Genomic DNA, 57671 nt, shown 5'->3' with positions numbered 1-57671 from the left:
GACATCGCATTTTCAGATAAAGGCATCTCAATTGTGGGTGAGTTTGGCCGTGCACTTTACTCTTCAGATCAAGGTAGCACATGGAAGCCAGTCAAAACACCCATTACAAGCAGTCTCATGGCCTTGGCTATTCAAGCAAGCGGCTCAGGATATGCAGTCGGTCTCGAAGGCAAAGTACTCAAGACTTCTGATGGTGGTCAATCTTGGCAAAACTCTGAGTCGATAACCAAGTCCCATCTTTTTGCGGTCACTCAATTTAATGATGATTTTTACATTGCCGGTGATCAAGGCTTTATCGCTAAAAAAGATTCTGCCAAGATCTGGAAACTTTTATCTGAAAAATCCGGCGATTTAAGTTGGAAAACAGACTTTATTAAAGCCGATGACCAATTGGTAGTTGTTGGTGGAAGACCTCTTGTTTTAAAAGAGGAAAAAATTCAATTTCTTAATTCAAACAGAAAAGAAAGCACTCAATGATTTCCGCAGACAAAGTGATTGATTGGGTCGTTACTCGTAGAAAGTTAGTGGCCATTGCCATTGTTTCTCTGACTGCCATACTTGGTGCTATTGGCTCCACCATTGATGTTAAAACTGTTTTCGATGATTTATTACCAAGTAATCATCCTTTTATTGAGACCCATCAAAAATATAAAAACACATTTGGTAGTTCCAATGTGGTTAGTCTCATGGTCGAGGTTGAGTCTGGGGATATTTTTACAAAAGAAGTCCTAACCAAAATTAAAACTGCAACGACTGAGCTTCAAAAAGTCAAAGGTGTTGATCAGTTCCAGGTGATTTCTTTAGCTGCCAAAAAGCTTAAGGAGGTTAAATCATCAACAGAAGGAATTGAATTAAAACCTTTGATGTGGCCTGAAGTTCCACAAACCCCTGAAGCAATTGCAGAATTAAAAGAATCTGTGGTTCGTAATCCATTGGTTTACGGAGTTTATGTAGGGCAAGATCTAAAGTCAGCTTTGATCACAGCAGACTTTATTGAGGCCGATATGGACTATGCGCTCATTTTTGATGAGATTAGTAAAATTGCTAAAGGTATCGAGTCTCCTGGCGTTAAAACTTATCTTGTTGGTGAGCCGATTCTTTATGGTTGGGTGCGGTATTACCTCTCTGAAACCATTTTGATTTTAGGTTTGACCATTGGTTTGCTAACTGCTGTCTTGTTTATTTTTACAAGAACTTTACGTGGCACCTTGTTGCCAATGTCAGCTGGTCTGATCAGTGCTTTATGGTCACTTGGCTTTGCTAAATTATTTGGATTTAACTTAGATCCTCTGATCATTGTTGTGGCATTTTTAATTTCTGCTCGATCTGTTTCTCATGCTGTGCAAATTGTGATGCAGTTTGAAGATGAAGTTCAAGAATCTAAAAAGTCTGCACTTGATGCGGCAAGAACATCGTTTGAGTTGTTATTCAAGCCAGGGATGTTGGGCATCTTAACGGATGCTGCTTGTATTTTCATTGTGGTAGTAACGCCTATCCCAATGATTCAAAAAATTGCTTTGATTGCGACTATCTGGGTTTGTACGATTGCTGTTGGTGCAGTTGTCATGACCCCATTATTGCTTTCATGGACAAAACCAAAAGCTCCGTCAGCTAGCCTTGTTAAACAGAATAATGCGATTACCAGATTATTGAACTGGATATCTGACAAAGTGATTGATAAAAAAATTGCTGTCAGAATCATTTGGGTCAGTGCCAGTGTGTTTGTGTTAACGGGTATCTATGCTACTAATTTATCAGTAGGTGATACCAATCCTGGGTCTCCTATCTTGTGGCAGGACTCGGTTTATAACCAAGATGCACAAAAAATCAACAATACCTATTTAGGTGCTGATCGATTATTTGTTGCGGTGTCGGGTGATCAGGTTGATATTCTTAAGTCTCCTGAAGCTATTTCATATATGGCTCGCTTACAGCGTTATATGGAAGATCAGCCGGAAGTGGGTGGCTCTATTTCTATGGCGGACATCATTCCCGTCATGAAGAAAACCTTACGAGAGGGTAATCCGCGTTACGAAGAGTTTGGTGCTGATGCTGGTGAGAATGGCGAGATCATGTATCTTTACACTTCCGGCACAGATCCAGGTGATATTGATCGATTTGTTGATTCTCAATATAAAAATGCGTCTGTCACTTTCTTTTTCAAAGATCACCAAGGCTCTACGATCAGAACGGCAATTGCCCGTTTAGAAGAATTTAAAAAACAAAATAAAGACAGTCCTGTTCAGCTTCATTTGGCAGGTAGCTTGATTGGTATGTTGGCGGCTATCAATGACATCATTCTTTCATCTCAAATTGAAAGTATTGCTGCTGCCTTGGTTGTGCTAATTCTCTCTTGCGCATTGGTTTACAGAACTTTGAGTGCTGGAACATTCTTTATGGTTCCTGTATTGATTTCTAATACCTTAACTTTTGCATTCATGACCCTTTTAGGTATTGGCATGAACATCAATACATTACCTATAGCGGCTTTGGGTATTGGATTGGGTGTGGATTACGCCATCTATGTGGTTGACCGTATCAAAGAAGAGATTGCAAAGGGCGTGTCGGTTGAGGAGTCTATCCGTGTCGCCATGTTGACAGCTGGCAGAGGTGTTTTGATAACCGCTGCGACTTTAGTGGTAGGTGTTTTCGCTTGGTATATGTCAAGCATTCGATTCCAGGCTGAGATGGGTCTTTTAATGGCTCTTTGGTTAACCGTATCAGCAATTAGTTCGTTGGTGATTATGCCAGCGCTTGTGAATGTAGCACGCCCACGATTTATTGTGGGCAAGTAAGGTTCTAGACTAATTCACCAATGAATTAGTGTGGGAAAAAGTAGTGATCACTTTTAACGGAGGCATGAAAATGAAGAAAGCAATATTTAAAGGCAGTGCCCAAGAAGCTAGATCTACTAATTTGTCAATAAAACCACTTGTTGTTGCTGTGGCTTTGACTTTGACATTTAGTCCATCTATTTGGGCGCAACAAAGTAACAGCAAGACAGACGCAGCAAGTGAATTGCTCTCGGGTGATACAACTAAGATTGGTGGATATGTTCGTGCCATGGGATCTTGGAATCTAGAAAATGCAGGTTCTGGTAACGTGGGCAATAATTTGCTTACAAATGACAAAATGCCATCTACTGGTCAAGATGAAACTGGCGCAATGTCGATGGCTCGAGGAACTGTTTTTCTTGATTTTGAAGCTAAAAGAAATCAAACAACTATTAAAGCGTCAGTTCGCTCTGATCAAGAAGTTGAAACTAGTTACCTAAAACGACTAAATCAAAAGAGAGCAGGTAATTCAGTATTAGGACTAAATGCTTTACCTACTGGCAAATCAACTTCGTCTGATCTAATGGATCAGTACAACGATACTCAAATAAGAGATTTGTATGTTGATTTCCCGATATCTGAAAATGTTCAAGCGCGTATTGGTAAGCAACAAGTGGTCTGGGGTGAGTCTGACTTCTTTAGAGCGATGGATATCGTTAACGGCTTTGATTACCGCTGGAGATCATTCTTAGAAGTTGAAAACGAGGAGTTACGTAAAACTAACTGGATGGCAAACTTCCGAATTAACTTCCCTGAGCAGAATGGTAGCTTGCAAGCGATCATTAAGCCTGGATTAGATAGAGGTGAAGACATCGGTAATTCATATGATATTACTGGTGGACGTTGGGCCAATAATCCTTATAGAGGCGTTGACTTTTATAACGTCAATAATGCCAATAGTTTTACAGCGGACCCATCGACTAAAGCTTATTTAGGAACCAATTATCGCCATCATTTAGGTGATAAAAAAGATACAACTGGTGGTTTACGTTGGACAGGTTTAGAAGGAAACTTAAACTATAGCTTGGCAGTTCTAAATGGTTTTGGTAACCCTGTAGTTGTACCTGCTGGTAACAGTATTATTGGAAGTACTGGCTCAACAGCTGAGGCTACATCAGGAAGTTTAGGCGATGTTGTTTTTCCTAAAATTACTGCTTACGGCTTTACTCTAAACGGTTACTCGCCAACATTTGATGCTGTATTTAGTACAGAGCAAGTTCTTACTACTGGTGTAGCTTATAACTTTGGATCAATGAAAAATGGTTCTCAAAACCCAGTATTTAATATCCCTGGTTTAGATGGCTATATGAAGAAAAATACGGTTACGAGTATGTTCCGTATGGATAAGAGTGTTGACTTGACTAAGGTTATTGGCACATCACGTCCATCATTTGGTAGTGTTCAAGTGTTCAACACCCATATCTTAAATTACAACAAATCTGATGATTTGGTTGGTTTGATTGGTTTTACAGGTGCACTTAAGCAAAATACCACATGGGTAACTGGTATCTTGGGTATGAACTACAGCAATGATCGTATCAATCCGGCCTTAGCTGTTGGTGGTGATATGACCAATGGTGGTGGATTCATCATCCCGAGCGTTGAGTTTGTTTTGGGTGATTTTTGGCGTTTGAAAGCAGAAGCTGATATCTTCTTTAGCTCAAAATCAAGACCTCAAGCATTCGATAACCAAGGCGGTAACGTAGCTGATCCAGGAGCTCCACTCATGGGTTATTTCCATGGCAACGACCAGTTCGTTCTTCGCTTAACACGCAATTTCTAAGAATCTAGGAGATATCAATGAGATTAAATAAATTATCACTATCGCTTGTGTGCACTGGCTTAGTTGCTTTTGCACCTGGAGCATTCTCTGCAGAACTTGCGGCGGGTACAGTTATCGATAAATCAAACATCGATAAAGTAAAGGCTGATACTTTTGAAGGTAAAAATATTGGCGGAATGATTCCTGAAAAAATGGAATGGCAGATTAAGAATCACAATCTAAAGTTGACTTTGCAAAAGTCAACACCATTGCCGATTGATGCAAAAACCATTGAAGCCACTAAAAAGTATGCGGCAGATGTGAAGTACGATGCTGCAAAAAATGAGGTTTCAGGTTACAAAGCTGGTATTCCATTCCCGGCTATTGCTGACAATGATCCTAACAAGGCTGCTAAGCACATGTGGAATTTCTACTATGCTTCACCTGTGGGCCAAGTGATGGACTTTCCAAAGTTTGAATTCCTTCTAATCGATGGTAAGCAAGGTTTAGAGAGAACTCAGCGTTGGTCTTTGTATCGTTACTTCCACAAAAACCGTACAACTGGTGATGCAGTTCCAGTCGATGGTGATGGTAAAACATTTACCCGTACTTTATTGTTTGCAAACTATCCGCAAGACATTAAAGGTATTGGTACCTTCACAATTCGTCACGATAGCGCACAGGTAGAAGACCAGTGGGTTTATATCAAGAGTGCTCGTCGCACACGCCGTCTATCTGGTGGCGCTTGGATGGACCCAATTGGTGGAACTGATCAGCTCAATGATGATATTGAGATTTGGAATGCTCGCCCAAGTTGGTATAAGAAGTTCAACTACGTTGGTAAGAAACATATCTTGGCAGTTAGTGATGCCAAAGTAGCTTGGGATGACACCAAAACTGATCAAGCACAACGTTATCCAACGATTGACTTGAAAAATGCACCACACTGGAACCCAGTCGAAAACTATCAGCCACGTGAAGTTCACGTGATTGAAGCGATTGCTCCAGATGAGCATCCATACAGCAAGAAAGTCATTTATCTAGAGGCATCAACACCACGTATTTATTATGGTGAAGCTTACGATAAACGTGGCGATTTCTGGAAGTGGTTTAACAACACAAGTAGAGCTCTAAAAGGTGCTGATGGAAGTCAGACTATTATCTCTAGCCAGGGTCACACCATTGACTTTAAACGCAATCATGCAACTATCTTCGTTAACCACGGAACAGCACGTACTAATACAAATTTACGTGCAAAAGATGTTGACTTGAATCGTTTAGAAATTGTTGCTCAATAAAAAGGGGATGAGGGACCCTTCGGGGTCCCTCTACATATGGCTACACTTGAACAAAACTTACTTGGATTAGGACATCGCCCAGCACTTTTGGTGATCGATGCTACAACTGGGTTTACAAGCCCTGACTCTCCATTGGGGACCAACGGTTTACCTGCAGTTTTGAACATTGAAAAAATTATTCAATCGTTTAGAAGTAAGAACTACCCGATATTTTTTACTGTTAATGCTTATGAGCATTCAGCTGAAGCTAGTGTTTTTAGAAAAAAACTACCAATCTTAAATTTATTAACGGTTGACGGCCAATGGGCTGATATTGATCCTCACCTAACTGTTGGTGAGTCTGATTATATTTTTAGAAAAGTAGTTCCTAGCGCATTTTTTGATTCACCATTGAGGCAGTTGCTAACTAATTTAGAAGTGGACTCAGTGGTAGTTTGTGGTTTTTCTACGAGCGGTTGCGTTAGAGCGACCGCTGTTGATGCTTTGCAATCTAATTTTTCAGTAGTGATCCCTCATGATGCATGTGGGGACAGAGATGCGGAAGCCCATGCTTATAACCTGAGAGATCTTGGCTTAAAAACGGGGGATGTGATGTCCACTGAGGAGCTCTTAAAACATGTCTAATAGTAAAACCTTGTATGACAAACTATTTGATAGTCATATTGTTAGTCAAGAGACTGATGGAACGGTTCTTCTATATATCGATCGACATCTGACCCATGAAGTAACTAGCCCTCAAGCTTTTGAAGGTTTAGAGTTGGCGGGTCGACCACTTTGGAGAAATAACTCTAATTTCTCAGTGGTAGATCACAATGTACCAACAACTGGTAGGCATCAAGGAGTTAAAGATCCCATTTCTAAAATCCAGATTGATACTCTCGATGTCAATGCTAAAAAATACAAAATTGCTTACTTTGATTTGTTAGATCAACGTCAAGGTATTGTTCATGTGGTGGGCCCTGAGCAAGGCTTAACATTGCCGGGTATGACCTTAGTTTGTGGTGATTCTCATACAAGTACACATGGTGCACTGGCTAGCTTGGCTTTTGGTATTGGCACTTCTGAAGTGGAGCATGTGATGGCCACTCAATGCTTGATTACTCGCAAAGCTAAAAATATGCTGGTTCGATTAACTGGCAAATTATCAGAGTATGTCAGTTCAAAAGATCTTGCGTTGTTCTTAATTGGAAAAATTGGTACGGCAGGTGGCACAGGTTACGCCATTGAATTTGCTGGTGAGGCTGTTGAGAAGCTATCTATGGAAGCAAGGATGACTCTTTGCAATATGGCTATAGAGGCGGGGGCGAGATCGGGCATGGTTGCATTTGATCAAGTGACAGAAGATTACGTTAAGTCCAAACCATTGGCACCTCAAGGCGATGCTTTTGAGGCCGCATTGAAGTACTGGAGAACCTTGAAAAGTGATCCAAATGCTCATTTTGATCAATCTATAGAAATTGATGTGTCCGCCGTGGAACCACAAGTCACCTGGGGCACTTCTCCTGAGTTAGTCGTTGGCGTGAATGGAACAGTTCCTGATCCACAGGCCATCGCAGATCTTAATCAGCGTGCCTCGGTGGAAAAGGCGCTGACATACATGGGTTTATCGCCTAATATCAAGATAACCGATATCCAAGTGGATAAGGTTTTTATTGGTTCCTGTACTAATTCTCGAATTGAGGATCTAAGAATAGCCGCCAATTTAGTTAAAGGTCGTCAAAAAGCATCTCATGTGAAGCAGGTATTAATTGTTCCAGGTTCAGGTTTGGTCAAAGCCCAAGCTGAGAAAGAGGGTCTGGATCAAATATTCAAGGATGCTGGATTTGAATGGCGTGAACCGGGTTGCTCGATGTGTTTGGGCATGAATGAAGATCAACTGTCACCAGGTGAGCGTTGCGCTTCTACGTCTAATCGCAATTTTGAGGGTCGCCAAGGGCCAGGTGGTCGAACTCATTTGGTATCCCCAGCAATGGCAGCCTGCGCTGCAATAGCTGGCCACTTTGTCGATGTTAGGAGTTTCAATGGATAAGATCAATTTGCATGAAGGCTTAGTCATTCCTCTTGATCGTTCCAATGTGGACACAGATGCGATCATTCCAAAACAGTTTTTGAAATCAGTTAAACGCACGGGTTTTGGGCCATACATGTTTGATAACTGGCGTTATGAGGATGAAGGTCAGCCAGGCATGGATTGCAGCAACCGACCCCTTCGAAAAGATTTCGTCTTTAATCTTCCGCAGTACCAAGGCGCTAGCATTTTATTAACACGAGCCAACTTTGGTTGCGGCTCTAGTCGTGAACATGCGCCTTGGGCCATATTGGATTCAGGCATCAAAATTATCATTGCAACATCGTATGCAGATATTTTTTATAACAACTGCTTTAAAAATGGCATCTTGCCAATCGTTCTATCAGAGTCTGAGGTAGATCAATTATTTGACTTGGAAAAAGCCAATCAAGCTCTTCATTTGACTGTCAACTTGGAGAATCAAACCATTACGAGCAAAGATGCCTCTTTTACAACGCATTTTGAAGTAGAAGCATTTAGGAAGTACTGCTTGTTAAATGGCTTGGATGATATTGGCCTGACACTTCTAAAAGCCAATGAGATCAAAAAGTTTGAAGAGGGTTATTACAAAAACTTCCACTGGCTAAATCAAGACCTAAGCTCTTTGGCAAAATAACTAACTAGTCGTTGATTTCTGGATCATCTTGTAGTTTGACGTGGTCGAGCTGTTTGGCTTGTGCTCGAGCCATAGCGGCGGCAATGATGGCTTTTTTTCGCTCGATCTCTAACTTTTGAGCATCGTCCGCGGCGCTCTCAATATCCAAAGCCTTTAATTTGTTTTCTGCCTTACGCTTCAAGCGTTGGTCATTATCTGACTCTTCGCGAATCAATCGATCTTGACGAGATAAGTAACGTTTTTGAGCCAACTTGGCATCTTCAGCGCTCCAGGCATCCCATCCTGTTTGAGCACCAGTCACAGGAATCATGGTGATGCAATCAACGGGGCAAGGTGGAATGCACAAGTCACAGCCAGTGCACCAATCTTTGATAACCACATGCATTTGCTTGGATGCGCCAACGATGGCGTCAACGGGGCAGGCTTGAATGCATAGCGTGCAACCAATACACGCTTTAGGGTCAATGAAGGCAACCGGGCGAGGTCTTTCTTCGCCGTTACTAGGATTAAGTGCTAAAGTTTTTTTACCGAGGATGTCGGAGAGGCGAACTATGCCTTCGGTACCACCCGGGGGGCATTGATTGTGTAAGGCTTCGCCATTGGCCATGGCTTTTGCATAGGCTTGGCAATCAGGGAAGCCACATTTAGTGCATTGCGTTTGAGGAAGTGCAGCATATAGACGGCTAAACAGGTCATCTAGACCGTCTATCGATTTAGGCATTCTTCTTGGCTACAGTTTTTCTAGCTGTAACTTTCCTTGCTGACTTGGAGGCTGTTTTGGCCGCTGCTTTAATAGCAGGCTTCTTAGCGATAGGTCTAGCAGCAACTTCCTTGCTACCTTTGACGGCATGTTTGCGAATGAATTGTGTGATTTCTGGGTAAATCATTTCACGCCAACGACTACCAGAGAAGATGCCGTAGTGGCCTGCACCTTTTGCTTCGTAATGTTCTTTTTTGCGTTCCGGGATATTTTTACAAAGGGTATGTGCTGCACGAGTTTGCCCGCTACCAGAAATATCATCCAGTTCGCCTTCTACGGTGAGAAGTGCCGTACCAGTGATATCTTGAGGTTTAACCAATTTGCCACCGACAACCCACTTACCCGTGGGTAAAGCATGTTCCTGGAATACAGTTTTAATGGTGTCCAGGTAGTAAGCTGCATCCATATCTAAAACAGCGTTGTACTCATCGTAAAACTTGATATGTGCCTCGGCATCACCTTTGTCACCTTTAATCAAATCTTGGAAATAATCCCAATGTGATTGAACGTGACGATCAGGGTTCATAGCCACAAAACCAGTATGCTGTAAAAAGCCAGGATAGACAAGGCGACCAGCACCAGGGTGCGGTTGTGGAACAGTGAAGATCACATTGTTCTCAAACCACTCGTAAGATTTATTTGTGGCGGTTGAGTTAACAACTGTCGGGCTCTTGCGAGCATCAATCGGCCCGCCCATCATGATCATAGTTCTAGGAGTTACTTCGCCAGCAGATGCCATCAAAGATACTGCGCCCAATACCGGAACAGTAGGTTGGCAAACAGAAATAATGTTTAAATCTTTGGCGCCGATGGTTCGGATGAAGTCTTGAACGTAATGAACATAATCATCGAGAGTAAATGTGCCATTCTCGAGGGGCACTAAACGAGCATCCACCCAGTCAGTGATATAAACCTTGTGATCTTTAAGAAGTGTTCTAACTGTGTCACGCAATAAGGTGGAGTGGTGTCCTGATAAAGGAGCTACTACCAATACCACAGGGTCTTTTTTTAACTTTTGGATAACGCTGACGTCATCTGAGAAGCGCTTAAATCGGATTAGCTTGCAAAAGGGTTTCTCAGATACTGTAAATTCATTAATGGCCACTGTTTTACCGTGAGCCATGACATTTTTGATTCTGAATTCTGGTTTTTCGTACTCTTTGCCTAGGCGGTAGAGTAATTCATAGCCTGCTGCGATTCTGGTCGCTGAGGGCAGAAGAGATAGAGGATTGCTGGGGTTAACGAATGTTTTCGCGGTTGCTTGAGCCCATGCTGTTAGTGGCTGAAGAAGAGCTTTTTGAAATTCTTGATATTGATACAGCATTGATTAATCTCCCGAAAGCTTAAAGGGTTCAAAGTTTTTCTTTTGAACAACCGTGCACTTAAGCACTTTTTACACTAAGTTTGATTATCCTCAAAATCTAGGATTTGTGCAACGCAACAATTTAGTGCTTTGAAGCACTAAATTGTTATTTAACTCATTGATTTATATAATTAAAGAACCGTTGCAATGGCTTTAGCGACACCGCCAATATTCTTAGTATTTAGGGCAGCCACACAGATACGACCTGTAGAAACAGCGTAAATACCAAATTCGGTCTTCAGACGTTCTACTTGATCCGCTGTTAGACCGGAGTAAGAGAACATTCCTCGTTGAGCATTCACAAAGCCAAAATCACGTTTAGCACCGGATTCAGCTAGTTTGGAAACCAAGGTATTGCGCATCAACTTAATACGATCACGCATTTCACCCAACTCTTGCTCCCACATTGCACGGAGCTCAGGGCTGTTAAGTACTGTTGCAACCACTGTACCGCCATGAATCGCTGGATTAGAGTAGTTGGTGCGAATCACACGCTTGACCTGAGATAAGACACGAGTGGACTCATCTTTGCTGCCTGTTACAACCGATAGAGCACCAACACGTTCGCCGTATAAGGAGAAAGACTTAGAGAATGAGCTTGAAACAAAGAAGCTCAAGCCCGCATCCGCAAATAAACGAACTGCAGCACCATCCTCATCAATACTGTCAGCAAAGCCTTGGTAGGCCATGTCTAGGAAAGGAATGAGTTGCTTGGATTGGCAAACAGACGCTACCTTTTTCCATTGCTCAGCGGTCATGTCCGCACCAGTCGGGTTATGGCAGCAAGCGTGGAGGAGAACAATCGACTTGGCAGGAAGCGCTTCTAAAGACTTCACCATCCCATCAAAATCAACGCCACGCGTGTTAGGGTCGTAATACGTGTAGTTTTGAACGGTAAAGCCAGCAGATTCAAAAATACCGCGGTGGTTTTCCCAGCTAGGGTCACTAATAGCCACAATCGCATTCGGCTCGAGACGCTTTAGGAAGTCTGCACCAATCTTAAGGGCACCAGTACCACCAACTGCTTGAGCCGTTACAACGCGACCAGATGTCAAAATCTCAGAATCTTTACCAAACAGTAAGTTTTGTACGCCTTGGTTGTAGGCTGGAATACCTTCAATGGCCAAATAGCCGCGAGCAGCTGATTTTTCCATCATGATCTTCTCAGCGGCCTGGACCGCACGCAATAATGGAATCTTGCCATCATCCGTAAAGTAGACGCCAACCCCAAGATTTACCTTATCGGAGCGGGTGTCAGAGTTATAAGCCTCGTTAAGGCCAAGAATAGGGTCGCGTGGGGCAAGTTCAACGTTAGAAAATAGGCTCATAGTATTAAATATGTTAGAAAGTTCAAGCAAGCCTAGAATGATAGCCGAGATGCCAAAAAAATCACCTAAAAAATTAGAAATTTCGAGTTCGCCGGATCAGGAAAACACCATTCGTTTTCCGGGTTCACCGTTCTTGCTCCATCAACCATTCCCGCCTGCCGGCGATCAGCCTGAGGCTATTAAGCAGTTGGTGGAGGGGGTTGAGGATGGTTTGATCTATCAAACGCTTTTGGGGGTGACCGGTTCGGGTAAGACGTACACCATGGCCAATACTATTGCTAGGATGGGGCGACCAGCCATTATTTTCGCCCCCAATAAAACACTAGCGGCCCAGTTGTATAGCGAATTTAGAGAATTTTTCCCGCAAAATGCGGTCGAATATTTCGTTAGTTATTACGATTATTACCAGCCAGAGGCTTATGTGCCGACTCGAGATCTTTTCATTGAGAAAGATTCGTCGATCAACGAGCACATCGAGCAAATGCGACTCTCCGCCACGAAGAGTCTTTTAGAGCGACGTGACACGATCATTGTTTCAACGGTATCCGCCATTTACGGTATTGGTAATCCTGGGGACTATCACCAGATGGTCTTGACTCTGCGTCAAGGTGACAAGTTGTCTCAGCGCGATATCGTGACTCGCTTGATTGCTATGCAATACGACCGTAACGATATTGATTTCTCACGAGGTAGTTTTAGGGTGAGGGGCGATACCATTGATGTCTTCCCAGCAGAACATAATGAGTTGGCCGTCCGAATCGATTTGTTTGATGACGAGGTGGATAGTCTTCAGTTTTTTGATCCCTTAACTGGAAGAATCAAGCAAAAGATTCCACGCTTCACCATCTATCCGGGTTCGCACTATGTCACACCACGAGAGACTGTTCTCAGAGCGATCGAAACCATTAAGGCAGAACTCCGAGAGCGACTTGATTTTTATATCAAAGAAGGCAAATTGGTAGAGGCTCAACGTCTGGAGCAAAGAACCCGCTTTGATTTAGAGATGCTTTCAGAGTTAGGTTTTTGCAAGGGTATTGAAAACTACTCTCGGCATTTGTCGGGCGCCAAGCCTGGTGAGGCGCCACCGACACTGGTTGATTACCTGCCACCTGATGCCCTGATGTTCTTGGATGAAAGTCACGTGCTGATTGGTCAACTCAATGGTATGTATAACGGCGATAAGGCGCGTAAATCAACCTTGGTCGAGTATGGCTTCCGTTTACCTTCAGCGATGGACAATCGCCCGCTTAAATTTGAAGAGTTTGAGAAAAAAATGAGACAAGTTATTTTTGTCTCAGCAACGCCAGCTAATTACGAAAATGAACATGCCGACAAAGTTGTAGAGCAGGTGGTTCGACCAACTGGATTAGTCGACCCAATCATTCATGTCAGACCAGCCACTTCTCAGGTCGATGATGTCATCTCTGAAATTCATGATCGCATCAAAAAAGGCGAGAGAGTCTTGGTTACGACTCTGACGAAACGCATGTCAGAGCAATTGACCGAGTTCATGTCCGATAATGGTATTAAGGTTCGCTACCTGCACTCTGATATCGACACGGTAGAGCGTGTTGAGATTTTGAGGGATCTTCGTTTGGGCGTATTTGATGTCTTGATTGGCATCAACTTGCTTCGCGAAGGTTTGGATATTCCAGAAGTTTCTTTGGTGGCTATTTTGGATGCTGACAAAGAAGGATTCTTGCGCTCAGAACGAAGCCTGATTCAAACCATAGGTCGTGCCGCACGTAACGTTAACGGTACGGCTATTCTCTATGCGGATAAGATGACCGAGTCGATGAAAAAAGCTATCGGAGAAACCGAGCGTCGTCGGGCCAAGCAAACCGAATTTAATACATTGCACGGTATTACGCCTAAGGGCGTTGTAAAAAGAATCAAAGATATTATTGATGGCGTTTATGATGTCGATGAGAAGCGTTCTGAGCAGAAGATTGCTGAAGAAAAAGCTCGTTATGAAGATATGAGTGAAAAGCAACTATCGAAAGAAATTAAACAGCTTGAAAAAATGATGGTTGATCACGCTAAGAATTTAGAATTTGAAAAAGCAGCTCAAGCACGAGATCAGTTACTAAAACTTAAAGCCATGGTTTTTGGTGCTGAGTTACACGACACAATTTAATAAAATGGAATGAGCAAGATGCAAGTTTTTAAAGGTGTAAGACAACTCTGGTTGCGCTGGAAAGAGTCTAAAGACGCCTATCAATCTCTTGATAGATTGCTCGTGGTCCCCGATCACACAGCAGATTTAGCAGATCGCAATCGTTGGTTGATTGAGTTGCTTTATTGGCTGCGCCGCAAATCGCGACAGGATGTTGTCGAAGCTTCTAATGTTGGAGTGCATCCTGAGCATGCTCGACTGAGAGCTTTATTAAAAGTTTTAGAGCAGCGCTCAGACGTTAAGTTAAAAGTAGCTCAATTAATTAGAAGTGTTCTAAAGGACAACGATTCACTATCTTTGTTATGCGACGCCGGTGTTGCAACGAAGCCTAGTTTTTGGGGTGAAATTTTTGAGCGCATTCGGAATCGTTTGGTTCCACCGCCACCAAATAAACCGGAGCTATCGGTACTTGTGGCTCTAGGTTTTGTTGGTAATCATGACTCAAGCTGGGTGCATGATTTAGATCATGAACTTTTAATAGAAATTCAACAGTTAGTTCACTACCAAGAGGCATCGAGTGAGTTCTATAGAATTTTTAATGACATTGCTGAAGCGATTCATATTCTGATTAGCTATATCGGCGCTTCTGGCCTCAGTTATTCGGTTCGATCTCGTTTGCGTGAAGCGAGTGGTCAGCATTCTCCTTTTTATCGATTAGCTAAATTGGCTGAAGAGATCCTTAAAGATCAGCCGCGCTTAAATGAGCATGTCTATCAGGCTCATTTAAAAGACTTTAAAGAAGTTCTTGATGCTTGTTACTTGGCTTGTGATGATGTTTATGCGCATCTGGATGAGAACGGCGTATCGATTGAGACCGTGTTCCAGGTTGAGACCATGCGTCTTCGTTTGGCGCGAGTTGAGCTCTTATTAAAGACTTGGTTGGAGCGCAGTCAAACTCATAATTATTCCCAATTGGCCGCTGATCTTATCTTGACTGTTCAGGGACACCGAAGTGTGAAGCGATTAGCGGAGCAGTCCTTTGCATTGCTTTCTAGAAAAGTAGTTGAGAGAAGTGCTGAGACTGGGGATCACTACATTGCAACTGGTCAAAAAGAATACTGGTCGATGTTTAAAAAATCTGTGGGCGGTGGCGCCATCGTTGCCGGCACAGTTTATTTAAAGTTTTTGATAAGTGGTCTTGGTCTTGTTCGATTTTTTGAAAATTTACTGCTAACAATTAACTATGCGGGTAGCTTCTTATTAATTCAGTTTGCCAACTTCACCTTAGCGACAAAGCAGCCGGCTATGACTGCTCCAGCATTGGCACAACTGCTTGATCAAACAGATACGGAAGAAGGGCTTAATCAGTTTGTGGATAGATCCATCGATCTCATGAGATCTCAAGCTGCTTCGATTTTGGGTAACTTGGTCATGGTGATTCCTGTTGTGATGGTGATTCAAGTTGCGATCATCTTCATCATGGGCCATCCATCCATAAGCCCGATCAAAGCTCAGGCGATTTTTCACACAGTTTCTCCATTCAGTGGTGCGTTTATTTTTGCTGCTTTCACAGGCTTTTTATTATGGCTATCTAGTTTGATTGCAGGTTTAATTGATAACTGGTTTGTTTTGCACTCGGTTCAGGATGTCATTCGCTATAACCGTCGCTTGAATCTTGTCTTTGGAGAAATCAGATCAGCACGTTGGGCGCAGTGGTGGAGAGATAACATCTCGGTCGTTGCGGCTAACGTTTCTCTTGGGTTCTTATTGATTTATGGCCCGACCTTCCTTGGCTTCATTGGTTTAGGGATGGAAATTCGTCACGTGACATTGTCTGCTGGTCAATTTGCTGCTGCTTCTGTGGCACTTGGTTGGAAAGTATTCTTGATGGCAGGTTTCTGGATCGGCATCGTGGGTTTCCTCATGATTGGCTTTATTAATGTATTGGTGAGCTTTTCTTTGGCCTTCAACATGGCTTTGAGGTCTAGAGATTTGCCTTCTTTGGATCGTCGCAGACTTTATGTGGCAGTTAGAGAGCGCCTCAGACACAACTTCAAGTCTGTTCTATTCCCGTCTAAATAATTGATTTATAAGAGGTAAATATATTTTCACCTCTTAATCATCGCCTTTGCACGGGCATTACCCAAGTATTTTTGTCAGGTATCTGCTATAGTTGAGCTGAAAGGTCGGGTATTGACCATAATATAGATCAACCAAGCGAGGTGACACATGAGATTAACAACTAAAGGACGTTTTGCTGTAACGGCAATGATTGATTTAGCTTTGCGTGAATCACATGGGCCCGTGACATTAGCCGGCATTAGCCAGCGTCAGCACATTTCCTTGTCCTATTTAGAACAGCTATTTGGTAAATTACGTCGTTTTGATATCGTGGAGAGCACCCGAGGTCCTGGCGGTGGTTACACACTAGCGAGAAGAGCCAGCGAAGTTTCAGTAGCTGACATCATCATTGCTGTAGATGAGCCATTGGATGCTACTCAGTGTGGTGGCAAAGGTAACTGCCATGGTGATGAGGGTGGTCACGGCCGTTGCATGACGCACGACCTTTGGAGCAACCTCAACCAAAAGATGGTGGAGTATTTGAGCTCAGTTTCATTGGCAGATCTTGCAAAGCAACAAGAGGGTCGCGTGTTGATCAATGATATGCGTGAATCAAAACCTAAAGTTGACTCACTCAAGCAAATCAAAGGTGCCGCTCCAGCTGAGGCAAAGAAAGAAGTTGAAAAGAAAAAACCTCTAGCGAACTCTGTCTTTACTTTTGCTCAGCAAATTAATTAAAAGAAACGTTAGCAAATCAAACTTTATTTAGTATCAGAAAGATAACTATGTCATCACCTAAACCGGTTCCTATGTTCAGTCCAGAGCACTTCCCAATCTACATGGACTATTCATCTACAACACCAATCGACCCTCGCGTGGTTGACATGATGATTCCTTATTTGCGTGAACAGTTTGGCAATCCAGCATCTCGCAGCCACGCTTATGGTTGGAGTGCTGAGGAGGCTGTTGAAAATGCTAGAAATGAAGTCGCCAAATTGGTGGGTGCGGATCCAAGAGAAATTGTTTGGACGAGTGGCGCGACTGAAAGTAATAATTTGGCTATTAAAGGTGCAGCCCACTTTTATAAAGAAAAAGGCAAGCACATCATCACAGTTAAAACAGAGCACAAAGCTGTTTTAGATACCTGCCGCGAATTGGAGCGCGAGGGATATGAAGTGACATATCTCAATGTTTTGCCAAATGGTTTGATTGACTTTGATGCATTCAAAGCCGCGGTGAGACCGGACACAATTCTTGTATCTGTCATGTTTGTGAATAATGAAATTGGTGTTATTCAGGATATTCCTAAGATTGGTGAGTTCTGTCGTGAAAAGGGCATTATTTTCCATGTGGATGCAGCTCAAGCAACAGGTAAAGTTGTGATTGATTTGCAGACTCTGAAAGTGGATTTAATGAGCTTTTGCGCTCACAAAACATACGGTCCTAAAGGTATTGGTGCCTTGTTCGTGAGACGTAAACCACGTATTCGTATTGAAGCTCAAATGCATGGTGGTGGACATGAGCGAGGTATGCGTTCCGGTACGTTAGCTACCCATCAGATTGTTGGTATGGGCGAGTGCTTCCGTATTGCTCGTGAAGAAATGGCGACTGAGAGTGAGAGAATTCGTATGCTCCGTGATCGTTTGTGGAATGGTTTGAATGCTATTGAAGAAGTGTATTTAAATGGCGACATGGATCAACGTGTGCCTCATAACCTCAATATTAGCTTTAACTATGTTGAAGGAGAGTCGATGATCATGGCGCTTAAAGATATCGCTGTTTCATCAGGTTCAGCATGTACCTCTGCATCTTTAGAGCCATCTTATGTGTTGCGTGGTTTAGGTCGAAATGATGAGTTGGCACACAGTTCGATTCGTTTCACAATTGGTCGCTTTACGACTGTTGAAGATGTTGATTTCACAATCAATCTTGTGAAGAGCAAAATTGCAAAATTAAGAGAGTTGTCACCACTTTGGGAAATGTACAAAGATGGTATCGATCTAAGCACGATTCAGTGGGCTGCTCACTGATAACCGGTTATTAAGAAATAAAGGAATCTAAAATGGCATATAGCGAAAAAGTAATTGAGCACTATGAAAATCCACGCAACGTCGGCTCTTTCGAAAAGGGTGATGACCATGTTGGTACAGGTATGGTGGGTGCACCTGCTTGCGGCGACGTCATGAAATTGCAAATTCGTGTGAACGATGCCGGCATTATTGAAGATGCCAAGTTTAAAACCTATGGTTGCGGTTCAGCGATTGCTTCATCTTCTTTGGTCACAGAGTGGGTGAAGGGGAAGACTTTAGATCAAGCATTAGAGATTAAAAACTCTCAAATTGCTGAAGAGTTAGCTTTGCCACCCGTTAAAATCCATTGTTCTATCTTGGCTGAGGATGCTATTAAAGCGGCAGTTAAAGATTACAAAGAAAAACATCCAAAATAATTATGGCTATCTCATTAACTGAAAAAGCTGCTAAACATATCACTCGCTATATTGAGCGTCGTGGTAAAGGGCTTGGCCTGCGCTTAGGCGTCAGAACCACTGGATGTTCTGGACTAGCTTATCAGCTAGAGTATGTTGACGAGGCTTCTCCGGAAGATGTGATGTTTGAGTCTTTGGGTGTGAAGGTCTTCGTCGACCCTAAGAGCTTGGCTTATCTAGATGGTACTGAATTAGATTACGCTCGTGAGGGCCTTAATGAAGGATTCAAATTTCAGAATCCTAATGTGAAAGATGAGTGTGGTTGTGGCGAATCCTTCAGAATTTGAGGATTACTTCGCCTTATTTCAAATCAAGCCACAATTCAAGATGGATAGGCAGGCTTTGGAGTCTGCTTATTTAACTGTTCAAAAACAGGTTCACCCAGATTTGCATGCAGGTGGCAGTGATGCTGAAAAACGAGTGTCCATGCAAATGGCCACTTTGGCTAATACGGCCTATCGAACACTCGCTCATCCTATTCAACGAGGTCTATATATTTGCGCTCAGCAAGGAATAGATCCCCAGTTAGAGACCAATACCACCATGCCAACGGCATTTTTAATGCAACAAATGGAATGGCGTGAGACCTTAGATGAAGTAAGAGATGATCCGATGAAGCTGGATAAACTATTGGACGAGGTTGAAGCAAGCAAGCAAAGTTTTTTAAAAGAAGTGGAAGTAGCCATCGATGCCGCTCAAGATTTTAAGTTGGCATCTGAAAAATTACGGGCACTATTATTTATTGATAAATTTAGCCAAGAGCTAGAAGACGCGATCGCAGCATAAAAATTATGGCCTTATTACAAATTGCCGAACCTGGCCAATCTTTAGCCCCTCACCAACGACGTATTGCCGTGGGTATTGATCTGGGGACCACAAATTCTTTAGTGGCTGCCATGAAAAATGCTCTGCCAGAAGTTCTGGAAGATGATCAAGGACGTGCCTTATTGCCGTCAGTGGTGAGATATCTTCGAGGTGGATCGACTCAAGCGGGTTATCAAGCATTACAAAATGCAACGGGTGATCCAAAAAATACGATCATCTCTGTCAAACGATTTATGGGTCGAGGCATCAATGATGTGGCCAATAAAGAATCGATCCCTTACGATTTTGTTGATGCACCAGGCATGCTGAAGCTTAAAACGATCTCGGGTGATAAAAGCCCCGTAGAGGTCTCTGCTGAGATTTTAGCTAGATTAAGACAACGAGCTGAAGACAGTTTTGACGATGAGATTGTGGGTGCTGTGATCACGGTGCCTGCCTACTTTGATGATGCGCAGCGCCAAGCAACCAAAGATGCAGCCAAATTAGCGGGTATTGAAGTTCTAAGGCTTTTGAATGAGCCAACTGCTGCAGCTATTGCTTATGGCTTAGATAATGCCTCTGAGGGCCTTTACGCGGTTTATGACTTAGGCGGCGGTACATTTGATATTTCTATCCTAAGACTCAGTAAAGGTGTTTTTGAAGTTCTTTCAACAGGCGGGGATTCAGCGCTGGGTGGAGATGACTTTGATCACCGTTTGTATTGTTATGTTTTAGAGCAGGCCAAATTACAGCTTCTATCCGATAAAGATACACGCTTGTTATTGAATGCTTCTAAAGAAGTTAAAGAACAGCTAAGTAAAAACCCATTATCAAGAGTTCATGTCACTTTAAGTGATGGCAAAGTCATCAACGTAGGGATTAGTCAGGCTCAGTTTTTTGAATTGACCCAGCATTTGGTAAGTAAAACATTGGTTGCGGCCAAAAAAGCGTTGAGAGATGCCGGATTATCTCCACAGGACGTTAAAGGTGTGGTTATGGTGGGCGGTGCGACACGCATGCCCCATGTGCAAAGAGCCGTAGGTGAGTTATTTGGTCAAACCCCTTTAACTAATCTCGATCCAGACAAGGTGGTGGCTATTGGTGCTGCCATGCAGGCGGATTTACTGGCAGGCAATCAGCAAAAAGGCAGTGAATGGCTTTTGTTGGATGTGATTCCTCTTTCTCTTGGTGTGGAAATGATGGGGGGATTAGTTGAGAAAATCATTCCCCGCAATACACCGATTCCGGTAGCAAGAGCTCAAGACTTCACAACATTTAGAGATGGCCAAACTGCTTTAGCAGTTCACATTTTGCAAGGTGAGCGTGAGGTAGTCGATCATTGCCGATCATTGGGTAAATTTGAACTTAGAAACATACCGCCTATGGCAGCAGGTGCTGCTCGCATTCGAGTTACATATCAGGTAGATGCAGATGGTTTGCTGTCTGTGACTGCAAGAGAGCAGCAATCCGGTGTTGAGGCTCATATTGATGTGAAGCCATCTTATGGTTTGTCGGATTCGGATATCACCAGCATGTTGCAAGATGGCTTTAGTCATGCAACCGATGATGTTCATGCCAGAGCCTTACGTGAAGAAGTGGTTGATGGGCAAAGATTAATTGAAGCAATTGAAGCAGCTTTAAAAGAAGATCAAGATCTGTTGGAAGCCGATGAGCTGGAAATGATTGTGCGTAAACTTGAGGCTCTGAAAGAGTTGCTGGTTGATGCCAAAGAAGTTCAAGTTATTCGTCGTTCGGTGGAATCGCTATCCAAGTCAACAGATGAATTTGCTGCACGTAGAATGAATAAAAGTATTAAGTTGGCTTTAGCCGGTAAAAAAATAGAAGACATTTAATTGGGAATTGAAAAATGCCACAAATAGTTATATTGCCTCACGCTGAGTATTGTCCTGAAGGCGCTGTTATTGAAGCAAAGCAAGGGGACTCCATCTGTGAAGCTCTGTTAGAAAACGATATTGAAATCGAGCATGCTTGTGAGATGTCAGCGGCTTGCACAACCTGTCACGTGATCGTGCGCGAGGGTATGTCTAGCTTAAATCCAGCAGAAGAGCTTGAAGATGATTTACTCGACAAGGCTTGGGGTCTTTGCCCGCAGTCTAGATTGTCGTGTCAGGCATTTGTGGCTCAGACCGACTTGGTGATAGAAATACCCAAGTACACTATCAATCACGCCAAAGAGGCGCATTAAAAAAAGGAGCCTCGGCTCCTTTTTTATTAGTCTTCTCTTCTCATGTGTGGGAAGAGAATCACATCTCTGATGTTTGGCGAATCGGTGATTAACATCATTAGACGATCAATGCCGATACCGCAGCCGCCGGTCGGAGGCATGCCGTATTCAAGGGCGCGAATAAAGTCAGCATCAAAGTACATCGCTTCTTCGTCACCAGCTTCTTTTTGTTCCACTTGTTTTTGGAAACGAGCTGCTTGATCTTCCGCATCGTTTAACTCTGAGAAACCGTTGGCGATTTCACGACCGGTGATAAATAACTCAAAACGCTCTGTAATACCTGGACGAGTATCAGACTCTCTGGCAAGAGGGCTCACTTCAATCGGGTAGTCAATAATGTAAGTTGGCTCCCATAAGTGCTCCTCAGCAGTTGCTTCAAATAAAGATAATTGCAGTGCGCCAAGGCCGGCATTCTTTAGTGTTGGACCATTGATATCCTCACCTGCCTTTTTGAGTTCGGTGCGGATAAATTCTTTATCTTCTAATTGAGCAGCGGTGTATTCTTTCTTAGAAAGAGGGGCGTACTTTAAAATAGCTTCAGCAATAGTGAGGCGTTGGAACGGTTTTGATAAATCCAAGGGTTTGCCTTGGTAAGTTAATACAGCAGTTCCTTGAGCATCAATCGCGGCTGCGCGAATTAATTCTTCGGTAAACGTCATTAACCACTTGTAATCCGTATAGGCTGCGTAGAATTCCATCATTGTGAATTCAGGGTTGTGCCTTGGGCTCACACCTTCATTACGGAAGTTACGGTTCACCTCAAAAACACGTTCAAATCCACCCACCACTAAGCGCTTAAGATAAAGCTCTGGGGCGATACGCAAGAACATTTGCATATCCAATGCATTGTGGTGCGTTGTAAATGGCTTAGCTGCAGCGCCGCCAGGGATCGGGTGCAACATCGGTGTTTCAACTTCCATAAAGCCCGCATCTTGCATGTGATGGCGGATCGAAGACATGGCTTTGCTGCGCGCCAAAAATGTTTGACGTGTTTCAGGGGAGACAATTAAATCCACATAGCGCTGACGGTACTTCAGTTCTTGATCAGCTAGACCATGGAATTTGTCTGGAAGCGGGCGAAGTGATTTTGAAAGCAAGCGTAATTCTTTGACTAGGATAGATAGCTCACCCTTATTTGTCTTAAAAACAACGCCTTCAGCGGCAATAAAGTCACCCATATCCCAATGTTTAAAAGCATTATGAGTTTCTTCGCCGATATCTGCATCGTTGATATAAAACTGGATTTGTCCGGTGCGATCTTGAACAGTAGCAAAGCTTGCCTTGCCCATAACGCGCTTGAGCATCATGCGACCAGCAACTTTAACGCTGATATTTTTTTCAGCTAAATTTTCCTTGCTGATCTCACCATAGTGAGCATGCAAATCAACCGCGTGATGTGTCGGGACAAAATCATTTGGAAAGGCAACCCCAGCTTTACGTAAGTTAGCTAATTTCTCTCTACGTTCAGCAATGATGTGATTTTCATCAACGATAGGGTTTTGTTGTTCTTGTGTCATGATGTTTCCAAGTAAGGAATGCTAATTAATAAGAATCTTTGTAAAGGTTTAAACGCCTTGTTTTAAGCTGGCTTCGATGAACGCATCTAAATCACCATCTAAAACTTTTTGGGTATTAGAAATTTCAACGTTGGTACGCAAGTCCTTGATACGGCTTTGATCCAGCACGTATGAACGGATCTGATGACCCCAACCCACATCACTCTTCGTTGCCTCTAACTTATCTTGTTCTGCCTGACGTTTGCGTAGCTCATGCTCATACAAACGAGACTTCAGCATCGACATGGCTTCGGCTCTGTTCTTATGTTGGCTTCGATCGTTCTGACACTGCACCACAATCCCTGTTGGGACGTGCGTTAGACGCACAGCGGAGTCTGTTTTATTAATGTGCTGTCCACCAGCACCTGAAGCGCGGTAGGTATCTGTTCGAATATCTGCGGGATTGATATCAATCTCAATCGAGTCATCGACCTCTGGATAAACGAAGACGCTGGTAAATGAGGTGTGACGTCCGTTAGCTGAGTCAAATGGCGATTTACGAACTAAACGGTGAACACCTGTTTCAGTTCTTAAATGGCCGTAGGCATATTCACCATCAATTTTGATCGTGGCACTCTTAATGCCGGCAACGTCACCGTCGGAAACTTCCAGCACCTCCGCTTTAAAGCCTTTGCGCTCGCAGTAACGTAAGTATTGGCGTAGCAACATACTGGCCCAGTCACAAGCCTCTGTTCCGCCAGCACCTGATTGGATATCAATGAAGCAAGAGCTTGGATCCATCGGGTTGCTAAACATACGTCGGAATTCAAGACCTTCGACTTGTTGGCGCATGGCATCGGTGTCAGCCTCAATCGATCTAATCGTATCGAAGTCACTTTCTTCCTTGGCCATTTCTAGAAGTTCTTGGCTGGCTGAGATGTTGTCAGTTAAGAAATTAATCGTTCCGACCACGCCATCTAGTAGCTTTTTTTCTCGACCTAAGGCTTGTGCCTGTTTAGGATCATCCCAAATTTTGGGATCTTCAAGAGTTTGATTGACCTCGACTAAGCGTTCTGCTTTGTTATCGACGTCAAAGATACCTCCGAAGTTCATTCGTACGGGTACGAAGATCGTCGAGGGTGTTGGTAATGAGATTGAGTTGTTCAGCTTCCATAGCGCAAGATTATAAAGCCTCGTCGAGTGCTTCTATATGTAATTGTGCTCTTGCAACCCCTTGGTAATAGTCTGTTACCAGCCTATATGCCAATTTGGCGGGGTTTGGCAGGGTTTGAGCCCTAGAGAACCAGATGGCATTGAGAACCTTGGAATCACTCAAACCATTCTGTTTAATGGCCTTTAACTGGAGTCTCAGGTGCTTTTCTTGGATGAGTGTCTGACTTATAACCTCAAATTCACCAAAAAATACCGGCGCAGGGAAGCCTTGCCCCCATGTTTCATTACCCAGCATGGCACCAAATTCAGGCTCCATTAATTCAGGCTCCAGAAAACCATCATGAACCAGTTGTCGCTGAAGTGTTTCTTCTGTCATCAGGTTTTTGGCAACGCTCTCAAAAGTCGCTTTGAAAAAATCAAAACTATCTTTCCGAATGGTTAGACCTGCTGCCATGGCATGACCACCAAATTTGAGTATCAAGTCCGGATGTTTCTTGGATACGATGTCTAAAGCATCTCTTAAATGAAAGCCTGTAATGGAGCGACCAGAACCTTTTAGAACGCTTTCACCTGCTTCTTCGCCTGGGGCAAATATCAGAGTAGGGCGATGGAAGCGCTCTTTGAGTCTTGAGGCCACAATGCCAATAACCCCTTGATGCCAATCGGCATTTTCTAAACAAACGGTGGCTTGAGAGCCTACTTGGATATCGACCAAGCTGGCTAAGGCAGTTTCTTGCATACCCGCTTCAATGGTGCGACGTTCACGATTCATGCGATCCAGTTCGCGAGCCAGTTGCAGTGCTTCTTCTTGAGAATCCGTCAGAAGACATTGAATGCCTAAAGACATATCGGCTAATCTTCCTGCGGCATTGAGTCTAGGGCCAATCGTAAATCCAAGATCAAAGGTGCTGGCTCTGGACGGATCTTTTCCAGCAGCAATATAGAGTGCTTGGATGCCAGGTTGCATCAAGCCGTGTTTGATTCTTTTCACGCCGTTCGATACGAGAACCCGATTGTTGCGATCTAAAGAGGCTACATCAGCCACTGTACCTAAGGCTACAAGATCTAACAGGTTTTCTAGGCGCGGTTGAGTTTCTGCAGTAAAAGCACCCCTGGCTCTTAACTCCGCTCTCAAAGCGATCAATAAATAAAACATCACGCCAACGCCAGCTAGAGCCTTACTTGGAAAGCCGCAGTTGGGTTGATTGGGGTTCACTATCCAAGCTGCTTGCGGTAAGGTATCGGATGGCAGATGGTGATCTGTTACTAGAACTTCCATGCCGAGTTCATTGGCTCGCTGAACACCGGCCAAGCTCGCTATACCGTTATCCACAGTGATCAAGATGTCGGGTTTATGTTCACGCTGCGCGGCTAAATCGACAACTTCAGGCGTTAAACCATAACCCAGCGTAAATCGATTCGGAACAAAGTAATCGACTTGTATGTCCCAGGGGGCACCAAGGGCTCTGAGGCCTCTCATACCAACCACGCAAGCGGTAGCACCATCGCAGTCATAGTCAGCCACAATCAAAATTTTCTGACGTTCCTGAATCGCTGTTGCGAGGTACTCGGCAGCTTTTTCGCAATGGGTTAATTCGGATGGGGGAATCAGGTTCTTTAAATCAAGCGAGAGTTCTTGAGCTTCCTCAATGCCACGAGCAGCCCAAAGCTTCGCTAGGACAGGGTGGATGCCTGCAGCCTTTAAGGAATTGAGGTGTTCTTCTTTAAAACTTCTTTGAGTCAGTTTCATAGTCATCGTGGAAGCATATCTTTAAGAGGGGGAGTGCTAGGTTTTTTCCAAAATAAAAAACCTACATGAGGTAATTGATGACGTGTTATCACTTGACTGCGTTCTTGACCATCTGGAAAGTCAAGCAACTGAATACTATCTATTTTTTTACTGATCAATTGACTGCATGCCATCTGCCAAATAGATTCCGCGTCAGGATGCTTGATAGAAATCAATGACAGCAAGTTATTGAGTGGGGCATGTTCCAAATCAATCATATGGTCTTTATTCAAGTGCTGGGCAATCACACCCATGCAGTTGTCCAAGCTATGAATTTTCTTAGCCTTTAAAAGGCTGGCGTGAGGTTGGATATCTTGAAGAGATCCCATGCCACTGATCCAAACAGAGTTGATTGCAAGCATGTCGCGAGACTGTCTAGCCTGATTAACAGGGTGATCAAACCAAATCATTTGAATTTCATTTTGCCATTTGCGCCACTGACGAGCTAACCCAGGTTTAGTCGTGTCAGCAGGCATCCAGTGATCGATGTTTCTGCCTTGTGCTTGTTCGATACTCACGGTTGATAAAGAAGCTAAAGCAGGAGATTCAATGAACCAGCGATCTGCTTGAGGACGGTAAACCGCCTCAGCCATTTCAGAAAAAATATCCTTGACCGCATCAAATAAAGCGTCTGATTCTTCAGAGGTAATTTCTAAAATACTAGGGTTGGTTAAAACCAGGTGGTCTCTTGCAGCATGAATATGGATTGGTTCGATCCGCGCGATACAAGCTGTATCCGATGGCAATAAGCCTAGCGCTTTGAGTTCCATTGGTGCGCTGGAATTCCTCTGACCTAAGAGGAATTTCTCATAAGGGAGCCCTCTTTCTAAGGAGGCCTCTTCTTCGGTATCGGTGATTACCAATGTATATGTCATAACCCTGATTTTAGGTTGCATTTAGACCTTCTGTCCAAGAGACGGCTAAACTAGTCAAATGATGAATTGGCCAATAGAACTTGAAATTGCATGGCGCTATACGAGCGCTAGGAAAAAAGCCGGAAAAAACAAAGAAACTGGCTCAAAAGATGAGTTTTTATCATTTATCTCATCTGTATCGATGATTGGCATTGCTTTAGGCGTTGCAGCCCTGATTGTGGTCCTATCAGTCATGAATGGCTTTCAAAAAGAGGTTCGGGATCGCATGTTATCGGTCTTATCTCATGTCGAAATCCATGCTCCAACCGGCTTAGGTGATTGGCAACCACTTTTAAATAAAGTGCAAGAAAACAAGCAAGTCATCGGTGTAGCACCCATGATCATGTCTCAAGCCTTGGTTAGCCGAGGTGATGTGATGCGCGGCGTGGCTATTCGAGGTATCGATCCAGCTCTTGAGGGCCGCGTATCGGATATTCCCAAACATTTCATTCAGGGCCAGGTGACTGAATTGAAGCCTGGTGAGTTTGGTTTAGCTCTTGGTGCTGAACTGGCCATGATATTGGGGGTGCAGTTAGGTGATCGCATCACGATCATGGTGCCAGAGGGAGATATCAACCCAGCTGGTATGACTCCTCGCATGAGAACATTCAAGTTAGTAGGGATTGTGGATAGTGGTCATTACGAGTTTGATAGCACGCTGGCAGTGGTTCACTGGAAAGACGCAGCTGCTTTGCTCCGCTTGGATGGGCCATCAGGCTTGCGTCTCAAATTAGAAGATATGCAAACAGCGGCAAAAGTGGCTGACCAGCTCGCTCTCCAACTCCCAGGTTTATGGGTTAAAGATTGGACCAGACAAAATAAAAACTGGTTTGCTGCCGTACAAACTGAAAAACGCATGATGTTCATTATTCTGACCTTGATCATTGCGGTAGCTGCTTTTAACTTGGTTTCTACGTTGGTGATGACTGTCACAGATAAGCGTGGCGATATTGCTATCTTGAGAACAATGGGAGCATCGGCCGGTTTGATTCAAAGAATCTTCTTTGCCCAAGGTTTTATGATTGGCGCACTCGGTACCATCGGTGGAGTTGCATTGGGTCTCATCATTTCACTCAATATTGATGTCATCGTGCCGGTGATCGAAGCCATTTTTAGAGTCCAATTTTTACCTCGTGATATTTATTTCATTTCAAGTTTGCCATCTGATGTGAGAAGTGGCGATGTCATCACGGTTGGATTGATGGCATTTGGCCTATCTCTATTGGCAACGTTATATCCAAGTTGGAGGGCTGCTAGGGTTCAACCTGCCAGTGCATTGAGATATGAGTGATCACGCTATGACAAACCAAGCCATGAAATCCATCACGCTTTCCGCATGTAATCTATCCAAGACATATGGAGATGGAGATTCTGCAGTTCAGGTACTTCAGAATATTAATTTAGAGGTTCAGGCAGGGGAGAAGTTAGCCATCGTTGGTTCTTCTGGTTCTGGCAAAAGTACCTTATTGCATTTGTTGGGAGGTTTGGATCAAGCCACTCAAGGTCATGTCACCTTAGCAGGTCAAAGTCTAGAAAACCAAACAGAAGCTCAGCTGAATGAAATTCGTAATCGTCATCTTGGCTTTATTTACCAATTCCACCATCTCTTAGCAGAGTTCAGCGCTTTGGATAATGTGGCCATGCCTTTGCGTATTCGGGGGCTCTCATCCAGTTCTGCCAGAGAGGCGGCTCAAGAGATGCTGAGTAAAGTTGGCTTGGCGCATCGTATCGATCATCGTCCTGCTGCTTTATCCGGTGGTGAGCGCCAGCGAGTTGCTGTCGCTCGAGCTCTCGTGACGCAACCAAGTTGTGTATTGGCTGATGAACCGACGGGTAATCTGGATGCTGAAACAGCTGATGCTGTCTTTGACTTGATGCTGCAGGTTGCTAAAAATCAGGGTACATCGTTTGTGATTGTGACGCATGATCCATTGCGTGCGGCTAGATGTGATCGCATTCTGCGTTTAGATCATGGCGTTTTAAGAGCGCAATAAGATGGCTTTGTGTTTAGACACGCATTGCCATTTGGATGCGCCGGAGTTTGATTTGGATCGGGATGGCATGATCCAAAGAGCTGCCCAAGCTGGAGTAGATGGCGTCTTAATTCCTGCGGTTAAAGCCAGCGATTTTGAGTCTGTTAAAAAATTAGCGCACCATGCAGCCGAATATATGCCTGCCACGGTGTATACCTTGGGCATCCATCCTATCTTCACGCCGCAAGCCAAAGAGTCTGATATCAATCTCTTGAGAGCGGCCATCGAACAGTCGTTGGGTGATCCAAGATTTGTGGGGGTTGGTGAAATTGGTCTGGATTATTTTCTACCGGAGTTAGATCCTCATCATCAAGCTTTCTTCTTTGAAGCACAGTTGGACTTAGCAAAAGAATTCAATCTTCCTGTGATCTTGCATGTGAGGCGCTCTCAAGACGCCATCATTAAGGCCTTAAAAACCAGAAAGCTGTCAGGTGGTATTGCTCATGCTTTTAATGGTAGTTTTCAGCAAGCGGAAAACTTCATGAAGCTTCAATTTGTCATGGGCTTTGGTGGTGCGATGACGCATGATCGAGCTTTGCAGATTAGACGGTTGGCAAAGGACTTGCCAGCGGAGTCGATTGTTCTTGAAACCGACGCTCCTGATATTCCGCCTGTTTGGTTGGCGCATACAGAACTCCCTAGAAACGAGCCGGGTGAGTTACCTCAAATTTCTTCTGTTTTAGCAGAAATTCGAGGGGACTTGATCGCTCGTACGCAGCACATTTGTTCTCACAATGCTCTTCGAGTGATTCCCCGCTGGAATGACTTGATCGCTTCCTTACCTAAAGACTCAACCACCCATTAGATAGCTTGCGGTTTTTATTGACGGCATTCATGGCCGGGGAATCTCTTTTACTTTTTTTGCCGCAACTACCTTCAACAGAAGTATGGGCAGCTCTCTTGATAAGCCTAAGCATTGCTTTGCTACTTATCTTCTTTTTAAGAAATAAATTATTTTGGGTTGCTAAAAATTTTCAAGGTGGAGCGAGCTTCATTAATCATCAGAAAAATTATGGCAAGCTGTTGGCGGGTATTTTGCTGCTTGGCTTTTTAGGCTTTGCTTGGTCGGCCTATCTCACCCATGAAAGACTGCAACGATCCTTGAGTCCTGAATTGGAGGGAGTTGATCTACTGGTGACGGGGGTTGTTGATGGTCTTCCATCGCAAAACTCAGAAGGCATGCGATTCTCCTTTCATGTCGAGAGCGTTGAGATGGAAGGGAATTCAAACTTACTAGACCTTGCCACTTTTCCAAAGCGTCTCTCATTGGGTTGGTATTCAGGGTGGCGAGGCCATATCCAGTTACCTGAAATAAAGCCGGGGCAACGATGGCGACTGCCTGTTCGATTAAAAAGACCTCATGGTTTGATGAATCCCCATGGATTTGATTTTGAGCGCTGGATGTTTCAGCAAGATTTGGGTGCCAATGGTGCAGTGAGAGCGGGTGCAAAAGGTTTGCTTCGATCGTGGAAGCCGGCATTGCTTGATGAGTTTTCTGCCAGCTTTAAAACGTATGTTGAATTAATGCGCTGGCATCTCCGCGAGCGGATCAATGCAGGGGCACCTGACGGTGCTGCGTATGTTGGAGTTTTAATTGCATTGGTGATGGGTGAGCAAAATGCGATTGCACAAAGTGATTGGCGTGTCTTTAACGCGACAGGCATTGGCCATTTAATAAGTATTTCAGGTCTCCATGTCACGATGTTGGCGGGCATGGCGGCAGCATTGGCGAATCGTTTATGGCGAACAGGTTCATTGCCAATTTATTGTTCTGCGCAAAAAGTGGGGGCTCTTAGCGGCTTTATAGTGGCCTTGGTTTACACCTGGTTGGCAGGTTTTCAGATACCTGCTCAAAGAACCATGTACATGGTGGGGGTTGTTGCTGTCGCCATGTGGACGGGGCGTATCACGCGCTCTTTTGATATTTGGTGGTGGGCGTTATTGGTGGTCTTGTTGTTGGATCCCTGGGCAGCTTATACGCCGGGATTTTGGTTATCGTTCGGTGCAGTTGCTGCCATTCTGTTTGCGATGCCCGGTGAGGATGGTTTATCTGAGTGCGGTTATTCCAAGAGGCAGAAGTGGTGGCAGTCCTTCAAAGAAGCGAGTCGAGTTCAAGCCGTTGTCACGATTGCTTTATTACCTTTGACACTTTTTTGGTTTTCTCAAGTGTCAGTGGTTTCTCCACTCGCGAATGCATTTGCAATTCCCTTGATCAGTTTTATCGTTACGCCATTTGCAATGTTAGGTGCTGTATTGCCTCAACCGATCAATGAGTGGTGTCTATGGGTGGCGCACACCTGTATGGAGGGTGTGGCATGGTTTTTAAAGCCGATGTCGGCTTGGTTTTGGTCGGTAGCCCACCTTAAGCAACCTGATCTTTGGGTCATGGTGATCTCAATGGCTGGCATTGTGGTGGCAATTCGTCCGGGAGCATTATTAAAAACCTACAAAAGTCGTTTATTCGGCCTTTTGTGCTGCACGCCCTTATTACTTGCTCCAAGTTCACAACTCAAGCATGGGGAGTTCAGGGTCACCGTTTTGGATATTGGGCAGGGCACGGCTGTTTTAGTTGAAACAGCCAAACATCGCATGCTCTATGACACGGGCCCTAAAACCTCTGCAGAGTCAGATGCTGGGGAAAGAAATGTTCTCCCATTTTTAAGAGGTCAGGGGATCTCTTACATTGATCGATTAGCGATCAGTCACAAAGATACGGATCATGTGGGCGGCGGTTTAAGCCTGTTGAAGGAGATTCGCTTTGGGGATTTGTTGGGAACCTTGCCCGAGTGGCATTTTTTACTGAAGAAAGCCCAAACTTTAAACATGCCCGCTTTGCCTTGCCAAGCTGGTCAAGAGTGGTGGTGGGATGGGGTTTTATTCAAGGTATGGCATCCCGCCTCGGACATGACGTTTGCGAGCGTGCACCATTCTGGGAAGCCTAATGCACTAAGTTGTGTCATTGAGCTTAGAAATCATGCCTATTCGTTTTGGCTAACAGGGGATGTGGAGAAGGGTGGGGAGTTGCTGATAGCCAATGAATACATAGCGCCCAAGGAAGTGGCATCTATATTGCTTATACCGCACCATGGTAGTGCTACTTCTTCAACCTCGATTTTTTTGGACGCAATCGCCCCTCGTTGGGCTGTTGTTCAAGCGGGCTATCGCAATCGTTATCGCCACCCCAATCGTCAGGTTGTTCAGCGATATGTGGATAGAGACATCCCTATTCTTGAAACTGTCAAAACTGGCGCTCAAGTTTGGGAGTTCAGAGGCGATGGTCATCAGCAAACGTATTGGCGAGAGTTGCATAGAAGGTCATGGCACCAATAACAATTTAGTGCAGTGTGGGAGTTTTGTATGACAACAAAAGAAAGATCTTCGCCTTTTGATGAAATGCTCTTGGATGTTTTATCAAGGGATTTTAAAAATGCCCAACAGACCAGGCCCCACTATCAACAATTTGCCCATTGGCTTTCGCAACAAGGTGAATCCTATCTAAACGCTCGACGTGAAGAAGCCGACTTGATGTTTCGTCGTGTTGGGATTACGTTTGCTGTTTATGGCGAAAGTGGCGGGACGGAGAGAACGATTCCATTTGATTTGGTGCCGAGGATTTTTCCGGCTTCGGAGTGGAGCCGTTTAGAGCAAGGTTTAAAACAACGTGTAACGGCGCTAAATATGTTTTTACACGATGTTTATCACGCACAACACATTCTGAAGGCTGGCGTTATACCGAGAGAGCAAGTTATTAATAACGCGCAGTTCAGACCTGAGATGGTGGGTGTTGATGTGCCGATGAATATTTATGCTCATATTGCTGGTATCGATATTGTGAGGGCAACTCATGGCGAAAATATTGGAGAGTTTTTTGTATTAGAAGATAACTTGCGTGTCCCATCCGGCGTTTCTTACATGTTAGAAAATCGCAAAATGATGATGCGCTTGTTTCCGGAGTTATTTGCTCAGTATCGTGTTGCTCCGGTGGCTCACTATCCAGACTTGCTGCTCGATACATTAAGACAAACATCGCCCAGTCAGCGAAGCAATCCCACTGTTGTAGTTCTAACGCCTGGCATGTACAACTCCGCCTATTTTGAACATGCATTCTTGGCTCAGCAAATGGGTGTTGAATTGGTAGAAGGTAAAGATCTTTTTGTGGAAAAAGATATCTTGTACATGCGCACGACTCAAGGCGCTAAGCGAGTCGATGTTATTTACCGTCGCGTTGACGATGACTTTTTGGACCCTGAATTTTTTAGGTCGGATTCTTCATTGGGCGCATACGGTCTGTTACGTGCTTATAGAGCCGGTAATGTCGTGATTTGTAATGCGATTGGTACTGGGGTGGCCGATGACAAATCTATCTATCCTTACGTGCCAGACATGATTCGTTTTTATTTGGATGAAGAGCCTCTTATTGCCAATGTCCCAACCTATATGTGCCGAAAGCCCGATGAGTTGCAATACGTTTTAGACAATATGGCGAATTTGGTGGTGAAAGAAGTTCATGGTGCAGGTGGCTATGGCATGTTGGTGGGTCCAGCATCTACCAAAGCAGAAGTGGCTGTCTTCAAAGAGAAGGTCAAGGCAAATCCAGAGGGTTATATCGCTCAACCAACTCTAGCGCTATCAACTTGTCCTACTTATGTGGCGTCGGGCATCGCTCCCAGACACATTGATTTGAGACCTTTCGTGCTTTCTGGAAAAGAGGTCAGGATGGCGCCGGGTGGTTTAACCCGAGTGGCTCTCAAAGAAGGTTCTCTGGTTGTTAACTCTTCCCAAGGTGGCGGAACAAAAGACACCTGGATTTTAGAGCACTAAGCGCGGATAAAAATAAGGAGAACAACATGTTATCTAGAACAGCCGATCATCTTTACTGGATGTCACGTTATACCGAGCGTGCTGAAAATACCGCGCGCATGCTAGACGTTAACTATCAAATGTCTTTGCTGCCACAATCAGCTCAGGTTGCTGAGCAAGCTTGGCGAGCCTTATTGGAAATATCTGAATTGACACAAGCATTCGATGCCAACCATGTCTTAATGTCTCCACAAGATGTGATTCAGTTCATGGTGAGTGATATGAATAACCCGTCCTCCATTATGAGATGCCTTCAGGCAGCCCGAGAAAATGCAAGAGCGGTGAGAGGCTCTATGACCACAGAATTATGGGAGACCATTAACACCACTTGGTTAGAGGCTCAGAAAAAAATGCGGGATGGCACGCTAGAGTCAGCTCCTGCCGAGTTTTTTGAGTGGGTCAAGTTTCGGTCTCATCAAACTCGGGGTGTTCAACATGGCACCATGGTGCGCGATGAAGTCTATTACTTCATTCGTTTAGGTACCTTTATTGAGCGCGCTGACAATACCGCTCGTTTGTTGGATGTGAAATCGCTCACAGCAGAAAACATGCGTGATCACGGTAATGATTCAGTGGATGATTTTTACTATTGGGCAGCTATTTTGCGTTCCGTTTCTGCCTTTGAAATTTATCGCAAGGTCTATCGAGATGTCATCACGCCTGAGAGAGTGGCTGAGTTACTAATTTTGCGAGCTGATATGCCAAGATCTCTAGCAGCCTGTGTGAATGAGGTGGTGGATCTATTGGGTAAGGTCAGGAATTCTCATTCCAGCAGAACGATGACTCAAACTAGAAATTTATTGGCTGAATTACGAGATGCCAATATTCAAGAAATCCTTGAAAAAGGCTTGCATCCCTACTTAACCGAGTTTTTAGCTAAGGTGGGATTAATTGGTAGCGGGATCAGCCATGATTTCTTGGTGCCGATTGAAGAGATGGTTGCCTAAGAGCGCACTCGAAAAATTTAAAAATAGAAAACGACAGGGTGATATGACTTATTGTGTGGCAGTTCGTTTGGATGAGGGGTTGGTATTTTTATCAGATAGCAGAACCAATGCCGGTGTGGATGCGGTATCCAATTTTAGGAAGATGGTCATCTTTAATAAAGAGGGGGATCGTTTGATGGTTCTGATGTCCGCTGGCAATTTGGCGATCACTCAGGCGGTGAGGCACTACTTAAACCATCCTGAGCCAGATGCACCTAGTATTTGGAATGCGACTACGCTTTTTGAGGCTACCCAAGTTGTAGGTGATGTGGTCAGAAAGGTGAGAGATCGTGATGCCGATGAGCTTCAGAAATCTGGGATTGAATTCAATATCAACCTCATCTTTGGTGGACAGATCAAAGGACAGGCTCCATCGATCTTTCAGGTCTATGCTGCAGGAAATTTCATTGAGGCGACGGTTGAGACCCCATATTTTCAGATTGGGGAGGCGAAGTACGGTAAACCAATTTTGGATCGAGTGATTACGCCCAATACATCCTTAAAAGAGGCGGCCAAGTGCGCCTTGATTTCAATGGATTCGACATTAAAGTCAAATATCTCTGTAGGATTACCTTTGGATATGTTGATTTACCCCAATGATGACTTAACGGCCAATCACATGAAAGTGATCGATGAGCGGGACGATTATTTCAAAATGATTCATGAAACCTGGGGTAAAAGGCTGCGCCAAATTTTCTCGGAAATTGAAGATCCAGTCTGGTAGGGGCTTGGCAAGCTTTTAGTGACAAAAATGCGTAATTTTTGAACATTCTTTCCGGGTATCGCTATAATTGCGTATTACCCACTAAGCATATTCGATGACTAAATTCATCTTTGTTACTGGTGGTGTGGTTTCTTCCCTTGGGAAGGGTATCGCAGCCGCCTCCTTAGCCGCCATTCTCGAATCGCGCGGCCTAAAAGTCACCCTCTTAAAATTAGATCCTTATATCAACGTCGACCCAGGTACGATGAGCCCTCTCCAGCACGGGGAAGTGTTTGTGACCGAGGATGGCGCTGAGACGGACTTGGATTTAGGTCACTATGAACGTTTTGTTTCTGCCAAGATGCGCAAAAGCAATAACTTCACGACCGGTCAGATCTACGAATCCGTGATTCGTAAGGAGCGCCGAGGTGAGTATCTCGGTAAGACGGTTCAAGTTATTCCGCACATCACCAATGAAATCCAAAACTTCATAGAGCGTGGTGCTAAAGCTAGTCATGATGGTTTAACCGATGTAGCTATCTGTGAAATTGGTGGAACAGTCGGCGATATTGAGTCTTTACCGTTTTTAGAAGCGGCTCGTCAGATGAGTTTGCGCTTGCCGCAGGGCGATACAGCTTTCGTTCATTTAACTCTAGTCCCTTATATTGCTAGCGCTGGTGAGTTGAAAACCAAGCCAACGCAACATTCTGTCCAAAAGCTTCGCGAAATCGGCATCATGCCAACGGCATTGTTATGCCGTGCAGATCGCCCGATCCCTGAAGATGAGCGTGCCAAGATTTCTTTGTTTGCCAATATGCGTGAACAATCCGTGATTTCAGTTTGGGATGTGGACACGATTTACAAGATTCCTCAAATGCTCCAGGAACAGGGTTTGGATGAGCTGATTTGTCAGGAGTTGAGATTAAGCCCTAAAGCAGCTGATTTATCGGTTTGGAATGGTTTGGTTCATAGCTTAGAAAATCCTAAGCATGAAGTGACCATTGGTATGGTTGGTAAGTATGTTGATTTGACCGAGTCTTATAAATCATTGATTGAAGCTTTGCGTCATGCCGGTATTCACAATGAGACAAAGGTCGGCATTCGTTATATCGACTCTGAGAACTTGGAGCACGGTGATATTTCAAGCTTGCAAGGTTTGGATGCCATTTTGGTTCCGGGCGGTTTTGGTAAGCGTGGTACTGAAGGTAAGATTTCTGCTATTAAACATGCTCGTGAGAACAAGATCCCTTACTTGGGTATTTGTTTAGGTATGCAGTTGGCTGTGATTGAGTTTGCACGCCATGTAGCAGGTTTAAAAGGTGCTAACAGTACCGAGTTTGAGCCCAACGGTGAACATCCAGTTGTAGCATTGATTACGGAGTGGATGGATCGTGAAGGTCGTGTCGAGAAGCGTGATGAAGCTTCTGATCTCGGTGGGACCATGCGTTTAGGTTCGCAACGTTGCCCAATCAAGCCTAATACCTTGGCTGCTAAGATTTATGGCCCTGAAGTCAATGAGCGTCATCGTCACCGTTACGAAGTAAATAATATTTATGTACCTAAGTTAGAGTCTGCTGGTATGGTTATTTCTGCAAGAACGCCTAATGAAGAATTACCTGAAATGATGGAATTGCCAACAGCAACACATCCTTGGTTCTTCGGTGTTCAGTTCCATCCAGAATTCACCTCAACACCGCGCGATGGTCATCCATTGTTCTCAGCGTTTATTAAAGCGGCTTTAAACCATAAGGGTATTGCTTAAAGCAATGCTCTGGTTGAGTCCTACACGGAGTATCTGATGAAATTATGTGATTTTGAAATTGGTTTAGATAAGCGTTTCTTCTTAATCGCTGGTACATGCGTGATTGAGTCTGAGCAGATGGCGATGGATACAGCGGGTCAGCTAAAAGAAATTACATCGAGCTTAGGCATTCCATTTATCTATAAATCTTCGTTTGATAAAGCGAATCGTTCTTCAGGCACCTCATTCCGTGGCTTAGGTATGGAAAAGGGTTTAGAAATTTTGGCTAAAGTTAAAAAAGAGTTGGGTGTGCATATCTTGACGGATATTCACGACATCAGCGAGATCAAGCCAGTTTCTGCGGTGGTTGATGTGTTGCAAACCCCAGCTTTTTTATGCCGCCAAACAGACTTCATTCGTGCTTGCGCTCAAAGCGGTAAGCCAGTCAATATCAAGAAGGGTCAATTCTTGGCTCCTGGCGATATGAAAAACGTGATTGATAAAGCGCGTGCCGCCGCAAAAGAAGCCAACTTACCCGATGATGTTTTCATGGCGTGTGAGCGTGGTGCTTCATTCGGTTACAACAACTTGGTTTCTGATATGCGTAGCTTAGCGATCATGCGCGAAACCAACGCGCCAGTCGTATTTGATGCAACGCATTCTGTTCAATTGCCAGGTGGTCAAGGTACTAGCAGTGGTGGGCAACGTGAGATGGTGCCTGTCTTAGCTAGAGCAGCAGTCGCTGTGGGCATCAGTGGTTTGTTTATGGAGACACATCCTAACCCTGCAAAAGCCTTATCGGATGGCCCCAATGCAGTGCCATTAGGTCGCATGAAAGATTTATTAGCTACGTTGGTAGCGCTAGATAACGTTGTTAAAACAGGCAACGTATTTTTAGAAAAAGATTTTCAATAAATTAACTTTTAAATAACTATTTAAATCATTTTTAGGGAGTAGTCATGAGCGCAATCGTTGACATCATTGGTCGTGAAATATTGGATTCAAGAGGTAATCCAACTGTGGAGTGTGATGTACTACTTGAGTCGGGTGTCATGGGTCGTGCGGCTGTTCCATCAGGTGCATCTACTGGTTCACGTGAAGCTGTAGAGCTGCGCGATGGTGAGGCTGGTCGTTATTTGGGTAAGGGTGTTTTGAAGGCGGTTGAGAACATCAATACGGAGATTGCTGAAGCGGTGATGGGTTTGGATGCTAGCGAGCAAGCATTCTTGGATCGCACATTGATTGATTTGGATGGTACGGATAACAAATCTCGCTTAGGCGCTAATGCCACTTTAGCGGTTTCAATGGCGGTGGCTCGTGCTGCTGCTGAAGAAGCTGGTTTGCCTTTATACCGTTATTTTGGTGGTTCAGGTGCGATGCAGTTGCCTGTACCAATGATGAATATTGTTAACGGTGGTTCGCACGCTAATAACAGCTTGGATATTCAAGAGTTCATGGTTGTGCCAGTCAGCATGACAAGCTTCCGTGAAGCAGTCCGTTGTGGCGCTGAAATTTTCCATGCTTTGAAAAAGATTATTCACGATCAAGGCATGTCAACCTCTGTGGGTGATGAGGGTGGTTTTGCTCCAAACTTCAAGAGTAATGAAGAGTGTTTGAACACCATTCTTAAAGCAATCGAAAAAGCAGGTTACAAAGCGGGTGAAGATGTTTTATTGGCTTTGGATTGTGCTGCAAGCGAATTCTATAAAGATGGTAAGTACGACTTATCCGGTGAAGGATTGCAATTAACTTCAGCAGAGTTTGCGGACTACCTTGCTAACTTGGTTGATAAATACCCTATCGTCTCAATTGAAGACGGTATGCACGAGGGTGATTGGGAAGGTTGGGCGATCTTGACTGAGAAATTGGGCAAGAAAATCCAATTGGTGGGCGACGATCTATTTGTAACCAACACAAAGATTCTCAAAGAAGGTATTGAGAAAAATATCGCCAATTCTATTTTGATCAAGGTGAATCAGATTGGTACTTTGACAGAAACTTTTGCTGCGATCGAGATGGCTAAGCGCGCTGGCTACACAGCGGTGATTTCTCATCGTTCAGGTGAAACTGAAGACAGCACCATTGCAGATATCGCAGTGGGTACAAATGCAGGTCAGATTAAAACTGGTTCTTTGTCACGTTCTGATCGTATCGCTAAGTACAACCAATTGATTCGTATTGAAGAAGATTTGGGCGATGTTGCTAGCTACCCAGGTCGTGCAGCTTTCTATAACTTGCGCAAGTAAGTTCTAGAACTTAACGTAGAGATATAAGAGAGCCCTATGCGTATCGTTGTTTACGGCATGTTGGCTCTCTTAGTTATTATTCAGTACCCATTGTGGCTGGGTAAGGGTGGTTGGCTCAGAGTGTATGAGTTAGATCGTCAGGTGTCCAAACAAATGGATAAGAACGAGGCCCTAGCGGCTCGTAATGCCAAGCTATCTGGCGAAGTTAAAGATTTAAAAGACGGCACCAAGGCTATCGAAGAGCGTGCCCGTGCCGAGTATGGCATGAGCAAAGAGGGCGAGATCTTTGTGCAAGTCGTGCCTGGAAAAAGACTCCCAAGTGACCCTGCTAAGGATGAGGCTAGGAAATAATAGCCAGTAACGCCTGTTAGTGCTTTGATTGAGGCGGTTGTTTCACTGCATCCACAATGGTCGGGCTTGCAAATATCTGTTTGCAGTCAACCGCATCAAAAATATAGACCTGGCCACAAAAATCACAGTTTGTCTCAACTTCATCTTTCTCAAGAAGGATACTATTGACTTCCTCTTCACCTAGCATCTTCAACATATCGGCAACTTTAAGGCGTGAACAGCGACATCCAAACTGGATAGGGCGCGGATCAAAACTTCTTACTCCATGGTGAGCTGACTCATCAAGATAGAGACGATTCATTAATACTTTAGGCTCTAGATTAAGGAGTTCGTTAGGAGTGACCGTATCCGATAACATTTGGAGTCTTGTCCAACCCTCTGCGGCTAATGCATCGTCCATATTTAACTGCCCACCCATATTAGGTAGTCTTTGCAACAACAAGCCACCACAAGACTCTTCATCGCTCGCTAACCACAAGCGAGTTTCTAACTGCTCAGAATCTCTCATATACAAGGTAATCGCTTCAGCAACGCTCTGAACCGGTTTGCCATCATCGCTGAGCGCGACGATCCCTTGGTAAGGGGTTTGACCCGGCTGGCGATCGGCTGGATCCAGCGTAATGACCAAGCGACCCATGCCATCGGGGTTAATTAAGTCTGATAAATTGGCATCATCAGCAAGACTTGATAAATCAATATCATCATTGAGTTTGGCAGTAGCACGAATCACTAAATGTTCATTGCATTCCAAAACCAATAAACGAACAGCGCCATTACCTTGCGCCTGAATGATCATGCTGCCGTTAAATTTAAGGGTGCCACACAGCAATACTCCGGCCGCAACAAGGTCGCCAAGAAGCTTTTTGACAGCAGGTGGATAGTCTTTACGTGCCAAAACAGCTTGCCAAGAGTCTCGAATATTCACGATTTCACCGCGAACAGGTGCGCCGTCAAAAACAAAGACTTGGAGTGAATCTAGGGAGTATTTATCAGTCATAACGTATATTGTAGAAACTTTATGGAATAAACACTTGTTTTCGACTAAACATCCTTTCTTAACCGCTATTTCTTTGGCCCTAGGCTCCGCTATTGCCTTGGGTTTGGCTCGTTTCTCCTATGGGCTCTTATTGCCTGTCATGCGAGAGGATTTGGGTTGGTCTTACCTTGTGGCCGGTTCCATGAACACCGCCAATGCCCTCGGTTACTTTATTGGCGCTTTGAGCTCTCCGGCCATGATGAGACGGATGTCTGTTCACCAATTCTTCATTGCTGCTTCGATCGTTACGGGCATCTTTTTGTTCTTATCTGGTTGTACAGAGCAAACTATTTGGTTATTAAGCTACCGAGTATTAGCCGGTGTTGCCAGTGCTTGGATCTTTGTAGCCGGTGGTGTATTGGTTTCTCAACTGGGAAGTATTCATGCCAATCGGTCAGGGTTTTTACTGGGTATTTTTTATGCTGGTCCAGGCATAGGTATTGTTCTCTCAAGTTTAGTTTTGCCATTTTTCAATGATCTTGGTTTCAGGATCAATTGGAATCATTCTTGGCAGTTATCTTGGTATGCCCTTGGAACGCTTTGTATTCTGTTCACAGTAATATTGATTCGCCCTGTTGTCTCGATTCCTGCAATACCGCCTAAGCCAGTAGGCCATTCGGCAACCCCCTTAAAAACCTACATTCCAGTGCTTGCAGGGTATTTCATGTTTGGCGTTGGGTATATTGGCTATATGACGTTCGTGGTGGCTTTGCTAAAACAATTAGGTTTCTCTGCCACGACCTTGCATACCTTTTATGCCATGGTGGGTTTGGCGGTGATGGCTTCATCCCGTTTATGGGCTCAAATGCTGGATCGCTTTAAGGGCGGTCAATCGTTGGCTATTCTGAATACCTTGCTGGGCATTGCAAGTTTGATTCCGGCGATAATTGCGATTTATGACCTGCCATTAAGCCCACTTATTTTGGCCAGTATTTTTATATCAGGCATTTTATTTGGCGGCGTATTTCTTTCAGCGGTGGCCTCGACTACAGCCTTTGTTAAACATAACATGCCAGCATCGGACTGGGTAGGTGGTATCACCGCATTCACCAGTATCTTTGCTGCTGGTCAAATCATAGGCCCTTCAATTGCTGGTTGGATTTCAGATGGGCAGGGCGGTTTAGCTGGAGGCTTGTTGTTCTCGGGGCTTGCCTTGTTGCTCGGTGGCTTCATTGCCACCAGGCAAAAGCCCCTGCCAACAAAGTAGATATTTATAATTATTATAAATAGTGTCTATAATGTATTATTAAATCTAGACACGGCTGCCTCATGGGTGACATATAACAGAAAGCTAGACTTTCGACCTGTTTGGTGGCCATTTTTTTATGCCAAATTACGCAATACTCATAGATGGTGGTTTTGTCAAAAGACAGATTAGCGGCTCAACTGGCCCCATGACATCTGCATCAATAAGAGATTTGATTCATTCATTCAGTAAGCTTGAAGCTCTGCAATTTATGAAGTTACATAGGGTTTATTATTATGACTCTGTGCCTCTCGACACTTCCCATCAAAAACCCTTAGGTGGTGAATTGATTGAGTTTGGAAACTCACCAATAGCATTGCAGGCAAGAAAATTATTTGAGGAATTACATCTCATTCCCTTTGTGGCTTTGAGGTTGGGAGAGCTTTCTTTTAATGGTTGGAAAATTAAAAATAAAAAAATTTTAAATAAAGATCTTCTGACTGTTGAAATTTCCAATGATGACTTGAAGCCAAACATCACACAAAAAGGTGTTGATATGCGAATTGGTATGGACATGGCTGCTTTAACCCTAAAGAAGCAGGTGGATGCAATCATCCTAGTGTCTGCTGATAGTGATTTCGTTCCGGCTATGAAGTTTGTTAGAAGAGAGGGCGCTCAAGTTTTTATTGCACCTTTAGGTAGAAAGGTAAAAGCTTCAATGATTGAACATTCTGATATGGTTTTAAGTATTAATCTCGAGCAATGAGATAATGGCATCTATGACAGTTAGAACACGATTTGCACCAAGCCCAACGGGCTTTATTCACTTGGGTAACTTACGTAGTGCCCTCTATCCATGGGCTTTTGCTCGCAAGATGAAGGGTGACTTCATTCTTCGTATTGAAGATACCGATCAAGAGCGTTCCAGCCAAGAGGCTGTGGACGTGATCATTGAGGGTATGCGTTGGTTGGGTCTTGATATTGATGAAGGCCCCATCTATCAAATGCAACGCATGGATCGCTATCGCGAAGTGATTGCCCAAATGCTCAAAAATGGATTGGCGTATTACTGCTACATGAGCGAAGAAGAGCTCAATGCATTACGCGATGCTCAAATGGCCAATAAAGAAAAGCCACGTTATAACGGGTTTTGGCGTCCTGAGACTGGCAAAAATTTACCGGCGCCACCAGAAGGTATCAAGCCAGTCATTCGTTTTAAAAATCCAATTGGTGGCAGTGTCATTTGGCAGGATGCAGTTAAAGGTCAAATCGAAATCAGTAATGATGAATTAGATGATTTGGTTATTGCTCGTCCTGATGGCACACCAACATACAACTTCTGCGTGGTGGTGGATGACTTGGATATGAAGATCACTCACGTCATTCGTGGTGACGACCATGTCAATAACACCCCGCGTCAAATTAACATTCTTAAAGCTTTAGGTGGTGTTTCACCGATCTACGCTCATTTACCAACAGTCTTAAATGATCAAGGTGAAAAAATGAGTAAGCGTAATGGCGCCATGAGTGTGCGTGATTATGAGCGCGAAGGCTATATGCCTGAGGCGGTACTGAATTACTTGGCGCGCTTGGGTTGGTCACACGGTGACGCAGAAATTTTTACAAAAGAACAGTTTGTAGAATGGTTTGATTTAGACCATTTGGGTAAGTCTCCAGCGCAGCACAATCCGGAAAAACTACTTTGGTTAAATCACCACTACTTGCAGCACGGCGACGCTGCTGAGATTGCTAAAAGAGCCTTACCTTTTGCCCATAATCTTGGAATTAAGACAGAGCAGGGGCCTGACTTTGTTGGTGTGGTGAATATCCTCAAGGATCGCGCTAATACCTTGATTGAAATTGCTGAAGGTGCCCGTTTGTTCTACATGGATGCTCCTGAGTTCAGTGCAGCTGATCTTGAGGCCAATGTGCCTGTTGCGACTCATGCACCGCTTGCTGACTTCATTACAGCTCTACAAGCATCCGATGGCAGTAAAGCAGCGGTTGGTGCTGCTTTTAAAGAGGTTTTAGCCAAACATGGCATGAAAATGCCTGCTTTAGCCATGCCGGTGCGTTATGCCATGTTCGCCACAACCCAGACGCCAGCCATTGATGCGGTTATTTCATTGATTGGTAAAGAAGAAACGATTCAACGCTTGCAAAGAAGTATCAAAATAAGCTAGAATTACGGTCTTGATTGCTTGAGCTTACTTATTTAAGATCATCTAATTAAGGGGCTATAGCTCAGCTGGGAGAGCGCTTGCATGGCATGCAAGAGGTCAGCGGTTCGATCCCGCTTAGCTCCACCAGTAGCTTAAGTAGTTGTTTTAGCAGTAAAAGTAGCAAATTGTAGTACCGTAAGTCCAGGGTCCCCATCGTCTAGAGGCCTAGGACACCACCCTTTCACGGTGGGTACCGGGGTTCGAATCCCCGTGGGGACGCCAAGTTTTTTGGAGCGGTAGTTCAGTTGGTTAGAATACCGGCCTGTCACGCCGGGGGTCGCGGGTTCGAGTCCCGTCCGCTCCGCCAACTAAAAAGCCCTTGTCTAATGACAAGGGCTTTTTTTATTCCCAAATTTTTTCAAGCCGCCTTTTTGGACTTCTCTTTTGAAGTTTTTAGACTTCGACTTTGCTCTTCCAAGATTTCTTTTGCAATGATTTTTAACTCGCCATCAACAAATCTTTTAAGAGCTTCTCTCATGAGAGGTTGGTAGCCCATGCCATATTTATGACCCAGTAATTTAAATGAGTTGATCAAGTCTTTGCTTAATCGAATAGAAATCATTTGAAGTCCAAGGTCATCATCCATCTCTGCTGTTACTTGTTCATCCGCTACTGCGTATTTCTCATCACGTCCTAGCTTGCCTGACTCCCAAGCATCGTCACTACTTTCAATGCGTTGAATTTTTTCCGTATTATTTTTCACATGAATCCTTTGTCTTTTTTAATCTATTTAAAAGGCTTTTTTGTTGTATATATTTTTTTCTTCTGTGTTTGGTTCAATAGCTGTTTTAAGGTAGTAAAACTCCTCTTTCTTTATGAATATCACCTTCAGTAATCTGCCTTGGTGAGTTTCGGAAATAAACCATACCGTTGGAGGATCAGAGTGGTGCTCCTCTCTTAAGTCCCTTAGAACACTTCCTTTTCTATTTAGAAAACACTCCTCAATTTCTACTCTTCGTACATCGTGCTTTATTTTCAGCTTCTCCCTAATTTTGGGGCTGATGATCAGGTTTTGCATTATTCGGCTTCCGTAGTTAATCATAATTTGTATATACAAAAAAATCAATTTTTAAATAAAAATACAATTAATACCATTTATAAACATGATTTCATTGATTTTTATAGTTTAATTAATTGATAATTTGTATATACAAATATTATCAGAATTGGTGCGGCGAATTAAAAATAGCAGCTGAATACGATGAGAATCGTTGATGAGAAGAGACCAAAAAAAATGGGGTTTAAGCCCCATTTTTTTGGTTAACCTTAGATTCTTTAGACAAGCATCTCTAAGATTTTTTGTTTAGTGAAATAACTTACTGAGGTGTGCTTCCTTTGCTAGGGCCTCTCGCTGGTCCTCTTGAGAAGTGACCAGGTTTTTGCGTATTGGTCTTCCTGTGGGTCTTTTTAGGCGCTGCAGCGGTGCTGCCAGCCGGTTTATCCTGACCACTACGCTTACCTTGATTGACGCCTCTAGGGGCTGCAGCATTGTGCCTAGCTTGACCGTGTCTTTGGGGTGCTTGCTGGCTACGCAACTGGATGGGTTGAGCAACTGCATTAGGATCAGGCTCAAAACCAGCAATCACTTGTCTTGGTAAGGTTTGTTTGATCAAGCGTTCAATGTCTTTCAACATATCATGCTCATCCACGCAAACTAAAGAAACTGCAACACCGTTTGAGCCAGCGCGACCAGTTCGACCAATACGGTGAACATAATCTTCTGGAACATTGGGTAAATCATAGTTAATCACATGAGGCAATTGATCAATATCGATGCCTCGAGCGGCAATATCAGTAGCGACTAGGGTGATAATTTTCCCAGCTTTAAAGTCTGCCAATGCTTTAGTTCTGGCAGTTTGACTCTTATTGCCGTGGATAGCCATGGCAGTAATGCCATCTTTTTCCAGTTGAAGAACTAATTTGTTAGCACCGTGTTTGGTGCGAGTAAATACCAGCACTTGCTTCCAGTTATTTGTCTTAATTAAATGCGCTAGAAGAGGATGTTTATTGCCGCGATCCACAGGGTGCATCAATTGTGTGATGGCCTCATTGGTGCTGTTGCTACGCGCCACTTCAATTAAGGCAGGCGAATTCAATAAATCATTCGCGAGTGCTTTAATTTCTGCGGAGAAAGTTGCAGAGAATAATAAGTTCTGACGTTGCTTAGGAAGGGCTGCCAAGATTTTTTTAATATCTCGTAAGAAGCCCATGTCGAGCATGCGATCTGCTTCGTCTAAAACTAAAATTTCGACGTGTTGAAGTGAGATAGCGCCTTGTCCCATCAAGTCCAATAGGCGACCAGGCGTTGCCACCAAAATATCTAACCCACTCTGAATAGCTTTGATTTGTGGGTTGGCGCCAACGCCGCCAAAAATAACGGCCGATTTCAGTTGTGTGTATTTGCCATAGGTTTGAACTGAGGCATGCACTTGAGCAGCTAGCTCACGTGTTGGAGTCAAGATCAACCCGCGTACTTGACGACGTCGACTAGCTTGATTAACGGGTGAGCTTAATAGGCGTTGTAAAACGGGTAATGTAAACCCAGCTGTCTTGCCTGTGCCGGTTTGTGCCGCAGCTAATAGATCGCCACCATTCAGAATGGCAGGGATCGATTGAGCTTGAATAGGGGTCGGTGTTGTGTAACCGTGTTCGTTAATTGCTTGTAGGATGTGTTCGGATAAACCAAGTTCTTTGAATTGCATAGATACCAATAGATTATTGGCCTGTGCTCAGCAAAAAATAATTTTGGAAGGCCAATGGATGAACTGCTAAGAAGAAATGTAGAGCGCAGTTAGAAATGTTTCAGTCTCTATTTTAGTTCATCAAGGGGTGATTCGTCCGATTTATATGCCTTTTAAGAGGTGTGAATCAGTTAAAATCATTCAATCGAGAGATATATCGCTTGTTATGAGCCTAAATGGCTCTCGCAACAAACCACTACCCCAGCAGTTGCTGGTAAGACTGCTAAAAATACATGATCACCTTAAATAATGTTTCTCTGCGCCGCGGCGCCAAACTGCTGCTTGATAAAGCGAATGTCACTCTCAATCCCGGAGAAAAAGTTGGTTTAGTTGGCCGTAACGGTGCTGGCAAATCAACGCTCTTTGCCTTGCTCAATGGTACCTTGCATGAAGATGGGGGTGATTTTTCAATCCCTAAAGTTTGGCGTATGGCTCAGGTAGCGCAAAACATGCCAGAGACGGAAGAGAGTGCTACTGATTTTGTTCTAACTGGTGATACGCGCTTGGTGGAGCTTAGAGCTCAATTAGCCGCAGCAGAATTGTCTGAAGATGGCATGGCCATGGCGCATGCGCACGTCGACTTGGCTGATGCAGGTGAGCACGATGCTGTACCAAGAGCGCAAGCACTGATTCTAGGCCTTGGTTTTAAAGTCAGTGAGCTTGATCAGCCGGTTAATAGTTTTTCAGGTGGTTGGCGGATGCGTTTGCAGTTGGCTCGCGCCTTGATGTGCCCCTCTGATTTGTTATTGCTTGACGAGCCTACCAACCACTTGGACTTGGATGCTTTGGTATGGTTAGAGGCGTGGTTAAAGCGTTATGCCGGCACCATGATTGTTATCAGTCACGACAGAGAATTTCTGGATGCGGTTACCAATGTCACCTTGCACATTGAACATGCCAAGCTCAATCGTTACGGCGGCAATTACAGCTCTTTCGAGTTGATGAGAGCCCAGCAATTAGAGCTACAGCAAGCATCATTCTCTAAGCAGCAAGAGAAAATTGCTCACTTACAGAAATTTATTACGCGCTTTAAGGCCAAAGCAAGTAAGGCGAAGCAAGCGCAAAGTCGAGTTAAAGCACTGGAGCGGATGGAAAAAATTGCCCCTGTTTTGGCAGATGCGGAATTCACATTTGAATTCAAAGAACCACAAAACCTCCCTAATCCGATGCTGGCTATCAGTGACGCTAGCTTTGGTTATGTGGTGGATGGTGTTGAAAAATCAATTATTCGTGGCGTTGATAAATCTGTTTTGGCGGGTCAGCGTATCGGTATTTTGGGCGCGAACGGTCAGGGTAAGTCAACTCTAGTTAAAACCATTGCGAGAACCATGCCTCAGCTTGCTGGAACGGTGACGGAGGGTAAGGGCCTCAATATTGGTTATTTTGCTCAGCAAGAGCTGGATGTTTTGCGTCCCGAAGACAATCCACTCGAGCACATGATTCGTTTGGCTAAAGATCTCGGGCCTAATAGTGGTGAGTCAGGCCGTGAGCAAGATCTTCGAAATTTCTTGGGCACTTTTAACTTTGCGGGTGACATGGTCAAGCAGGCTGTCGGAACCATGAGCGGTGGCGAAAAAGCTCGTTTGGTATTGGCCATGATTGTTTGGCAGCGCCCTAATTTGTTGCTACTCGATGAGCCAACCAATCACTTGGACTTGGCGACTCGTGAAGCCTTATCCATGGCTTTGAATGAGTTTGAAGGTACGGTCATGTTGGTTAGTCATGATCGAGCTTTATTACGTGCTGTGTGCGATGAGTTCTGGTTAGTTGGGCGTGGCGAGATTAAGCCATTTGATGGAGACTTGGATGATTACCAGCGCTATTTACTGGATGAGTCACGCCGTTTGCGTGAGGAGGCGAAGTTATCCAATGAGTCGACTGGTTTGACAGTCGCCACGACTCAAGATCAACCCCATCAATCTGTAGCTGAACAACCGGTAGCTAAAACAAGCGAGCAACGTAAGTTGGACTCTGCAAAGCGACAAGAAATCAATGCGCTTACAAAACCAATTAAAAAATCAATTGAAAAAGCAGAAAAACAAATGGCTGCTCTTAACATTGAAAAAGAGCAATTAGAAGCGCGCTTGATGTCCCCCATCACACCTCCTGAAATGGCAGAGGCTGGTAAAAGCTTAAAGCAAGTCAATGATCAATTGGCCCAAATTGAAGAGCAGTGGCTAGGTTGGGCTGCAGAAGTTGAAGCGATTGAAAATTCAGCTTAATTTGAAATAATTGTCATCTTTCTTGAAGGTCAGGCGTTAAAGAAAAATGGAACCTTCGTTTATGATGTCTAAATAGAAGCCACTATCAGATTCATGATTAAAAGAGGTATGGAAGGAAAAACATAATGAACCAAACCAAAAAAACTGGAACAAACACCACCATGAATATTAATTTACAAAAATTAACTTTGATTGCCACACTCACAATCGGTTTAGTGGGTTGCGCAAGTACTCCAGTAGGGCCGAGCTTAACGGTCATGCCAGCGCCGGGCATTGCTTTTAGTGTTTTCCAAGCGGACGACCAAGAGTGTCGTACATTTGCCCAAAACTCTTTAAATACGACGGCTGATGATTTGGCTGCTAAAAATACAGCTAAGACTGCGATTGTTGGCGCTGCTATTGGTGCTGTTGCTGGTGCAATGGCTGATGGCGGAAGTGCCAGAAATGTGGGTACAGGCGCTGCGGTTGGTTTATTAGGTGGTGCTGCAATGGGTGCTTCCGGTGGTAATGAAGCAGGTAAAGAAGTTCAGCGTCGTTACGACATCTCTTACCAGCAATGTATGTATTCAAAAGGCCATCAAGTCCCTGGATACTCTATTCAAAAGCGTGCTCCAGAATCAACGGCACCAGCCAAGTAATAGTTAACACGTTGCATTAAAAAAGCCTCTCTATTTAGAGAGGCTTTTTTATGTTTGTTAAAATTCAGTTCTAAATTTAACTAATATTTGAAAATTCACATGAATAAAACTTTATTACCTCTACTGGCATTAGCTTCTTTACTGGGTGGTTGTGCCTCTATCACTCAAGGAACAAACCAAGTTATTTCTTTTTCAATTGATCCTCAAGAAGCTAAATGTGCAGTTGTTAATAAAGAGAATGGAACTCTTGGCACTGTTAGTGGTAAAGCAAATCTGCTTCAAGTTTCAAAGGGTTCAGGTGATTTAATCGCAAACTGCACGGCTGAGGGCTATGAGCAAAAAACAACTCGAATTGTATCTAGTACTCAAACTGCCGGCGTATTGGGGGTTGCTATTGATTTAGGTATTACAGATATGTTGACTGGTGCGATGTGGAAATATCCTGATCATGTCTCTATTGTTTTGGATAAAACACCAGCCAAATCTAAAAAGTAATTAGGTTAATTTTTTAAAAGCCCACTTTAAAGGTGAGCTTTTTTATTTGTTAAAGATTTATTAAGTCACTACTGGAGGATGCTCTCTTTCAAATTTCTTTGCTGTGGATCTAAATAACACTATCAGTAAAGCCGCTGCTAACGCCAAGCTTAAGCTATTCGCAAACCAAAATCCTTGAGCACCTTGGAAAATTTCAGGGACATTCCCTGTTACATTAAAGCCAAGTAGATAGCCACCCCCTAAGCCGACTCCCCAAAGAGAAATGGCGTAAATCCACATTGGTAAAAATGCAACGCGGTAACCCCGCAAAATAAATGCAGAAGTGACTTGTAGGGCATCAAATATTTGATAGAAGGCAATGAATAAGAACAACGTTATGGCTGCTTCTTGCACTTCTGCTGATGGTGAGTAAAGCTCTAAAAGAGGGTATCTAAAAATCCAAACTAACAACCCCACTAAAACACACAAGCTGGTATTAAAAATCAGGGAAGACCAACCAATCTCTTGTGCAAGTTTTGGCCGATCCGCACCGATGGATTGAGCTACGAGTGTTGAGGTAGCAATCGACAGCGAGAGCGGTAGCATGTAAAGCACAGTTCCGAGGTTAGCCACAATCTGATGACCTGCTAATGGCGCATTGCCCAGCCTTGCGATAAATAAAGCCATGAAGGCGAAGGAGGTTACTTCGATCAAATAACTAAAGCCAATTGGTAAGCCCAACTTTAAGATCGTGCCGATTTTATGGAGGTCCGGCCAACTCCATTGTTTGTAAACCTGGAATTGTTGATAAAAGCGATCGTTGTAAACGATGCAAGCAGCTGCAATAAACCAAGTCCAATTGATAATCACTGTTGCAAGAGCGCACCCAGGCCCCCCCATTTCTCCCACACCCAAGCCACCATAAATCAACCAAGCATTTAGTGGGATCTTTAGACCTAAACCTGCTATTTGTAGCCAAGTGATGACTGCAGGCCTTGATACTGCGTTGTGGAATGCCACTAGCACACGCATGGCCATGCTGGCAGGCAGGCCCCAAGCTAATATCTGGAGGTATAAGACGGCTTTAGCTTCTACTGCGGGTGTTGCTTGTGCAATCGATAAGAAGACTTGAGGGTTGAGCAGAATCAACATTCCTACCGCTGTCAAAACAATCGATAGCCACCAACCTTGTCTGACTTCTTCGCCGATCTCATTAAAACGTTTAGCTCCAAATAGTTGGCCGGCAATAGGGGCTAGGGCTGATACAACACCGGTCAATCCCACATAAATACTAATGAAGATTGATCCTGAAATCGCCAGTGCGGCTAAATCTTCTGTGGAGTACCGAGCCACCATCGCTGTATCCATCACCCCAAAAGCAATCACAGCTAACTGCCCAATAAGAAGTGGCCCTGCTAAAGCGACTAATCTTGGGATATCTCGTTTGAGTTTATGGAGCATTGGTTATGACTCGATACAAACGTAATCTCTCTGAGCGATCGCTGACTCGACCATCTTGCCAAATTAGCTCGATCTTCTGATTATTTTCTTGGGCTTCTTTCCGTGCTTGACCAGGTTTATTGCTAATCCATAGAGAGCAATTGGGATCATCTTTTAACGTGAGATCTGTGAAGTAAATAAAGGAGGCTAGCTGGCTATCACCCAAATGAGTGGTGTTGATACAGTTTTTATAGTTGGGTACAACTTTTACCAATCTCACTGCAACGTCTCGATAGGTTTTGGCATAGTTGATAGTGGGCAACCACAAGGTCATTAGTAGAACCCAGGTGAGTGTAGTGCCAGCAGCAGAAATAACTACTGCTCTCCAAATGGCTTTTGGTGCGCGTGAGGTTCTCCAGCGAACAATGCTGAACCATAAAACCGTGACAATAATGGCTGCTAAGAGACTAACCCAATTAAGTTCATGAATAAACCCGGGTACTTTTTTGGCAACGTTTCTAGCGAGGCCTGATGGCCAGTTAGTGCTCATCGCCACCCACATCACCCAAATAAATATACCTAGAGCTGTGAAGGTGAGCAGTGCCAGCCAATCAATAAAGCTAATAAAGGACCGTTTAATAATTGGTAAGCTAAAACATGCCCAAATGACCAATGGCGGTATGATCAAAATCAAAGATTGCTCACTGAGGATTGATTGGTTCATCAAGTAAATGAGAATCGCTATGATGAGACCCAAAGGGAGAGCCATGTGCGGGTTACGTATGCCACCTAAAGGATAGTTAGCCCCTTTTCTCCAAGACCAAATACTCCAAAGTGCCAAAGGCCATACTGGCCAAGCATAGAGGGTCAAGTTTCTAGCTAAGAACCCTAAGGATTTGGATGAAGGGGTTAATTCAATTAATCCGTTTGCCCACCAAGCCTGCCACGCAGCTATTTTTAATTCAGGTGATAAGTCAGACAGCCACCAAAGTGTTGGCCACAAAAGAATACCAAAGAGACTCAGTGCCCAAGTAACGGCGAGCCACTTCACATGGGGTTTGACTTCGCAAAGAGCCAAAGAGATCAATAGGCCTGCAAATACAAAAACAAATAGCCACAGTGTTCCAGATAGGGCAATAACAGCTAAGCCGATGCCTGACCAAAAGCCACCTTGAATAGGTTTATCTAGTCCTCGAACAAGTCCATACAGAAGAGTAGAGATGCCCAAGAGATGAGCTAAAGCTGGCGTGGTTTCATGAGCCCGACTGGCTAGACCAATACACGCTAAAAAAATCATCAGTGCGCTATCCGCCAGCGTGCCGCCGTAGTCTCGAGCATGAGGTTGCCCACCTAATGCAAAAGCAGTGGGTTGAACTTCAGGTCGTCGACCTAGTAAGTAGCAGGCATGCCAAAGAGCTGCGCAACTCAAGAAAAAGCAAAGAGCCGAGTAAATGCCCGCTGAGTTATGCCCGCCTAATAGGGGAGAGAAAACTTTAATGAGAATCCCACCGGCCCAGTAAGGTAAGGGCCCGGCTACTATTTCAGAGCGACCTTCCAGGTGAGGTAATAACCAGTCTTGCCAGCCACCGTGAGCCAAAGTCCACATGACACCAAACCCAGTGGCGTCATCGCCTTTCCATGGGTCGCGACCGAAGATGCCTACCAAGCCATAAATAGCAGTAATCAATACCAAAACAAAGCGTGGCATAGAAGAGGTTGCGGCGGCAGTTAATTTAATCGGTCTCATCGAACTCTAATTATCGGTCTTTTATTAGGTTGTTAGATATGAAAAAAGGCAGCTAAAGCTGCCTTTTGGTCGTTCAAGAATAGTTTCTTGAGCTAGGGAAAACTTAAGCAGCTGTTTTGCCTGTTGCTTTTGAACCAAACTTTTGACGGAATTTCTCAACACGACCTGCTGTGTCCATAATCTTTTGAGTACCTGTGTAGAACGGGTGTGACTCAGAAGATGTTTCAATCTTAGCCAATGGATACTCTTTACCATCTTCCCACTTGATTGTTTCTTTAGTGTTGATTGTTGAGCGAGTCTTAAAGCTGAAGTTGTTTGATACGTCTACGAAAACAACTTCTTTGTAATCTGGGTGAATGCCTGGTTTCATTAAAAGTCCTTTAGCCTGGTAGCCGCCATTCTCGCTGTGAGAGTGGTACTTGCCTGAATTAAAAAAAGAATTGTAGCAAAAAATACTAGATATGGGCTTGATTTGGGTAAAACAGGCTAGAAAACACCGTTCTAGCTCTGTTTTTGACCTAAATTAGCCGCCGCGACGCATCAAATCGAAGAATTCAGCATTATTTTTCGTTGATTTAAGCTTATCTACAATGAAGTTCATCGCTTCAATATCGTCCATATCGGAGATAAGTTTGCGTAGAACCCAGATCTTCTGAAGAATTTCAGGCTTGATAAGAAGTTCTTCACGGCGAGTACCTGACTTGTTCAAGTTGATCGCTGGGTAAACGCGACGTTCTGCCAAGCGACGCTCTAAGTGAACTTCCATGTTGCCAGTACCTTTGAACTCCTCATAGATCAAGTCATCCATTCGGCTACCTGTCTCAATCAATGCTGTAGCGATGATAGTGAGAGAGCCGCCTTCTTCAATATTTCTAGCAGCACCAAAGAAACGCTTCGGTCTTTGTAGAGCATTGGCATCTACACCGCCTGATAGAACCTTGCCTGATGAAGGTACAACCGTGTTGTAAGCACGAGCAAGACGGGTAATAGAGTCAAGAAGAATGATCACGTCACGCTTCATCTCCACCAAACGCTTGGCTTTTTCAATAACCATCTCGGCGACTTGCACGTGACGAACCGCTGGTTCATCAAATGTAGAGGCAACCACTTCACCTCTGACTGAACGTTGCATTTCTGTCACCTCTTCAGGGCGCTCATCGACGAGTAATACGATCAAGATGGCATCTGGGTGATTGGCTGAGATAGCATGAGCAATATGCTGCATCATTACAGTCTTACCTGATTTTGGTGAGGCAACTAAAAGACCACGTTGACCAAAACCAATTGGCGAAATCATATCGATGATTCTGCCCGTTAGATTTTCTTCAGCCTTGATATCACGTTCTAAAAGCATCGGACGATCAGGGTGCAAAGGTGTTAAGTTTTCAAACATGATGCGGTTTTTCAACGCTTCAGGCGCTAAACCGTTGATCTTGTCGACTTTAACTAAAGCAAAGTAACGCTCACCTTCTTTAGGAGTTCTCACTTCACCTTCAATCGCATCACCTGTATGCAGGTTAAAGCGACGAATTTGAGCTGGTGAGATATAGATGTCATCCGTAGAGGCCATATAAGAAGCTTCTGGGGATCTTAAGAAGCCAAAGCCATCCGGCAAAACTTCTAGAACACCGTCACCGAAGATGGTTTCACCACCTTTAGCGCGTTTCTTAAGAATGGCAAACATCAACTCTTGCTTGCGCATACGTTGGGTGTTTTCGATCTCGAGGCTTGCAGCCATTTCGAGTAGTGCTGATACGTGTAGTGCTTTAAGTTCGGTGAGATGCATGTGTGGGGGTAGGCTTAGGCCTTAAAGAAAAAACAAGAAGTTTGAAATGATTAACTAGAACAGGACGTTTAGTTATGTTGGGAGAATTCTACACCCTAAATTAAAAAAGGGGAAATATCTGAGGTTAAGGAAATAATCAAAAGGCTCAACCAGTGAGCCTTTTGATCTTTACGATTTAGATATGGCTATCTAAGAATGCTGTCAATTGAGACTTTGAAAGGGCGCCAACTTTTTGTGCAGCAACTGTGCCATTTTTAAAGAGGATCAATGTTGGAATGCCGCGAATGCCAAACTGTGCAGGAACTCCTTGATTTTCATCAACATTCATCTTTGCGATTTGAACTTTGTCACCATAGTCTTTAGCAACTTCTTCAAGAATAGGACCAATCATTTTGCAAGGACCGCACCATTCAGCCCAAAAGTCTAAAAGGACTGGCTTGTCAGATTTCAAAACATCTTGGTCAAAAGATGCATCAGTTACATATTTAATCGCGTCGCTCATAAAAGTCCTTTGGTGATATGTCTTAATATTTTTAGTTATGATTATTTTGGATAATTAATCAGTTACAAGCAATATATTATCAACAAGCGCCTACTTGTGCATACTCTTGGATCAATGTCTTCTCTCAAACACCACTTTTTAAGCCCTAATAACCGGTCTATTGAAGACTTGGCGGAGCTTATCTGGAAAATTACCATCGATGAAAAGGTTAGTCCGATTGTGGTTTTGAGTACATCCGGACCTGCTTATGGGCTAAGAACTGCGCTTGAGAAATGCCGACCACAGGGCTTAGCCCCAGATTTGGTTTTCTTGCCAAGAGTACTAGGTCTAACTCAGTGGTTAAAAGAAACCCCTGGGCTGCTGGATCAAGAGCCCGTCAAAACTGATTTAGCTCGCTGGATGGATGTCTATCAAACACTTTCCTCTCGGCCGCAACTCCGAGCCCTCTTAACGGATGCAAGTGAAGCGTCTAAATGGGCACTCTCAAAAAATTTAATCCAGGCTTGTGATCTGATTTCAGAGGCGAGCTTGGGTATTGACGGTGTGGATCCTGAAAAAGCGCTCACTGAAGCGATCAATATGGTTTATCAAGGGGCATCTCGGGTTGCTGTGGATGTTGAAACCAAGATTCTTCTGACATTTTGGGAGAACTTAGCAACGGTTCGGGATCCTGTGGCTCGTCAACGACAAGCTTTAGGCTGGAGAGCGGATTTTGCTAAGAAAAGCGCTCAGGCACCGCTTATCTTTATAGAGACCGCCAAAGGTTCACCGGGCTTTGAGCGAGCATTTGAGAGCTTTATGTCTGCTTATGCTACGCAGAGCTCTGTTCATCATTGCATCATCGATTACCAAAAGGTTGGTTTGTGGCCAGAATGTATGGAGGAGGGAGCGCAAGAGCTTGCTCCACTCAATCAGACGCAGTTCTTATTAAGCTTAGAGTCAAGCAATCGACAAGTCATTAAATCTCCCTCTTTTGAAGATACCGCATGGTCCGGGGCTCATGCAATTCAAGAGTATTTAAAAGTCGGTCGATCTCACATAGCGCTGATTGCGCAAGATCGTTTGGTTGCAAGAAGAATCAGAGCACTTTTAGCTAGATTAGGCTCTGGGGTTTCGATCCATGATGAAACAGGGTGGAAATTATCAACAACGAGAGCGGCTTCTGCACTCATGTCATGGGTGGATGTCATTAGACAGCCAACCCTTGGACCGACATCACTTATTTTTTTAGAGTTTTTAAAAAACCCCTACATTGATTGGTCTCAATGGCAACTTCAGGATGAAGATATTCCTCGTTTGATCCAAGGTATAGAGCAACGATTGATTCAATCAGGTGTTCAAGGCGGTTGGTCAGGAATGCAGTTGGCACTTGAACGTCAAAGTGATGGGTTTAGCTTTGATGCTGCCATAGCTTTATTGCATAAGTTGCGGAGCATGTCTCAAAAATGGCAGTCTAAGCCTCAGGCTTGTTATTTATGGCTTGAGCACTTACTCGCCGACATGGATGCTTTGGCAATGAGCTCTTTGTTGAATGCAGATGTAGCCGGTCAGCAACTGCTGGTTGCATTGGAGCCCATGCGCGCGGTCGAGGGCGAAGGACTTCGTTTGAATGAGTGGTTATCGCTTCTGGCTTCGATGATTGAAG

Annotated in this window: 49 protein-coding genes, 3 tRNA genes and 1 pseudogene (2 of these 53 cut by a window edge); 37 read left to right on the top strand and 16 right to left on the bottom strand. The window is 44.1% G+C overall.

Features of this window, described 5'->3' with window-relative positions; all coding sequences use genetic code 11:
* The 7 genes from ICN28_RS01890 to leuD all read left to right on the top strand — a co-directional run.
* A protein-coding gene (locus tag ICN28_RS01890) for a YCF48-related protein (protein ID WP_216285817.1) crosses the window boundary here: on the top strand, positions 1-477 show its end. The gene continues 546 nt to the left of window position 1, outside the view; 477 of the gene's 1023 nt are visible here — the last part of the coding sequence; its start codon lies off the left edge, out of view; the stop codon is at positions 475-477.
* Complete coding sequence (locus ICN28_RS01885) at positions 474-2795, top strand: RND family transporter (RefSeq protein ID WP_216285815.1); 2322 nt, start codon at positions 474-476, stop codon at positions 2793-2795. The genes ICN28_RS01890 and ICN28_RS01885 overlap by 4 nt, the downstream gene beginning before the upstream one ends.
* A gap of 64 nt (positions 2796-2859) precedes the next feature.
* Entirely contained in the window at positions 2860-4617 is a 1758-nt protein-coding gene (locus ICN28_RS01880) for a DUF1302 family protein (protein WP_216285813.1), read from the top strand.
* A gap of 17 nt (positions 4618-4634) precedes the next feature.
* The gene (locus tag ICN28_RS01875) at positions 4635-5894 is read left to right on the top strand and encodes a DUF1329 domain-containing protein (RefSeq protein WP_216285811.1); all 1260 of its coding nucleotides are present in this window, start codon (positions 4635-4637) and stop codon (positions 5892-5894) included.
* 36 nt (positions 5895-5930) lie between these two features.
* On the top strand, positions 5931-6518 hold the full coding sequence (locus tag ICN28_RS01870; protein ID WP_216285809.1) for an isochorismatase family protein: 588 nt from the start codon (positions 5931-5933) through the stop codon (positions 6516-6518).
* Positions 6511-7923 (top strand): 3-isopropylmalate dehydratase large subunit, encoded by a 1413-nt coding sequence (gene leuC, locus ICN28_RS01865; RefSeq protein WP_216285807.1) that lies wholly within the window; start codon positions 6511-6513, stop codon positions 7921-7923. The genes ICN28_RS01870 and leuC overlap by 8 nt, the downstream gene beginning before the upstream one ends.
* Positions 7916-8578, top strand: a complete 663-nt coding sequence (leuD, locus tag ICN28_RS01860; protein ID WP_216285805.1) for a 3-isopropylmalate dehydratase small subunit — start codon at positions 7916-7918, stop codon at positions 8576-8578. Before leuC ends, leuD begins: the two co-directional genes overlap by 8 nt.
* 4 nt (positions 8579-8582) lie before the next feature.
* Here leuD and rsxB read toward each other — a convergent pair whose 3' ends face one another.
* From rsxB to ICN28_RS01845, 3 genes are all read right to left on the bottom strand, one after another.
* On the bottom strand, positions 8583-9299 hold the full coding sequence (gene rsxB / locus ICN28_RS01855) for an electron transport complex subunit RsxB (protein WP_216285803.1): 717 nt from the start codon (positions 9297-9299) through the stop codon (positions 8583-8585).
* A complete protein-coding gene (locus ICN28_RS01850) occupies positions 9292-10662 on the bottom strand; it encodes a polyhydroxyalkanoate depolymerase (RefSeq protein ID WP_216285802.1) in 1371 nt (456 codons plus the stop codon). Before ICN28_RS01850 ends, rsxB begins: the two co-directional genes overlap by 8 nt.
* A gap of 170 nt (positions 10663-10832) precedes the next feature.
* A complete protein-coding gene (locus ICN28_RS01845; RefSeq protein ID WP_216285800.1) occupies positions 10833-12029 on the bottom strand; it encodes an amino acid aminotransferase in 1197 nt (398 codons plus the stop codon).
* 49 nt (positions 12030-12078) lie between these two features.
* Here ICN28_RS01845 and uvrB point away from each other — a divergent pair, with 49 nt between their 5' ends.
* The 9 genes from uvrB to fdx all read left to right on the top strand — a co-directional run bounded on the left by uvrB (position 12079) and on the right by fdx (position 21701).
* Positions 12079-14166 (top strand): excinuclease ABC subunit UvrB, encoded by a 2088-nt coding sequence (gene uvrB, locus ICN28_RS01840; RefSeq protein ID WP_216285798.1) that lies wholly within the window; start codon positions 12079-12081, stop codon positions 14164-14166.
* A gap of 18 nt (positions 14167-14184) precedes the next feature.
* On the top strand, positions 14185-16227 hold the full coding sequence (locus ICN28_RS01835; protein ID WP_216285796.1) for a site-specific recombinase: 2043 nt from the start codon (positions 14185-14187) through the stop codon (positions 16225-16227).
* A gap of 147 nt (positions 16228-16374) precedes the next feature.
* Positions 16375-16944 (top strand): Fe-S cluster assembly transcription factor, encoded by a 570-nt coding sequence (locus tag ICN28_RS01830; RefSeq protein ID WP_216285795.1) that lies wholly within the window; start codon positions 16375-16377, stop codon positions 16942-16944.
* Between the two features lie 71 nt (positions 16945-17015).
* On the top strand, positions 17016-18236 hold the full coding sequence (locus ICN28_RS01825; protein ID WP_216286838.1) for an IscS subfamily cysteine desulfurase: 1221 nt from the start codon (positions 17016-17018) through the stop codon (positions 18234-18236).
* A 32-nt stretch (positions 18237-18268) separates the two neighbouring features.
* Positions 18269-18652, top strand: a complete 384-nt coding sequence (gene iscU / locus ICN28_RS01820) for a Fe-S cluster assembly scaffold IscU (protein ID WP_216285794.1) — start codon at positions 18269-18271, stop codon at positions 18650-18652.
* 2 nt (positions 18653-18654) lie between these two features.
* Positions 18655-18978 carry an iron-sulfur cluster assembly protein IscA gene (gene iscA, locus ICN28_RS01815; RefSeq protein ID WP_216285793.1) on the top strand — a complete coding sequence of 108 codons (324 nt, stop codon included), beginning with the start codon at positions 18655-18657 and terminating at the stop codon, positions 18976-18978.
* Complete coding sequence (gene hscB / locus ICN28_RS01810; protein WP_370626427.1) at positions 18956-19477, top strand: Fe-S protein assembly co-chaperone HscB; 522 nt, start codon at positions 18956-18958, stop codon at positions 19475-19477. Before iscA ends, hscB begins: the two co-directional genes overlap by 23 nt.
* Before the next feature lie 5 nt (positions 19478-19482).
* On the top strand, positions 19483-21348 hold the full coding sequence (hscA, locus tag ICN28_RS01805; RefSeq protein ID WP_216285791.1) for a Fe-S protein assembly chaperone HscA: 1866 nt from the start codon (positions 19483-19485) through the stop codon (positions 21346-21348).
* A gap of 14 nt (positions 21349-21362) precedes the next feature.
* Positions 21363-21701 (top strand): ISC system 2Fe-2S type ferredoxin, encoded by a 339-nt coding sequence (fdx, locus tag ICN28_RS01800; protein WP_216285790.1) that lies wholly within the window; start codon positions 21363-21365, stop codon positions 21699-21701.
* Positions 21702-21727: 26 nt separating this feature from the next.
* Here the strand turns inward: fdx and lysS are convergent, their stop codons facing one another.
* From lysS to ICN28_RS01780, 4 genes are all read right to left on the bottom strand, one after another.
* On the bottom strand, positions 21728-23257 hold the full coding sequence (lysS, locus tag ICN28_RS01795) for a lysine--tRNA ligase (RefSeq protein ID WP_216285789.1): 1530 nt from the start codon (positions 23255-23257) through the stop codon (positions 21728-21730).
* A 48-nt stretch (positions 23258-23305) separates the two neighbouring features.
* A protein-coding gene (gene prfB / locus ICN28_RS01790; RefSeq protein ID WP_216285788.1) for a peptide chain release factor 2 occupies positions 23306-24410 on the bottom strand; the annotation gives its coding sequence in 2 pieces (ribosomal slippage) (positions 23306-24337 and positions 24339-24410; 1104 coding nt in all).
* Positions 24411-24419: 9 nt separating this feature from the next.
* Positions 24420-26165, bottom strand: coding sequence for a single-stranded-DNA-specific exonuclease RecJ (gene recJ / locus ICN28_RS01785; RefSeq protein WP_216285787.1), 1746 nt, complete (start codon positions 26163-26165; stop codon positions 24420-24422).
* Positions 26162-27094: a hypothetical protein gene (locus ICN28_RS01780; RefSeq protein ID WP_216285786.1), complete on the bottom strand. Its 933-nt coding sequence runs from the start codon at positions 27092-27094 to the stop codon at positions 26162-26164. Before ICN28_RS01780 ends, recJ begins: the two co-directional genes overlap by 4 nt.
* Positions 27095-27134: 40 nt before the next feature.
* Between ICN28_RS01780 and ICN28_RS01775 the strand changes: the two genes are divergently transcribed.
* From ICN28_RS01775 to ftsB, 11 genes and pseudogenes are all read left to right on the top strand, one after another.
* Positions 27135-28403, top strand: coding sequence for a lipoprotein-releasing ABC transporter permease subunit (locus tag ICN28_RS01775; protein ID WP_216286835.1), 1269 nt, complete (start codon positions 27135-27137; stop codon positions 28401-28403).
* Positions 28396-29106 (top strand): lipoprotein-releasing ABC transporter ATP-binding protein LolD, encoded by a 711-nt coding sequence (gene lolD, locus ICN28_RS01770; RefSeq protein ID WP_255536080.1) that lies wholly within the window; start codon positions 28396-28398, stop codon positions 29104-29106. The genes ICN28_RS01775 and lolD overlap by 8 nt, the downstream gene beginning before the upstream one ends.
* A gap of 1 nt (position 29107) precedes the next feature.
* Entirely contained in the window at positions 29108-29950 is an 843-nt protein-coding gene (locus tag ICN28_RS01765) for a TatD family hydrolase (RefSeq protein WP_216285785.1), read from the top strand.
* A 29-nt stretch (positions 29951-29979) separates the two neighbouring features.
* Positions 29980-32475, top strand: coding sequence for a DNA internalization-related competence protein ComEC/Rec2 (locus ICN28_RS01760; protein WP_216285784.1), 2496 nt, complete (start codon positions 29980-29982; stop codon positions 32473-32475).
* Positions 32476-32538: 63 nt separating this feature from the next.
* The gene (locus tag ICN28_RS01755) at positions 32539-33966 is read left to right on the top strand and encodes a circularly permuted type 2 ATP-grasp protein (protein ID WP_255536143.1); all 1428 of its coding nucleotides are present in this window, start codon (positions 32539-32541) and stop codon (positions 33964-33966) included.
* A gap of 26 nt (positions 33967-33992) precedes the next feature.
* Entirely contained in the window at positions 33993-34952 is a 960-nt protein-coding gene (locus ICN28_RS01750) for an alpha-E domain-containing protein (RefSeq protein WP_216285782.1), read from the top strand.
* A gap of 43 nt (positions 34953-34995) precedes the next feature.
* Positions 34996-35712 (top strand): annotated as a pseudogene (locus ICN28_RS01745) (peptidase); the annotation flags it as partial.
* Positions 35713-35809: 97 nt separating this feature from the next.
* A complete protein-coding gene (locus ICN28_RS01740; protein ID WP_216285780.1) occupies positions 35810-37456 on the top strand; it encodes a CTP synthase in 1647 nt (548 codons plus the stop codon).
* A 36-nt stretch (positions 37457-37492) separates the two neighbouring features.
* Positions 37493-38350, top strand: a complete 858-nt coding sequence (kdsA, locus tag ICN28_RS01735; protein WP_216285778.1) for a 3-deoxy-8-phosphooctulonate synthase — start codon at positions 37493-37495, stop codon at positions 38348-38350.
* A 44-nt stretch (positions 38351-38394) separates the two neighbouring features.
* Positions 38395-39681 (top strand): phosphopyruvate hydratase, encoded by a 1287-nt coding sequence (gene eno / locus ICN28_RS01730; RefSeq protein ID WP_216285776.1) that lies wholly within the window; start codon positions 38395-38397, stop codon positions 39679-39681.
* A 36-nt stretch (positions 39682-39717) separates the two neighbouring features.
* Complete coding sequence (ftsB, locus tag ICN28_RS01725; protein WP_216285774.1) at positions 39718-40032, top strand: cell division protein FtsB; 315 nt, start codon at positions 39718-39720, stop codon at positions 40030-40032.
* Positions 40033-40048: 16 nt separating this feature from the next.
* Here the strand turns inward: ftsB and ICN28_RS01720 are convergent, their stop codons facing one another.
* A complete protein-coding gene (locus ICN28_RS01720) occupies positions 40049-41029 on the bottom strand; it encodes an Hsp33 family molecular chaperone HslO (protein ID WP_216285772.1) in 981 nt (326 codons plus the stop codon).
* Positions 41030-41063: 34 nt separating this feature from the next.
* On the opposite strand from ICN28_RS01720, the gene ICN28_RS01715 reads away from it, so the two are divergent.
* The 6 genes from ICN28_RS01715 to ICN28_RS01690 all read left to right on the top strand — a co-directional run bounded on the left by ICN28_RS01715 (position 41064) and on the right by ICN28_RS01690 (position 44783).
* Positions 41064-42275 (top strand): YbfB/YjiJ family MFS transporter, encoded by a 1212-nt coding sequence (locus ICN28_RS01715; RefSeq protein ID WP_216862352.1) that lies wholly within the window; start codon positions 41064-41066, stop codon positions 42273-42275.
* 118 nt (positions 42276-42393) lie between these two features.
* The gene (locus ICN28_RS01710) at positions 42394-43020 is read left to right on the top strand and encodes an NYN domain-containing protein (protein WP_216285770.1); all 627 of its coding nucleotides are present in this window, start codon (positions 42394-42396) and stop codon (positions 43018-43020) included.
* A 4-nt stretch (positions 43021-43024) separates the two neighbouring features.
* Positions 43025-44437, top strand: a complete 1413-nt coding sequence (gene gltX, locus ICN28_RS01705; RefSeq protein ID WP_216285768.1) for a glutamate--tRNA ligase — start codon at positions 43025-43027, stop codon at positions 44435-44437.
* A 50-nt stretch (positions 44438-44487) separates the two neighbouring features.
* Positions 44488-44563: transfer RNA gene (locus ICN28_RS01700), tRNA-Ala, on the top strand.
* Positions 44564-44622: 59 nt separating this feature from the next.
* Positions 44623-44698, top strand: a tRNA-Glu gene (locus ICN28_RS01695).
* 8 nt (positions 44699-44706) lie between these two features.
* Positions 44707-44783, top strand: a tRNA-Asp gene (locus ICN28_RS01690).
* Between the two features lie 51 nt (positions 44784-44834).
* Here the strand turns inward: ICN28_RS01690 and ICN28_RS01685 are convergent.
* The 3 genes from ICN28_RS01685 to ICN28_RS01675 all read right to left on the bottom strand — a co-directional run bounded on the left by ICN28_RS01685 (position 44835) and on the right by ICN28_RS01675 (position 47178).
* Positions 44835-45179 (bottom strand): BrnA antitoxin family protein, encoded by a 345-nt coding sequence (locus ICN28_RS01685; protein WP_216285766.1) that lies wholly within the window; start codon positions 45177-45179, stop codon positions 44835-44837.
* A 27-nt stretch (positions 45180-45206) separates the two neighbouring features.
* The gene (locus ICN28_RS01680; RefSeq protein WP_255536079.1) at positions 45207-45518 is read right to left on the bottom strand and encodes an ADP-ribosyl-(dinitrogen reductase) hydrolase; all 312 of its coding nucleotides are present in this window, start codon (positions 45516-45518) and stop codon (positions 45207-45209) included.
* 274 nt (positions 45519-45792) lie between these two features.
* Entirely contained in the window at positions 45793-47178 is a 1386-nt protein-coding gene (locus ICN28_RS01675; protein ID WP_216285764.1) for a DEAD/DEAH box helicase, read from the bottom strand.
* Positions 47179-47450: 272 nt separating this feature from the next.
* Here ICN28_RS01675 and ICN28_RS01670 point away from each other — a divergent pair, with 272 nt between their 5' ends.
* The 3 genes from ICN28_RS01670 (at position 47451) to ICN28_RS01660 (ending at position 50572) form a co-directional block, all read left to right on the top strand.
* The gene (locus ICN28_RS01670) at positions 47451-49439 is read left to right on the top strand and encodes an ABC-F family ATP-binding cassette domain-containing protein (protein WP_216285762.1); all 1989 of its coding nucleotides are present in this window, start codon (positions 47451-47453) and stop codon (positions 49437-49439) included.
* A 125-nt stretch (positions 49440-49564) separates the two neighbouring features.
* Positions 49565-50077, top strand: coding sequence for a hypothetical protein (locus ICN28_RS01665; protein ID WP_216285760.1), 513 nt, complete (start codon positions 49565-49567; stop codon positions 50075-50077).
* 99 nt (positions 50078-50176) lie between these two features.
* Complete coding sequence (locus ICN28_RS01660) at positions 50177-50572, top strand: hypothetical protein (RefSeq protein WP_216285758.1); 396 nt, start codon at positions 50177-50179, stop codon at positions 50570-50572.
* Between the two features lie 60 nt (positions 50573-50632).
* Here the strand turns inward: ICN28_RS01660 and ICN28_RS01655 are convergent, their stop codons facing one another.
* The 5 genes from ICN28_RS01655 to trxA all read right to left on the bottom strand — a co-directional run bounded on the left by ICN28_RS01655 (position 50633) and on the right by trxA (position 56026).
* A complete protein-coding gene (locus tag ICN28_RS01655) occupies positions 50633-52012 on the bottom strand; it encodes an MATE family efflux transporter (protein ID WP_216285756.1) in 1380 nt (459 codons plus the stop codon).
* Positions 52002-53738 (bottom strand): glycosyltransferase family 39 protein, encoded by a 1737-nt coding sequence (locus ICN28_RS01650; protein ID WP_216285754.1) that lies wholly within the window; start codon positions 53736-53738, stop codon positions 52002-52004. The genes ICN28_RS01655 and ICN28_RS01650 overlap by 11 nt, the downstream gene beginning before the upstream one ends.
* A gap of 103 nt (positions 53739-53841) precedes the next feature.
* Entirely contained in the window at positions 53842-54108 is a 267-nt protein-coding gene (locus ICN28_RS01645; protein WP_216285752.1) for a type B 50S ribosomal protein L31, read from the bottom strand.
* Between the two features lie 153 nt (positions 54109-54261).
* Complete coding sequence (gene rho / locus ICN28_RS01640) at positions 54262-55524, bottom strand: transcription termination factor Rho (RefSeq protein ID WP_216285750.1); 1263 nt, start codon at positions 55522-55524, stop codon at positions 54262-54264.
* A gap of 175 nt (positions 55525-55699) precedes the next feature.
* Positions 55700-56026 (bottom strand): thioredoxin TrxA, encoded by a 327-nt coding sequence (trxA, locus tag ICN28_RS01635; RefSeq protein ID WP_216285748.1) that lies wholly within the window; start codon positions 56024-56026, stop codon positions 55700-55702.
* 114 nt (positions 56027-56140) lie between these two features.
* On the opposite strand from trxA, the gene ICN28_RS01630 reads away from it, so the two are divergent.
* Positions 56141-57671: the 5' portion of a PD-(D/E)XK nuclease family protein gene (locus ICN28_RS01630; protein WP_216285746.1), read on the top strand. It continues 1247 nt past the right edge of the window; 1531 of the gene's 2778 nt are visible here — the first part of the coding sequence; it begins with the start codon at positions 56141-56143; its stop codon lies beyond the right edge, outside the window.

The sequence above is a fragment of the Polynucleobacter sp. 30F-ANTBAC genome (assembly GCF_018882385.1).
Lineage (GTDB): Bacteria > Pseudomonadota > Gammaproteobacteria > Burkholderiales > Burkholderiaceae > Polynucleobacter.
Note: the sequence above shows the minus strand (reverse complement) of the source record. Positions and strands in the feature narration are given on the sequence as shown.

Excerpts from the sequence above, each read along its gene's own strand:
- ICN28_RS01875 (WP_216285811.1), top strand. The coding sequence starts at position 4,635 with ATGAGATTAAATAAATTATCACTATCGCTTGTGTGCACTGGCTTAGTT.
- ICN28_RS01720 (WP_216285772.1), bottom strand. The coding sequence starts at position 41,029 with ATGACTGATAAATACTCCCTAGATTCACTCCAAGTCTTTGTTTTTGAC.
- ftsB (WP_216285774.1), top strand. The coding sequence starts at position 39,718 with ATGCGTATCGTTGTTTACGGCATGTTGGCTCTCTTAGTTATTATTCAG.
- ICN28_RS01825 (WP_216286838.1), top strand. The coding sequence starts at position 17,016 with ATGTTCAGTCCAGAGCACTTCCCAATCTACATGGACTATTCATCTACA.
- ICN28_RS01870 (WP_216285809.1), top strand. The coding sequence starts at position 5,931 with ATGGCTACACTTGAACAAAACTTACTTGGATTAGGACATCGCCCAGCA.
- ICN28_RS01665 (WP_216285760.1), top strand. The coding sequence starts at position 49,565 with ATGAACCAAACCAAAAAAACTGGAACAAACACCACCATGAATATTAAT.
- leuD (WP_216285805.1), top strand. The coding sequence starts at position 7,916 with ATGGATAAGATCAATTTGCATGAAGGCTTAGTCATTCCTCTTGATCGT.
- gltX (WP_216285768.1), top strand. The coding sequence starts at position 43,025 with ATGGCATCTATGACAGTTAGAACACGATTTGCACCAAGCCCAACGGGC.
- ICN28_RS01835 (WP_216285796.1), top strand. The coding sequence starts at position 14,185 with ATGCAAGTTTTTAAAGGTGTAAGACAACTCTGGTTGCGCTGGAAAGAG.
- leuC (WP_216285807.1), top strand. The coding sequence starts at position 6,511 with ATGTCTAATAGTAAAACCTTGTATGACAAACTATTTGATAGTCATATT.
- ICN28_RS01740 (WP_216285780.1), top strand. The coding sequence starts at position 35,810 with ATGACTAAATTCATCTTTGTTACTGGTGGTGTGGTTTCTTCCCTTGGG.
- ICN28_RS01655 (WP_216285756.1), bottom strand. The coding sequence starts at position 52,012 with ATGCTCCATAAACTCAAACGAGATATCCCAAGATTAGTCGCTTTAGCA.
- ICN28_RS01760 (WP_216285784.1), top strand. The coding sequence starts at position 29,980 with ATGGCCGGGGAATCTCTTTTACTTTTTTTGCCGCAACTACCTTCAACA.
- ICN28_RS01885 (WP_216285815.1), top strand. The coding sequence starts at position 474 with ATGATTTCCGCAGACAAAGTGATTGATTGGGTCGTTACTCGTAGAAAG.
- ICN28_RS01650 (WP_216285754.1), bottom strand. The coding sequence starts at position 53,738 with ATGAGACCGATTAAATTAACTGCCGCCGCAACCTCTTCTATGCCACGC.
- hscA (WP_216285791.1), top strand. The coding sequence starts at position 19,483 with ATGGCCTTATTACAAATTGCCGAACCTGGCCAATCTTTAGCCCCTCAC.
- ICN28_RS01880 (WP_216285813.1), top strand. The coding sequence starts at position 2,860 with ATGAAAATGAAGAAAGCAATATTTAAAGGCAGTGCCCAAGAAGCTAGA.
- iscA (WP_216285793.1), top strand. The coding sequence starts at position 18,655 with ATGGCTATCTCATTAACTGAAAAAGCTGCTAAACATATCACTCGCTAT.
- ICN28_RS01710 (WP_216285770.1), top strand. The coding sequence starts at position 42,394 with ATGCCAAATTACGCAATACTCATAGATGGTGGTTTTGTCAAAAGACAG.
- ICN28_RS01845 (WP_216285800.1), bottom strand. The coding sequence starts at position 12,029 with ATGAGCCTATTTTCTAACGTTGAACTTGCCCCACGCGACCCTATTCTT.
- lysS (WP_216285789.1), bottom strand. The coding sequence starts at position 23,257 with ATGACACAAGAACAACAAAACCCTATCGTTGATGAAAATCACATCATT.
- kdsA (WP_216285778.1), top strand. The coding sequence starts at position 37,493 with ATGAAATTATGTGATTTTGAAATTGGTTTAGATAAGCGTTTCTTCTTA.
- ICN28_RS01765 (WP_216285785.1), top strand. The coding sequence starts at position 29,108 with ATGGCTTTGTGTTTAGACACGCATTGCCATTTGGATGCGCCGGAGTTT.
- uvrB (WP_216285798.1), top strand. The coding sequence starts at position 12,079 with ATGCCAAAAAAATCACCTAAAAAATTAGAAATTTCGAGTTCGCCGGAT.
- rsxB (WP_216285803.1), bottom strand. The coding sequence starts at position 9,299 with ATGCCTAAATCGATAGACGGTCTAGATGACCTGTTTAGCCGTCTATAT.
- ICN28_RS01750 (WP_216285782.1), top strand. The coding sequence starts at position 33,993 with ATGTTATCTAGAACAGCCGATCATCTTTACTGGATGTCACGTTATACC.
- rho (WP_216285750.1), bottom strand. The coding sequence starts at position 55,524 with ATGCATCTCACCGAACTTAAAGCACTACACGTATCAGCACTACTCGAA.
- ICN28_RS01645 (WP_216285752.1), bottom strand. The coding sequence starts at position 54,108 with ATGAAACCAGGCATTCACCCAGATTACAAAGAAGTTGTTTTCGTAGAC.
- ICN28_RS01675 (WP_216285764.1), bottom strand. The coding sequence starts at position 47,178 with ATGCAATTCAAAGAACTTGGTTTATCCGAACACATCCTACAAGCAATT.
- lolD (WP_255536080.1), top strand. The coding sequence starts at position 28,396 with ATGAGTGATCACGCTATGACAAACCAAGCCATGAAATCCATCACGCTT.
- ICN28_RS01670 (WP_216285762.1), top strand. The coding sequence starts at position 47,451 with ATGATCACCTTAAATAATGTTTCTCTGCGCCGCGGCGCCAAACTGCTG.
- iscU (WP_216285794.1), top strand. The coding sequence starts at position 18,269 with ATGGCATATAGCGAAAAAGTAATTGAGCACTATGAAAATCCACGCAAC.
- recJ (WP_216285787.1), bottom strand. The coding sequence starts at position 26,165 with ATGACTATGAAACTGACTCAAAGAAGTTTTAAAGAAGAACACCTCAAT.
- fdx (WP_216285790.1), top strand. The coding sequence starts at position 21,363 with ATGCCACAAATAGTTATATTGCCTCACGCTGAGTATTGTCCTGAAGGC.
- ICN28_RS01660 (WP_216285758.1), top strand. The coding sequence starts at position 50,177 with ATGAATAAAACTTTATTACCTCTACTGGCATTAGCTTCTTTACTGGGT.
- ICN28_RS01850 (WP_216285802.1), bottom strand. The coding sequence starts at position 10,662 with ATGCTGTATCAATATCAAGAATTTCAAAAAGCTCTTCTTCAGCCACTA.
- ICN28_RS01780 (WP_216285786.1), bottom strand. The coding sequence starts at position 27,094 with ATGCAACCTAAAATCAGGGTTATGACATATACATTGGTAATCACCGAT.
- ICN28_RS01755 (WP_255536143.1), top strand. The coding sequence starts at position 32,539 with ATGCTCTTGGATGTTTTATCAAGGGATTTTAAAAATGCCCAACAGACC.
- ICN28_RS01775 (WP_216286835.1), top strand. The coding sequence starts at position 27,135 with ATGAATTGGCCAATAGAACTTGAAATTGCATGGCGCTATACGAGCGCT.
- trxA (WP_216285748.1), bottom strand. The coding sequence starts at position 56,026 with ATGAGCGACGCGATTAAATATGTAACTGATGCATCTTTTGACCAAGAT.
- eno (WP_216285776.1), top strand. The coding sequence starts at position 38,395 with ATGAGCGCAATCGTTGACATCATTGGTCGTGAAATATTGGATTCAAGA.
- ICN28_RS01680 (WP_255536079.1), bottom strand. The coding sequence starts at position 45,518 with ATGATTAACTACGGAAGCCGAATAATGCAAAACCTGATCATCAGCCCC.
- ICN28_RS01830 (WP_216285795.1), top strand. The coding sequence starts at position 16,375 with ATGAGATTAACAACTAAAGGACGTTTTGCTGTAACGGCAATGATTGAT.